Origin of the sequence: Burkholderia sp. BCC0506 (genome assembly GCF_902833145.1) — a bacterium.
Taxonomy (GTDB): domain Bacteria; phylum Pseudomonadota; class Gammaproteobacteria; order Burkholderiales; family Burkholderiaceae; genus Burkholderia.
In genome coordinates, this window is record NZ_CADFEN010000009.1 from 110,433 (window position 1) to 167,707 (window position 57,275).

A 57,275-nucleotide genomic window follows, 5' to 3' on the forward strand; every position below is an offset into this window, starting at 1 on the left:
AAAGGGCTGGATCCCGTGACGTACGGGTATCCGGCCCTTCGACGCAAGCCGCATCGCAGCATCCGCATGCCGCGGCACGCGGGCGTGCCGGTCAGCTTACGTCCAGTTCTGCGCCGGCACGTGATCGCGGTGGCCCTTGATCTTGTTGCCTTCGTCGATGAACACGAGCTTCGGCTTCCAGCCGGCCTGCAGTTCGGCTTCGTCGACCATCGCGAACGCCGCGATGATCACGAGGTCGCCGAGCTGCGCGCGGCGCGCGGCCGAGCCGTTCAGCGAGATCATCCCGCTGCCGCGCTCGCCCTTGATCGCGTACGTCGAGAAGCGCTCGCCGTTGTTGATGTTCCAGATGTCGATCCGTTCGTTCTCGATGAGGCCCGCCGCTTCGAGCAGGTCTTCGTCGATCGCGCACGAACCTTCGTAGTGCAGTTCGCAGTGCGTGACCGCCGCGCGGTGGATCTTCGATTTGAGCATGTGGCGCTGCATGGTGTCTCCGTGATGCGTCGTGAGAGGCGCGGGCGGGCCGCCCGTCAGATTTCCAGGTTGTCGATGAGGCGCGTCGCGCCGAGCTTCGCGGCCGCGAGCACGACGAGCGGCTCGCCGGCCTCGAGTTCGGCGGCGCTCGGCGCGATCAGGTTCGCGCGGCGGCGGATCGCGATGTAGTCGGGCACCCAGCCGCGTTCGGCCAGGTGCGTGTGCGCGTGCTGCTCGAGCTTGCCGAGGTCGCGTTCGCCGCCGAGCACGCTGTCGCGCACGCGCTGCAGCGTTTTCGCGAGCTCCGGCGCCTCCTTGCGCTCGTCGGTCGTCAGGTAGCGGTTGCGCGACGACAGCGCGAGGCCGTCCTCGTCGCGCACGGTCTCGGCCGCGATGATGTCGACCGGCAGCGCGAGCTGCTGGCACATCCGGCGCACGATCATCAACTGCTGGTAATCCTTCTTGCCGAACACGGCGACGCGCGGCTGCACGCAGGACATCAGCTTCGTGACGACCGTGCATACGCCGGCGAAGAAGCCGGGCCGGAACTCGCCTTCGAGGATCCCGCCGAGGTCGTCCGGCGGCAGCACGCGGTACTCCTGCGGCTCAGGGTACATGTCGCGCTCGGTCGGCGCGAACAGCACGTACACGTTTTCCTGCTGCAGCTTCTCGATATCGTCCTGGAGCGTGCGCGGGTACTTGTCGAAATCCTCGTTCGGGCCGAATTGCAGCCGGTTGACGAAGATGCTCGCCACGACCGGGTCGCCGTGCTGGCGCGCGAGGCGCATCAGCGACAGGTGCCCTTCGTGCAGGTTGCCCATCGTCGGCACGAACGCCGTGCGGTTCTGTCCGCGCAGCTGGTCGCGCAGTTCCTGGATCGAGCTGATGACTTTCATGATCGGGTAGCGGGTTCCTCGCGCAGGTGCGCGTTGGCGCCGCAGCAGCGGCGCCGGGGTCGAAGCGGAGAACGCCGGCGCGCGGGCGGCGCATCGGGCGTCGGCGGATTGTAGAGGATTTGGCCGTGCGACGCACCGATAAAAGAACGATCGTTCACTTTTTATCGGGGCGCACCGGCTGCCTCGCCGGACGGCCATCCGCCGCGGCGAAGCGGTGAGCGTCGGGACGAACCGGGGAACGGGAAGCGGTGGGGCGGGCCCTTACGCGGGCAGGTACGCGAGGCGTACGTAGATCGGCGCGAACGGCTCGGCCTGCGTGATCTCGAGCAGCGATTCGCGCGCGAGTTCGAGCATCGCGATGAAATTCACGACGACGACCGGCACGCCGCGCGACGTGTCGAACAGCTCGGCGAACTCCATGAAGCGCGCGTTCTGCAGCCGGCGCAGGATCAGGCTCATGTGCTCGCGCACCGACAGCTCCTCGCGGGAGATCTTGTGATGCTGGACGAGCTTCGCGCGCTTGAGCACGTCGGCCCAGGCGGCGCGCAGGTCGTCCGAATTCACGTCGGGAAAGCGCGGCGTGACGCTTTGCTCGATGTACACCTCGGCGCGCAGGAAATCGCGCCCGAGCTGCGGCAACTGGTCGAGCCGCTGCGCGGCGAGCTTCATCTGTTCGTACTCGAGCAGCCGGCGCACGAGTTCGGCGCGCGGATCCTCGGCTTCCTCGCCGGTGTCGGCCTTCTTGACCGGCAGCAGCATCCGCGACTTGATCTCGATCAGCATCGCGGCCATCAGCAGGTACTCGGCCGCCAGCTCGAGGTTCGACGCGCGGATCTGGTCGACGTAGCCCAGATATTGCGCGGTGACCTGCGCCATCGGGATGTCGAGCACGTTGAAGTTCTGCTTGCGGATCAGGTACAGCAGCAGGTCGAGCGGGCCTTCGAACGTCTCGAGGAACACCTCGAGCGCGTCGGGCGGGATGTAGAGATCCTGCGGAAGCTTGAAGAGCGGCTCGCCGTACAGGCGAGCGAACGCCGCGACACCGTCGACCGTGTCGGGCGTCGAATCGGCGCCCGCGGGCGCGGCGATCGCGTCGTCCTGCCGGGCGGCGCTGGCCTCGTCGGCGGCGCTCACGTCGTCAGAAGTTCTGGTAGTAGACGTACGGCGTCTGCTTCACGCGCGATTCCTGCTGCTCGGCGCGCTCTTCGAGATCGATCGGTTGCTTGTCCCACAGCAGGGAACGGCCCTTGCGCTGCTCTTCCTCGAGCGTCGGCTTCTGCTGCTTGAGCTGGTTCAGGAACTGCGTGACGTCGGACTGGTACGGCATGGCTGGATCTTCCGTTTCGGGCGGCGCACGACGCGCCGGATTCTCGATGGCGGGATTTTACCGCATCGCGGGGAACAGCCGGCGCCAATCGCGCGTCGAATCCGCGGGCCGGCGCCGGCGGGCATCGTACGGGCGGCCCTGCGGGGCCTGGCACTCTTTCACAATCGTTTGGCTGTGGCGCTCGCACCCTGTGGTCAAATACAGGGTTTTCCACGAAACCGTAACCATTCCTGACGGCGAGGTCATAGTTGGCGGGGCAGTCGAACCAGCAAGCACACACGGCGCATGACGCGCTCCCGCGCGCGGCACGCACGCGCGCCGCCGCCGCGGCCCGCGTCGCACGGGCGGCCCTCGCGGGTTGCCTCGCCGCGTGCTTCGCGCTGCCGGCCCACGCGAAGTACGACGTCGACATCGACGCGCCGCGCTCGATCCGCAAGCTCCTCAAGACCCATCTCGATATTGCCCGCTTCGCGAAACGCGACGACATCAGCGACGACCAGTTCGACTTCCTCGTGACCGCCACGCCGCAGCAGGTGCGCGACCTGGCCGCGACGGCCGGCTACTTCTCGCCGGTCGTGCGCACCGACGTGCGCACCCGCGACGGCAAGCGCGACGTGCGCATCGCGGTCGATCCGGGCAAGCAGACCATCGTGTCGACGGTCGACCTGACGTTCAAGGGGCCCGTCGAAACCGAGGATCCGAAGCAGGAAACCGCGACCCGTTTCGCGTTCTCGATGAAGCCGGGCGACCCGTTCACGCAGTCCGACTGGGACGACGCGAAGAGCGCCGCGTTGCGGCAACTGCAGTCGCGCCGCTATCTCGGTGCGAAGATCGCGTCGTCCGAGGCGCGCATCGATCCGCGCACGCAGCGCGCGACGCTCGCGGTCGCGTTCGACAGCGGCCCGACGTTTACGATCGGCAAGGTGGATGTCGACGGCGTGCGCCGTTATCCGGAAAAGATCGTGACGAACGTCAATCCGTTGTCGGAAGGCGAGATCTACGACGTGCAGCGGATCGCCGAATTGCAGCGGCAGTTGCAGAACACGCCGTACTACGCGAGCGTCGCGATCGACGTCGGCGACGATACGTCGAAGCCCGAGCGCACGCCCGTGCACGTGAAGGTCAGCGAGTTCCCGTACAACAACATCCGCGGCGGCGTCGGCTTCGCGACCGATACCGGCCCGCACGTACAGGGTTCCTATACGTATCTCGACACGTTCGGCGCCGCGTGGCCGCTCACCGTGTCGGGCCGGCTCGACCAGATCCAGCAGTACGGGCAGGTCCAGCTGTCGATGCCGCCGGGCGAGAAGGGCTGGACCAACAGCGTGCTCGCGTCGTACACGAACACCAACGTGTCGGACACGCGCATCTACAGCGCGCGGGTCGGCGTGCAGCGCACGCGCACCGGGCAGTTCATCGACTATGCGTATTCGCTGATGTACTACCAGGACCGGCTCGACCAGAACGGCGCGGGGCCGACCACGAGCCGCGCGCTCGTGCCGCAGTGGGCGTGGACCCGCCGCAACGTCGACGATCCGCTGTTCCCGCGCTCGGGCAACCTGATTCACGCGGAGGCCGGCTTCGCGGTCAAACACGTGCTGGCTGACGAAACCTTCATCCGCGGCTACGCGCGCGGGCAGCAGTATCTGCCGATCGGCAAGCGCGACCTGTTCGTGTTCCGCGCGGAGCTCGGCGGCGTGTTTACGAGTGGCAGCTCGACCGGCGTGCCGGCGTCGCTGCTGTTCCGCGCGGGCGGGTCGAACTCGGTGCGCGGCTATGGTTACCAGAGCATCGGCAACAGCGTCGACGGCTCCGTTCTGCCGACCAAGTACCTGGTGACCGGCACGGCCGAATACCAGCACTGGTTCAACCGCGACTGGGGCGCCGCGACGTTCTTCGACATCGGCACCGCGACCGATGCGTGGGGCGAGCGTGTGTTTTACCCGGGCGTGGGCGTCGGTGCGCGCTGGCGCAGCCCGGTCGGCCCGATCAACGTCGACGTCGCGTACGGCTTGCGCAACCACAGCGTGCGGCCGTATTTGACGCTCGGCATCGCTTTCTGAACCTGCCGCCCTATTGACGACGACCCGCACGACGACACGCATGACGAAGGACCCGAACGACACGCCGCCGCCTCACGATCCGGATTCGCCCGACGGCGCGCCCGACACGCCGCCGCGCGCGCCGCGCCGCGGCCGTGCGTGGCGTGTCGTCGCGTGGACGCTTGCGACGGTCGTGCTGCTCGTCGTGCTGGCAGTGGGGCTCGTGGCAGGCGCGGTGACGACCGAGCGCGGAACGCGGCTCGCGTGGCAGGTGGCCGGCAAGATGCTCGGCACGCGGCTCGCGGGCACGCTCGAAGGCGGCTCGCTCGCGACCGGCGTGCGCTTGCGCGGGTTCGCGTGGACGAGCCCCGACGGCACCGGCACCGAGGTCCGCATCGACCGGCTCGACGGCCGCTGGGCACTGACGCGCGCGCCGTGGCGGCTGTCGATCGCCTATCTGCGCGCCGGCACGATCGACGTGCGGATCGCGCCGGGGCCGTCGACGCCGAGCACGACGCCGCAGGACCTGAGCCTGCCGCTGCAGGTGCGGATCGACGACCTGCGCGTCGATCGCCTCGCCATTCACGAAGGCGGGTCGACCACGCAACTCGACCATCTCGCGCTGAACGGCCGCAGCGACGGCCGCCACCATGAACTCGTGCTGAACGGCGTCGATACGCCGTACGGCGCGCTGACCGCACGCGCGAAGCTCGACGGCGTGAAGCCGTTCGCGCTGACGGGCGAAGCGACCTACGCCGGCAAGCTGTCCGACGAGCCGGTCGATGCGCGGGCCCGTGTGTCGGGCTCGCTCGAAGCGCTCGTCGCCGAGGTCGACGCGAGCGGGATGAAACTGAACGGGCGCGCGCACGTCGAGGCCGCGCCGTTCGGCACGGTGCCGCTCACGCGCGCATCGCTCGCGTTCGACCACGTGAACCCGCAGGCGCTGTCGCCCGGCGCGCCCGCGGCCGATCTCGCGGTGCGCGCCGAACTCGCGCCGGTGAGCGCACCGGCCGGCTCGACGCCCGCGCAGGGGTTCGCGGTGACGGGCCCGGTGTCGATCGTCAACGCGAAGCCGGGCACGCTCGGCGACCATCTGCTGCCGTTGATCGACGCGCATGCGACCGTGCATCTCGACGCGCACGCGCAGCGGATCGACGGCCTCGCGCTGAAGCTGATCCGCGACGGCAGCGTGACGGGCGGCGGCACGCTCGCGGGCGGCAAGGGCCGGTTCGATCTGAAGGTCGCGAACCTCGACCTGAACGCGTTCGTCGCCGAGCTGCGGCCGATGCGCCTCGGCGGCCCGCTCGGCGTGACGCTCGCGGGCGACGTGACGACCGTCGATTTCAACCTGAACGATCCGAAGCTCGCGCTCGGCGCGCGCGCCAAGGTTGCGCTGACGCGGCAGCAGACCGTGCTGACCGATACGCGCGTGACTGCGGCCAAGGGGCGCATCGACCTGACGGGCGTGTTCCGCCACGACGCGCAATCGAGCTACGACGCGAAGGCGACGCTGACCGCGTTCGATCCGCTGCTGCTCGCCGCGACGAGCGCGCCGAAGGCGGGCGGCGGCAAGGCGCCGGCGAAGGCCGCCAAGGCGCCGGCCAAGCGCGGCGAGACGCGCGTATCGGGCACGCTGACCGCCTCGGGCGCGTTCGCGCCGCAGGTATCGACGAAGGCGACCTTCAAGCTTGCCGACAGCCTGTACGACGGCGTGCCGCTGACCGGCGCCGGCGTCGTGCAGCTCGCCGGCTCGCGCATCCTGCCGAGCAACGCGAACCTGTCGATCGCCGGCAACCACGTCGACCTGCGCGGCAGCTTCGGCGCGCCCGGCGACCGGCTGCGCTTCGTCGTCGACGCGCCGCAGCTCGACCGGCTCGGCTTCGGCGTCGAAGGGCTCGTGCAGGCGCAGGGCGACCTGACCGGCAGCTTCGCGCATCCGAACGTGACGGCCACCTACAAGGCCGAGCACGTCGTCGTCGGTGCGAACCGGATCGGCACCGCCCAGGGCCGCGCGGACATCCGCGACGGCGCGCACGGCGCCCTCGTGTTCACGGCGGATGCGGCCGACATCGCGCTCGGCTCGTTCAAGCTGAAATCGCTGCGCGCGAACCTCGACGGCACGCGCGCGAAGCATACGCTCGACGCATCGGCGCTCGGGATGGCCGGCGGCCGCGTGATCGACCTGACGCTCGCGGCGAACGGCGGCGTGGTCGAGAACCGCGACGGCATGCGCTGGGACGGCACCGTCACGCGTCTCGCGAATCGCGGCACGCCGGCGCTCGCGCTGCAGGCGCCGCTTGCGATCTCGGCCGGCGCGGGTCGCGTGACGCTCGGCGCGACGCGGCTCACGCTCGAAGGTGCGGCGATCGACCTGAAATCGTTCGTGTTCGATCGCGGCCAGATGCGCTCGGCGGGCGCCGTGACCGGCGCGTCGGTCGCGCGTTTCCTCGAGGTGCGTCAGGCGCTGACCGGCCAGCGGCCGCCGGTGCGCACCGACGTCGTGCTCGATGCCGACTGGGATTTCTCGCTCGGCGCGAACGCGACGGGTTACGTGCAGGTGAAGCGCCGCGGCGGCGACGTGACGATCGAGAGCGGGCGCGGCATCGCGTCGCTCGGGCTGACCGATCTGTCCGCACGCGCGAGCTTCGCGCCCGGCAACCGGCTCAACGTGACGGCGCTCGCGAAGGCGAGCCGGGTCGGCACGCTCGATGCGAACGTCGCGGTGCCGTTCGCGCTGCGCGACGGCGTGTTCGGCATCGTCGACGACGGCCCGCTGTCGGGCCGCATCGACGCCGACATCCCCGCGCTGAAGACCACCGGCAACCTGTTCGGGCCGAGTTATCTCCTGGGCGGGCGTGCGGCGCTGAAGCTGACGGTCTCCGGCACGCCGGCGAAACCGAACCTGTCGGGCACGCTGACGGGCGACGAGCTGTCCGCGACGCTGATCGACCAGGGCGTGCAGTTGAAGGACGGCATCGTGCGCGTGAAGCTGTCGGACAACCTCGTCGAATTCCAGCAGGTCGAGTTTCACGGCGGCGACGGCACGCTGCGCGCGCTTGGCCGCGTGCGCCTCGACGGCGAGGCGCCCGACCTGACCGCGAGCATCGTTGCGGACAAGCTCGAACTATTCGCGGCGCCGGACCGCAAGCTGTCGCTGTCGGGCAAGGCCACCGTCGCGAACGACGGGCCGCGCGGCGCGCTGTCGATCGACGGCAAGTTCGCGGTCGACCGCGCGCTGTTCGACCTGCCCGAGCAATCGGCGCCGCACCTGTCTGACGACGTCGTGATCGTGCAGCCGGACGGCACGGTGCGCGGCGAGACGCCGACCGGTACCGCGGCCGCGAAGCCGAAGCCGGTCGAGAACAAGCCGGCGCCGTCGCTCGCGCCGCGCGCGAACATCGACGTCGGCCTCGGCAACAACTTCCGCTTCAAGGGCCACGGCGCGGATCTCGGGCTGCGCGGCACGATCACCGTGATGAGCGCGCCGGGCGTGCCGCTGCGCGCGGTCGGCAACGTGCGCGTGACCGAAGGCTCGACGTATACGACGTTCGGACGCAAGCTTGCGATCGAGAACGGCTTCTTCACGTTCAACGGCCCGGTGTCGAACCCGGGCGTCAACATCCTCGCGATGCGGCGCAACCAGGAGGTCGAGGCCGGCGTGCAGGTGACGGGCACGATCCAGTCGCCGACGGTCAAGCTCGTGTCGGAGCCGAACGTCACGGACAACGAAAAGCTGTCGTGGCTGCTGTTCGGGCACGGCACCGACCAGGGCAACAACGTCGGCCAGCAGGGCGCGATGACGGCCGCGCTCGGGCTGCTCGGCAGCGTGACCGGCAAGCGCGTCGCGCAGACTTTCGGTCTCGACGAGGTGTCGGTCGGCCGCAGCGAAGTCGGCCTGACCGATCCGCAGGTCGTGCTGGTGTCGAAGGCGATCAACGAGCGGTTCGTGCTCGGCTTCGAGCAGGGGCTGCAATCGGCGAGCAACGCGTTCAAGGCGACGATCAACCTGACGCGTTTCTGGTCGGTGTCCGCGTACGGCGGCACGTTCCAGGGCGTCGACCTGAACTACACGCGGCGTTTCGATCGCTGGTTCGGGCAGCGCTGACGGCGGGCGCGGCGTACCGGGCAGCGATGAAAAAGCCCCGCACGATTCACACCGTGCGGGGCTTTTTTGCGCAAGCAGCTGCGGGTTCGGCTTACTTCACGCGCATGCCCGGCTTCGCGCCGCTGTGCGGCTCGAGGATGTAGAGGCCCGGTTCCGCCTTCTCGTCGGTGGCCGACGCGGCGAGCACCATCCCTTCGGACAGCCCGAACTTCATCTTGCGCGGCGCGAGGTTCGCGACCATCACCGTCAGCTTGCCGACGAGCTGCTCGGGCTGGTACGCGGACTTGATCCCCGAAAACACGTTGCGGGTCTTTTCCTCGCCGACGTCGAGCGTGAGCTGCAGCAGCTTGTCCGAGCCTTCGACCGCCTGGCACGCGACGATCTTCGCGATGCGCAGGTCGATCTTCGCGAAATCGTCGATCGAGATCGGCGCGTCATCGGCGCCGTCCGCGGCGGCCGGCTTCGCCTTCGCGTTGTTCTTCGCATCCTTCGCGGCGTTGGCGCCTGCGGCCGCCGCGCCGGCGGCATCGGCCTGCAGCGAATCGCGGTTCGCGGCGAGCAGCGCTTCGATCTGCTTCGCATCGACGCGCGTCATCAGGTGCTGGTACGCCTTGATCGGCTGCGCCGACGACAGCGGCTTCGCGGCATCGGCCCACACGAGCGGCGCGATCCCGAAGAACGCCTCGACCGCTTCGGCGACGCGCGGCAGCACCGGCTTCAGCGCGAGCGACAGCAGGCGGAAGGCCTCCAGGCTCACGCTGCAGGTTTCGTGCAGCGCGACCGCATTGGCCGGATCCTTCGCGAGATCCCACGGCTTCGCGCCGTCGACGTACGCGTTCACGTCGTCCGCGAGCTCCATCGTGTGGCGCAGCGCGCGGCCGTACTCGCGCGCTTCGTAGCTCGCGGCGATCTGCGCAATCGCATCGCGCAGCTTCGCGACGAGCGGATGGTTCATCGCGCTGTCCTGCACGCGGCCGTCGAAACGCTTGATCAGGAAGCCGGCCGCGCGGCTCGCGATGTTCACGTACTTGCCGACGAGATCGCTGTTCACGCGCGCCTGGAAGTCGTCGAGGTTCAGGTCGATGTCTTCCATCGTCGCGTTCAGCTTCGCGGCGAAGTAGTAGCGCAGCCACTCGGGGTTCAGGCCCGTGTCGATGTAGCTGCGCGCGGTGATGAACGTGCCGCGCGACTTCGCCATCTTCGCGCCGTCGACCGTCAGGAAGCCGTGCGCGAACACGTTGGTCGGCGTGCGGTGGCCCGAGAACTCGAGCATCGCGGGCCAGAACAGCGTGTGGAAGTACAGGATGTCCTTGCCGATGAAGTGGTACTGCTCGGCCTTCGAGCCCGGACGGATCCACGCGTCGAAGTCGATGCCGTTGCGCTCGCACAGGTTCTTGAAGCTCGCGTAGTAGCCGACCGGCGCGTCGAGCCACACGTAGAAGTACTTGCCGGGCGCGCCCGGGATCTCGAAGCCGAAGTACGGCGCGTCGCGCGAGATGTCCCAGTCGGCGAGCCTGGATTCGCCGGCGTCGCCGAGCCATTCGCGCATCTTGTTGGTCGCTTCGGGCTGCGCGAGGCCGCTCACCCATTCGCGCAGGAACGATTCGCAGCGCGGGTCGGACAGGCGGAAGAAGTAGTGCTTCGAGGTCTTGCGCACCGGCGTCGCGCCGGACACGACCGAATACGGGTTCAGCAGTTCGGTCGGCAGGTAGGTCGAGCCGCACACTTCGCAGCTGTCGCCGTACTGGTCCTTCGCGTGGCACTTCGGACACTCGCCCTTGATGAAGCGGTCCGGCAGGAACATTTCCTTGACCGGATCGTAGGCCTGCTCGATTTCGCGTTCGGCGATCAGGCCGGCGTCCTGCAGCGCGAGATAGATCTTCTCGCTCAGCACGCGGTTCTCGTCCGAATCGGTCGAGTAGAAGTTGTCGAACGACACGCCGAAGCTGTCGAAGTCGCGCTTGTGCTCGGTCCACACGCGGTCGATCAGCTGCTTCGGGGTCAGGCCTTCCTGCTCCGCGCGCAGCATGATCGGCGTGCCGTGCGTATCGTCGGCGCCGATGTAGTAGACCTCGTGGCCGTGCATTCGCAGCGTCCGCACCCAGATGTCGGTCTGGATGTACTCGACCAGGTGGCCGATGTGGATCTGCCCGTTGGCATAGGGCAGTGCGGACGTAACGAGGATCTGGCGGCCGCCTTGCGGCGCCGCAGCCTGCACGGAAGTGAGGTCGGATGCGGACATAGGGTCTGGAGAAGAACAGCGGGAAAAACGACGGGAAACTGCGATTCTAGCAGGGGCGCGGGCGAGCGCGGCGGGCAGGCACCGCGGAGCGGGCGCCGGAAGGGAGGCGATCGCCTATGCGGCGTGCCCGATGGCGATATGCTGCAATGCAGCATCCATTCTGCAGGCAAAAAAAACCGGGGCGGATACGGCCCCGGAGCAACAACGACAAGAGGAGAATGGTGACGCGCCGGCAACACCAGCCGCGTACCGTAAATACTGACCACGGCCTGCGACAGAAGTTCGAAAATTTTTTCGATTTGTTACCGGCCCCGCCGAAAGCCTTGTCAGGCGGGGCTGTGCGGGCAGGGCGCCCGCACGTTTCCCCTCGTGGTCGTGCTTACTGATGCTGTTGCGGTGCGCGCAGGTAGATCTCGACGCGGCGGTTCTGTGCGCGGCCGGCTTCGGTCGCGTTGTCCGCGATCGGGTTCGACGCGCCCATGCCTTGCGCCGACAGACGGCCGCCGTTCACGCCGCGCTGCACGAGCGCGTTCACGACGCTTTGCGCGCGGTTCTGCGACAGCGTCTGGTTCAGTTGCGCCGAGCCCGTGCTGTCCGTGTAGCCGACGATCGACGCCGTCACTTGCGGGTTCTGGTTCAGCGTCGTCGCCAGGTCGTTCAGCAGCGGCGTGAACGCCGGCGTGATCGCGTACTGGTTCGTCGCGAACGTGACCGAGCTCGGCACGTTCAGCTTCAGCGAGCCGTCCGGCTGCTCGGTGACCTGCGTGCCCGTCTGCGCTGCCGACGGTGCGAGCTTGTTCTTGATCGCTTGCCAGTTGTAACCCGTCACGCCGCCGACCAGTGCGCCGACGCCCGCGCCGATCGCCGCGCCCTTGCCGCCGCCGGCCAGTGCGCCGATCCCTGCGCCCAGCGCCGCACCCGTGCCGGTGCCGACGGCCGTATTGTTGCCTTGCTGCGTGGCGCAGCCTGCCAGCAGGGCGCCGGCGAGTGCGAATACGGACAGGCGAGTCGCGATTTTCATGTTCATCTTGGATTCCTCTCTTGGTTGAACGAGTCGACAACGACGACAAACAACAGTTATGGCTCCCCCGCGCGGGCCGTCCGAAAAAGGAAGGCCGGCCTGCGCTCGCGGCAGCCGCCGAGGCGGTCGCATGCCCTGTCCGTCAGCGTGGCTGTTCGGACAGCGCGACGCGTCAGCCTCTACAATATAGGCGGTGAGCGGCCGATTTGGCCCTATAGCATGCCGCACGCGAAGAGTGCGCCGGGTTGCGCGTTCGCGCAATGGCGTGCAACAGATTCTTTCACTTTTCCCGATTTTCGCAGCGTAATTTGATATTTCTTGACGTTTGCGCGCGAGAAAAACGTTTTCACGGAGTTTCGATGAGCATTGACCGGGCACACGTCGACGCCGCGCTGGCGGCAGTCGTCGACCCCAATACCGGCCGTCCGTACGCGGCGAACAAGGGCGTGCGCAACGTCGCGATCGACGGCGACGTCGTCGCGCTCGACGTGGTGCTCGGTTATCCGGCGCGCAGCCAGCACGACGACGTGCGCGCGCGCGTCGCCGCGGCGCTGCAGGCCGTGCCGGGCGTGCGCGAGGCGCGCGTCGCCGTGTCGCAGGACATCGTCGCGCATACGGTGCAGCGCGGCGTGAAGCTGTTGCCGAACGTGAAGAACATCGTCGCGGTCGCGTCGGGCAAGGGCGGCGTCGGCAAGAGCACGACGGCCGTGAACCTCGCGCTCGCGCTCGCCGCGGAAGGCGCGTCGGTCGGCATGCTCGACGCCGACATCTACGGCCCGTCGCTGCCGACGATGCTCGGCATCCACGGCCAGCGCCCCGAGTCGCCCGACAACCAGTCGATGAACCCGCTCGTCGGCCACGGGCTGCAGGCGAACTCGATCGGCTTCCTGATCGAGGAAGACAACCCGATGGTGTGGCGCGGCCCGATGGCGACGTCCGCGCTCGAGCAACTGCTGCGCCAGACCAACTGGCGCGAGCTCGACTACCTGGTCGTCGACATGCCGCCGGGCACGGGCGACATCCAGCTCACGCTCGCGCAGCGCGTGCCGGTCACCGGCGCGGTGATCGTCACGACGCCGCAGGACATCGCGCTGCTCGACGCGAAGAAGGGGCTGAAGATGTTCGAGAAGGTCGGGATCCCGATCCTCGGCATCGTCGAGAACATGAGCATCCACATCTGCTCGAACTGCGGCCACGAGGAGCACATCTTCGGCGCGGGCGGGGCGCAGCGGATGGCGCAGGATTACGGCGTGACCGTGCTGGGCAGCCTGCCGCTCGACATCGCGATCCGCGAGCGCGCCGACAGCGGCACGCCGACGGTCGCGGCCGAGCCGGACGGCGCGCTCGCGCGTCGTTACCGCGACATTGCACGCGGGGTCGCGCTGGCGATTGCCGAGCGCTCGCGCGACATGACGTCGAAGTTCCCGTCGATCGTTGTTCAAAATACGTAAAACCCTTGCGGGGCGGGGCCTCACGCTGTTTACGGCGCCGCGAGGCGCGGTATCATGGCGACTTTTCCCGGGTCCCTTTACCCGCCCGGCGCGGCCGTCGTGTCACACGGCCGTCAGCCGGCATGAGGATCGAATGAAACAACGACATCACGGCGTGCGCGCCGGCCGCGCGCAGCGCGCGCTGCTGGCCGCCGCCGCGCTGGGCCTGCTGGCCGGCTGTACCTCCTTTTCCTCGTCGCACGAAAAACGGGCCGACGCCCAGCTGCAGCCGACGGTCGGCGCGCAGGCGCGCGGCGCGGTGACGTTCGTCGAGCGCCCGGACGGCGTGCAGGTCACCTACAACCTCGTCGGCCTGCCGCCGAACAGCGACCACGCGCTGCAGGTGCACGAACGCGGCGACTGCAACGCGGGCGACGGCTCGAGCGCCGGCCAGGTGTTCGCGCCGGCCGCCGACCGGTTGCGCGCGGGCGCGCGCGTCGCCGGCGATCTCGGCAACATCCATGCGGATGCGAACGGCGTCGCGGCCGGTTTCATCGTCGCGCCCGATCTGGCCCTCGATGGCGTGCGCTCGGCGATGAACCGCGCGGCGCTGGTGCACCGCGATGCGAGCGACCCGGCGTTTCCGCAGCATGGCGCGGGGCCCGCGCTGGCCTGCGGCGTGATCCGGTGACGGCCGCCGCGTGCGTGGCCCGATGATCGCGTAAAATGTGCGCCTTTCCCGGCCGCCGCTTCGCGCGAGCGGCCTTCTCCGACTGTCACGCAGCGTTTCCTGGCGCCCCGATATGAGCATCAAGTCCGACAAATGGATTCGGCGCATGGCCGAAGAGCACAAGATGATCGAGCCGTTCGTGCCCGATCAGGTCCGCGCGTCCGAGGACGGCCGCCGGATCGTCAGCTACGGCACGTCGAGCTACGGCTACGACATTCGCTGCGCGGACGAATTCAAGATCTTCACGAACATCAACTCGACGATCGTCGATCCGAAGAACTTCGACGAGGGTTCGTTTGTCGATTTCAAGGGCGACGTGTGCATCATCCCGCCGAACTCGTTCGCGCTGGCCCGCACCGTCGAATATTTCCGCATCCCGCGCACCGTGCTCACCGTCTGCCTCGGCAAGTCGACCTACGCGCGCTGCGGGATCATCGTCAACGTGACGCCGTTCGAACCCGAGTGGGAAGGCTACGTCACGCTGGAATTCTCGAACACCACGCCGTTGCCCGCGAAGATCTACGCGAACGAAGGCGTCGCGCAGGTGCTCTTCTTCGAAAGCGACGAGGTGTGCGACGTGTCGTACGCCGATCGCGGCGGCAAGTATCAGGGGCAGCGCGGTGTCACGCTGCCGAAAACCTGATCTGGTTGCATAACGTCTCACCAGTTTCCGGGTGACCGCTGCGCGTGACGCGCCGCGGTCGTTCTTTTTGGAGAATCGCCCATGAAGTTTCGTTTCCCCGTCGTGATCATCGACGAAGATTTCCGCTCCGAGAACATCTCGGGCTCCGGCATCCGGGCGTTGGCCGAAGCGATCGAGAAGGAGGGCGTCGAAGTCCTCGGCCTCACGAGCTACGGCGATCTGACGTCGTTCGCGCAGCAATCGAGCCGCGCGTCGTGCTTCATCCTGTCGATCGACGACGACGAACTCATGCTCGGCGAAACCGGTCCGGACGGCGAGCTGCCCGAACTGGCCACCGCGATCATCGAGCTGCGCGCGTTCGTCACCGAAGTGCGCCGCCGCAACGCGGACATCCCGATCTTCCTGTACGGCGAGACGCGCACGTCGCGCCACCTGCCGAACGACATCCTGCGCGAACTGCACGGCTTCATCCACATGTTCGAGGACACGCCGGAGTTCGTCGCGCGGCACATCATCCGCGAGGCGAAGGTCTATCTCGATTCGCTCGCGCCGCCGTTCTTCAAGGAACTCGTCAAGTACGCGGACGAAGGCTCGTACTCGTGGCACTGCCCGGGCCACTCGGGCGGCGTCGCGTTCCTGAAGAACCCGCTCGGCCAGATGTTCCACCAGTTCTTCGGCGAGAACATGCTGCGCGCGGACGTCTGCAACGCGGTCGACGAACTCGGCCAGCTGCTCGACCACACCGGCCCGGTGGCCGCGTCCGAACGCAATGCGGCGCGCATCTTCAGCGCCGACCACCTGTTCTTCGTGACCAACGGCACGTCGACGTCGAACAAGATCGTCTGGCACGCGACGGTCGCACCCGGCGACATCGTGCTGGTCGACCGCAACTGCCACAAGTCGATCCTGCACGCGATCACGATGACGGGCGCGATTCCGGTGTTCCTCACGCCGACGCGCAACCATTTCGGCATCATCGGGCCGATCCCGCGCGACGAATTCAAGCCGGAGAACATCCGCAAGAAGATCGACGCGAACCCGTTCGCACGCGAGGCGATGCGCCAGAACCCGGACCTGAAGCCGCGCATCCTGACGATCACGCAGAGCACGTACGACGGCGTCGTCTACAACGTCGAGATGATCAAGGACCTGCTCGGCGACCTGCTCGACACGCTGCACTTCGACGAAGCGTGGCTGCCGCACGCGACGTTCCACCCGTTCTACCGCGACATGCACGCGATCGGCGACGGCCGTCCGCGCACGGGCGCGCTCGTGTTCGCGACGCACTCGACGCACAAGCTGCTCGCGGGCATTTCGCAGGCGTCGCAGATCGTCGTGCAGGATTCGGAGAACCGCACGTTCGACAAGCACCGCTTCAACGAGGCGTACCTGATGCATACGTCGACGAGCCCGCAGTACGCGATCATCGCGTCGTGCGACGTCGCGGCCGCGATGATGGAGCCGCCGGGCGGCACCGCGCTCGTCGAGGAATCGATCGCCGAGGCGATCGATTTCCGCCGCGCGATGCGCAAGGTCGACGCCGAGTACGGCGACGACTGGTTCTTCAGCGTGTGGGGCCCGGACGACCTGTCGGAAGAGGGGATCGGCTCGCGCGAAGACTGGATGCTGAAGCCGAATGACCACTGGCACGGCTTCGGCCCGCTCGCGGAAGGCTTCAACATGCTCGACCCGATCAAGGCGACGATCATCACGCCGGGGCTCGACGTCGACGGCGAGTTCGGCGAGACCGGCATTCCGGCCGCGATCGTCACGAAGTACCTGGCCGAGCACGGGATCATCGTCGAGAAAACCGGCCTGTACTCGTTCTTCATCATGTTCACGATCGGCATCACGAAGGGCCGCTGGAACTCGATGGTGACCGAGCTGCAGCAATTCAAGGACGACTACGACAACAACCAGCCGCTGTGGCGCGTGCTGCCCGAATTCGTCGCGCAGCATCCGCGCTACGAGCGCGTCGGCCTGCGCGACCTGTGCACGCAGATCCACGACGTGTACCGCGCGAACGACATCGCGCGCCTGACGACCGAGATGTACCTGTCGGACATGGAGCCGGCGATGAAGCCGTCGGACGCGTTCGCGAAGCTCGCGCACCGCAAGATCGACCGCGTGCCGCTCGACGAGCTCGAGGGCCGCGTGACGAGCATCCTGCTCACGCCGTACCCACCGGGCATTCCGCTGCTGATTCCGGGCGAGCGCTTCAACAAGACGATCGTGAACTACCTGCGGTTCGCGCGCGACTTCAACGAGCGTTTCCCGGGCTTCCACACCGACATCCATGGCCTCGTCGCGGAAGAGGTGAACGGCCGCGTCGAGTACTTCGTCGACTGCGTGCGCGACTGATGGCGACGCACGGACGAATCCGGACGATGCGCGCGGCGCTGGCCGCGCTCGTCGTCTGGACGGCAGGATTGACGGGGCTCGCGGGCGCGGGTGTCGCTCATGCGGAAGTCGCGGCGGCCGACCCGATCGACGTCGCGATGCGGCAATGTCTCGCGCGGCGCGACCGGTCGTCGCCGGCCGGCCAGATCCAGTGCATGGGCGAAGCGCAGCAGCAGTGGCAGGCCGTGATGGACGGCGCGTATCAGCGCCTGTTGAAGGACGCGCCGGCCGATGCGAAGCGCGGCTGGCAGGACAGCCAGCGCCGCTGGCTCACGTGGCGCAAGGACGAAGTGCTGCTGCTGAAGGCCGTCTACGACACGACGCGCGGCACCGCGTATGCGATGTCGAGCGCCGACCTGCAGTTGCAGCCGGTGCGCGATCGCGCGCTGGCGCTGCGCGGGGCGGCCGATCGCTATGCGCCGCCGCCGGCCGCGGTGCCGGTCGCGACGAGCGGCGCGCAGGGCGCGACGACCGCGGCGCCGGGCGGCAAACCGGCGAATGCGCCGCGCGAGCCGGCGATCCGCCGCGTGCGGCCGTGCGTGCAGGACGCCGCGTGCGAACACGCGCTGTTCGACCTGAACCGCTATTACCAGAAGCTGCGCCGCAAGATGCCCGCGCATTCGGCCGCGACGCTCGTGCGCGCGCAGCGCGCGTGGGTGGCGTTCCGCGATGCGACGGCGCCGCTCGTCGGCGAGGACGGGCGCGTCGACCTGATCGGCGCGCGCATCGCGACGATGAAGCGGCTGTCGGAGACGGCCGGCAACCGCTGAAGGCGCGCCGCTTTCGAGTAGGCGACACGATGAAACGGGCACCCTCGGGTGCCCGTTCTGCATGGAGCGGCGCGGTGCCTACGCGGGCTGCCGCGTGCCCTGCAGCCCGAACCACGACGGCACGAGCGCGACCGCATCGTCGAGCGATGCGAGCACGTGCAGGCTCAGCGCGACGATCTCGGGCGTCGGCGCCTTCAGGTCGGGCACGGTGACGACCGCGGCGCCGGCGCCGGCGGCCGACTGCGCGCCGAAGTCGCTGTCCTCGAACGCGACGCACGCGTGGGCCGGCACGCCGAGGCGCTCGGCCGCGAGCCGGTAGACGGCCGGGTCGGGCTTGCCGCGCGCGACTTCGTCGCCGCCCGCGATCGCGCGGAAGAACGGCAGCACGCCGACCGCGTCGAGCCGCGCGCGGATCACGTCGCCCGCGGACGACGACGCGACCGCGCACGGAATGCCGGCCTGCGCGAGTGTGTCGAGCAGCGCGAGCGCGCCCGGCTTCAGCGGAAACTTTGGACGGGGTTCGGGCGCGGCGAGCTGTTCGCGTACGCGCAGGCGCACCGCGTCGAACGTGTCGGGATCGCCGATCAGCCGCGCGAGGATCACCTGGCCTTCGGCGAACGAGCGGCCGACGATCTGCAGGTAGTCGATCTCGGTCAGCACGACGCCGTGCGCGTTCGACACGTCGATCCACGTGTTCATGATGGTCCGCTCGGAATCGACGAGCAGGCCGTCCATGTCGAACAGCGCGGCGGAAAAGGGCATCGGGGGTATCCGTGAATCGGGAGGACGGGCGGCGCGAGGGCCGCCCGAATGAAAAACGGACGCCGAAGGCGTCCGTCCGCAACGGCCGGCCGTTACTGGCCGAGCGCGGCGCGGGCCGCCTTGACGGCCGCGCGCACCTGGTCGGGCGCGGTGCCGCCCGGATGGTTGCGGCTCGCGACCGACCCTTCGAGCGTCAGGTAGCCGAACACGTCGTCGCCGATCAGATGCGCGACGTTCGGCAGTTCCTGCTTCATTTCGTCGAGCGTCAGGTCGGCAAGGTCGATGCCGCGATCGTCGCAGATCTTCACCGCGTGCGCGACGGCTTCGTGCGCGTCGCGGAACGGCAGGCCACGCTTCACGAGGTAGTCGGCGAGGTCGGTGGCGGTCGAGAAGCCCTGCAGCGCGGCCGCGCGCATCGCGTCCGGCTTCACGGTGATGCCGGCGACCATCTCGGCGAAGATCCGCAGCGTGTCGGCGACGGTGTCGACCGTGTCGAACAGCGGCTCCTTGTCTTCCTGGTTGTCCTTGTTGTACGCGAGCGGCTGGCCCTTCATCAGCGTGAGGAGTGCCATCAGGTGGCCGTTCACGCGGCCGGTCTTGCCCCGCGCGAGCTCGGGCACGTCCGGGTTTTTCTTCTGCGGCATGATCGAGCTGCCGGTGCAGAAGCGGTCGGCGATGTCGATGAAGCCGACGCGCGGGCTCATCCACAGCACGAGTTCTTCGGAGAAACGCGACACGTGCGTCATCACCAGCGCGGCCGCCGCCGTGAATTCGATCGCGAAGTCGCGATCGGACACCGCGTCGAGCGAGTTCGCGCAGATGCCGTCGAAGCCGAGCGTCTTCGCGACCGCGTGGCGGTCGATCGGGTAGCTGGTGCCGGCGAGCGCGGCCGCGCCGAGCGGCAGGCGGTTCACGCGGGTGCGGCAGTCGCGCATGCGTTGCGCGTCGCGCATGAACATCTCGACGTACGCGAGCAGGTGGTGGCCGAACGTGACCGGCTGGGCAACCTGCAGGTGCGTGAAGCCCGGCATGATCGTGTCGGCATTCCGTTCCGCGAGGTCGATCAGCGCGCCGCGCAGGTCGTTCAGCAGGCCGCCGATGCGGTCGATCTCGCCGCGCAGCCACAGGCGGATGTCGGTCGCGACCTGGTCGTTGCGCGAGCGGCCCGTGTGCAGGCGCTTGCCGGCATCGCCGATCAGCGCGGTCAGGCGCGCCTCGATGTTCAGGTGGACGTCTTCCAAGTCGAGCTGCCATTCGAATTCGCCGCGCTCGATCTCGCCCTTGATCTGCGCCATCCCGCGTTCGATCGCGGCCAGGTCGTCGGCGCTGATGATCTTCTGCGCGGCGAGCATGTTCGCGTGCGCGAGCGAGCCGGCGATGTCGACGAGCGCGAGGCGCTTGTCGAAAAACACCGACGACGTGTAGCGCTTGACCAGCTCCGACATCGGTTCCGAGAAGCGGGCCGACCAGGCCTCGCCCTTTTTGTGCAGTTGGGACGTCATGGCGATTCTTCGAAGGGGAGTTGGGCGGCCGTGCGCCGCCGAGGGAATCCCGCGATTCTAACATTCGCGGGCCGGCCGACCGCCGCCGGCGCGACGGGCGGCGCGCTCAGTCGCGCACCAGCACGACGAGCTTCAGGTCCTCGCGGTGCGCGGGCTTCAGCGTGATCTGCTGGTACACGAGGCGGCCGTCGGCCGGATGGTCGAATTCGCGCCGCCCGCCTTCGCGCTCGAACACGTCCTGCGACGCCCAGTACTGCGCGAACGCGTCGCTGCCGGCCGTCAGCGCGTCGATCAGCGCGCGCGTCGGCGCATCGGTCAGATGGCGGATCGCGTCGGCGCGGAATTCGGCCGCGAGCCGCCGCGCGCGGGTTTCCCAGTCGACGATCAGCGTGCGGGCGGCCGGCGACATGAACGTGAAGCGCAGCAGGTTGCGGTCGTGCTCGCCGTCGAGCCAGCCGGAAAAGAGCGCGGCGGCCGGCGCGTTCCACGCGAGCGCGTTCCATTGGCGGTCGAGCACGTAGGCGGGCGTCGCGATCGCGGCGACGGTCGCGGCGAGCGTCGGCGGCAGGTCGCCGCCCGCGACGTCGGGCTCGGCCGGGTCGCGCTGCGCGGCCAGTTCGAACAGGTACGCGCGCTCGGCCTTCGACAGCTGCAGCGCGACGGCGATCCGGGCGAGCGCGTCGGCCGACGCCGACACGGGCCGCCCTTGCTCGATCCACGTGTACCAGGTGGGGCTGACGCCGCACAGTTGCGCGACTTCCTCGCGCCGCAGCCCGGGCGTACGGCGGCGCGGGCCGGGCGGCAGGCCGACGGCCTGCGGCGACAGCCGCTCGCGGTGGGCGCGGATGAATTCGCCGAGCGCGCGGGCGGGCGTGGCGTCGAGCGGCGGGACGGGGGCGGAGGTCGGCTGGTTCATGCGGAAACGGCGAAGTGAAAGCGAAGACGCGGCAAAAATCAAACGATCAGGCAGGTGGATCGAATACCAGAATAACCGCTTAACTTGTACTGGTACACATGCGGGCCTATTGTAGCGGCTCGCGCGCTGGCAGGGCAGCGCGCGTCCCCCACAATGCGTTGCACGGGGCCGGATCGCGCGCTCGAGCGCCGGGTTCGGCCGACTGCAGCAAGGAAAGGAGCGAACGATGAAACATCACGACCAGGTCGCCGACGCATTCGGCACGACGGCCGCCGCCTATCTGACGAGCGCGGTTCATGCGACGGGCGCCGACCTGCAGACGCTCGCCGACGCGGTGCGTGCGACGCCCGATGCCGCGGTGCTCGACCTCGGTTGCGGCGCCGGCCACGCGAGCTTCGCGGTTGCGCCGCATGTGCGCGACGTGCTCGCGTACGATCTCGCCGCGCCGATGCTCGCGACCGTCGATGCGGCCGCGCGCGAGCGCGGGCTCGCGAACGTCCGCACGCAGCAGGGCCCGGCCGAGCGGCTGCCGTTCGACACCGCGACGTTCGACTGGGTCGTGAGCCGGATGAGCGCGCACCACTGGCACGACATGCGCGCGGCGCTCGCCGAGGTGCGCCGCGTGCTGAAGCCGGGCGGCCGCGTGCTGATGATCGACATCGCGGGCAACGACCATCCGCTCCTCGATACGTACCTGCAGGCCGCGGAAGTGCTGCGCGACGCGTCGCACGTGCGCGACTACCGCGCGGACGAATGGCTCGCGATGTTCCGCGCAGCCGGTTTCGACGCGCAGGTGCACAGCCGCTGGCGGCTGCCGATCGATTTCGACACGTGGGTCGCGCGCATCCGCACGCCGGCCGACAGCGTGGCCGGCATTCGCGCGCTGTGGGCGCATGCACCCGACGAGGTACGCAGCTATTACGCGGTGCAGGCCGACGGGTCGTTCGAGCACGACGCGTTGCTGATCGACGCGCACTGAGCGTGCGGCGCGCGGCGCGCCGTTTCGCCATTTCGTCGCCGCATGAAAAAAGCCGCGATACGCATGGGTGCGTATCGCGGCTGTCGCTATCCCGGCCGGCGCGGAACGCCCTGGGCGCCCGCACCGCCCGAGGATCAGCCGGTGTTGCGCAGGCCGGCCGCGATCCCGTTGATCGTCAGGTGAATCCCGCGGCGCAGCCGCGCATTCGTGTCGCCCGCGCGGTGACGCTTGATCAGCTCGACCTGCAGGTGATTCAGCGGATCGAGATACGGGAAGCGGTTCTTGATCGAGCGCGCGAGCAGCGGGTTGGTCGCGAGGCGGCCCTCATGGCCGGTGATTTCCGCGAGGGCCCGCGACGTGCGCTCCCATTCCGCGACGATCCGCTCGAACACGTGCTTGCGCAGCTTGCGGTCGGATACGAGCTGCGCATAGCGCGACGCGACCGCGAGATCGGTCTTCGCGAGTACCATGTCCATGTTCGACAGCAGGTTCGAGAAGAACGGCCAGGTCTTGTTCATCTTCTTGAGCAGCGCGACGCGCTTCGCGCGTTCGGCGTCGTCCGGCGCGCCGTCGAGATACGCGCTCACCGCGCTGCCGAAGCCGTACCAGCCGGTCAGCAGCAGCCGGCACTGGCCCCACGAGAAGCCCCACGGAATCGCGCGCAGATCCTCGATCCTGCGCTGCTTCGGATCCTGCAGCTTGCGCGACGCCGGGCGGCTGCCGATGTTCAGCTCGGCGATCTCGGTGATCGGCGTCGACGAGAAGAAGTAGTCGGTGAAGCCCGGGGTTTCGTAGACGAGCGCGCGGTACGCGGCCATCGCCGAATCGGACAGCGTCTGCATCGCGGCCTCGAACGCGGGCAACTGCGCCGGTGCGTTCGACTGCGGCAGCAGCGACGCCTCGAGCGTCGCGGCGACGACCGTTTCGAGGTTGCGCCGGCCGATCGACGGGTTCGAGAACTTGCTCGCGATCACCTCGCCTTGTTCGGTCAGGCGGATCTGGCCGTTCACGGTGCCCGGCGGCTGCGACAGGATCGCCTGGTAGGTCGGGCCGCCTCCGCGGCCGACCGTGCCGCCGCGGCCGTGGAACAGCCGCAGCGTGATCTTGCGCTCGCGGAACAGGTCGACGAGCGCGAGTTCCGCGCGATACAGCTCCCAGTTCGACGTGAGGAAGCCGCCGTCCTTGTTGCTGTCCGAGTAGCCGAGCATCACTTCCTGTTCGGCGCCCTGGTGCGCGATCAGCGCGTCGATGCCCGGCAGCGCGAAGTACTCGCGCATGATGCGCGACGCGTCGCGCAGGTCGGGGATCGTCTCGAACAGCGGGATCACCATCAGGCTGTTCTTCGCGCCGCTGCCCGGCACGCCGAGCGTGCCTTCGAGCAGCCCCGTCTCCTTCTGCAGCAGCAGGACTTCGACGAGGTCGCTGACCGTTTCCGTGTGCGAAATGATGTAGTTGCGCACCGCGCGCGCGCCGAATTGCGCACGGACCTCGCGCGCCTTCTCGAACACGCCGAGCTCGCTTTGCGCGAGCGCCGAGTATTCGATGTACGGCGAGCGCAGCGGGCGCGGGTCGGCGAGCGCGGCGCGCAGCACGCGCAGCTTGTCTTCCTCGGCGAGCGCCGCATAGTCGGCCTCGACGCCGGCGCGCGCGAACAGCTCGGCGACCACCGCTTCGTGGATGTCGGAACTCTGGCGCAGGTCGATGCTCGCGAGATGGAAGCCGAACACTTCGGCCGCGCGCACGAGCGGCGCGAGGCGCGGCGTGGCAAGCGACGCGCCGTGGTGTTCGTCGAGCGACGCGGTCAATACCTTCAGGTCGGCGACGAACGCTTCGGAATCTTCATACGGGACCGCACGCACGGGCGGCGCGCCGCGGCCCGCGCTGCGCACGGGCACCGTGCCTTCGCCGAGACGCACGCGCGCGCTTGCCGCGAGCCGCGTATAGATGCCGATCAGCGCGCGGCGGTACGGTTCGTCGACGCGATGCGGCGACTGGTCGGGCGACGCGGCGGCCAGCGCCTTCACCGCGTCGTTCGCGCCGACCAGCAGGTTCGACACCGACAGCTCGGCGCCCAGCTTGTGCACCTGTTCCAGGTAGTGCTCGAGGATCACCGCGGCCTGGCGGTTGATCGCCTCGTCGAGCGTCGCCGCGGTCACGTTCGGGTTGCCGTCGCGGTCGCCGCCGATCCAGCTGCCCATCTGGAAGAACGCGGGCACGCGGGCCGACAGGCCGTGCTCGGCGAGCGCGGCCTCGATGTCGCCGTACAGCGCGGGCAGCTCGTCGAGGAAGGTCGCGCGGTAGTACGACAGCGCGTTCTCGATCTCGTCGCCGACCGTCAGGCGCGCGTCGCGCAGCATCCGCGTCTGCCAGAGCGCGGTCACGCGCGCGCGCAGCATCGCTTCGTTGTACTGGCGCTCGCGCGCGGTCAGCTCCTGGTCGCGCTCGGCGAGCAGGCGCGCGATGTCGTGCTGCGCGTCGAGGATGCTCTTGCGCTGCACTTCGGTCGGGTGCGCGGTCAGCACCGGCACGATCAGCGCGTCGTCGAAGAAGCGCTGCAGCAGGCGCTTCGACGCGTTGCCGGTGGTTTTCAGCTGGTCGAGCGCGTACGCGACCGTGCCGGGCTGCGGCGCGGAGCCGGCCAGCGCGTGGATGCGGCGGCGGCGGTTGTGGTGGCGGTCTTCCGCGATGTTCGCGAGGTGCGAGAAATAGCTGAACGCACGCACGACGCTCACCGTCTGCTCCGGCGTCAGCTTGCGCAGCTTCTTCTCGAGCGTCTGCGCGGCTTCGCTGTCGTCCTCGCGGCGGAACTTGACGGCGGTCTGGCGGATCGTCTCGACGACGTCGAACACCGTATCGCCTTCCTGTTCGCGCACGACGTCGCCGAGCAGGCGGCCGAGGAAGCGGATGTCCTCGAACAGCGGGCGGTCCTTGTCGTCGCGCGTGCGGGTGCCGGCCTTCGGCGCGACGGCCTGGCGGGCGGCGGAGCCGGCGGCTTTCGTCGTGCGTTTCGTCGGACGTATCGGGTCTTTCGGTTTCGTTGCCGTGGGTTTCGTTGCCGCTTTCGCACGACCGTTCGCGGCGATGGCGACGGTGTCCGTCGAGGCGTCGGGGGAGGACAGGGCAGCATTGCGGCGCGCCGTACGCGCCGATCCGGAAGACTTCACGATGGGTTTCCTTGGGAAGGCTCGAGTCAAAAGGAACTGCGGAAACTGCGGGAACTGCGGTCAAGCAACCAGCTACGTGCGGCACATCCGCACAACGGCGCCGCGACCCGCACGGAAGCAGGCCGGGCGCGGGCTCCGGGCCCGGGCGGGCCGGGGCGTGCGTGCTACCATTGTTCGATCTTCAATCCCGTCCTTCGATGTTCCAGCAATGAATTCCGAGACCCCCGCGGCCGGGCCGCGACAGGCACAGCCGCCCGCGACGTTGACGATTGCTTCGCGCGAGAGCCGCCTGGCGATGTGGCAAGCCGAACATGTGCGTGATGCGCTGCGCAAATTATATCCAGCTTGTGACGTGAAAATCCTCGGGATGACGACGCGCGGCGATCAGATTCTCGATCGCACGCTGTCGAAGGTCGGCGGCAAGGGCCTGTTCGTGAAGGAACTGGAGGCCGCGCTGGCCGATGGCCGCGCCGATCTCGCCGTGCATTCGCTGAAGGACGTGCCGATGGCGCTGCCCGACGGCTTCTCGCTCGCCGCGATCATGGCGCGCGAAGACCCGCGCGACGCCTTCGTGTCGAACGACTACGCGTCGCTCGACGCGCTGCCGGCCGGCGCGGTCGTCGGCACGTCGAGCCTGCGCCGCGAGGCGATGCTGCGTTCGCGTTATCCGCATCTCGAGGTCCTGCCGCTGCGCGGCAACCTCGACACGCGGCTCGCGAAGCTCGACCGCGGCGACTACGCGGCGATCATCCTCGCGGCCGCCGGCCTGAAGCGCCTCGGCCTCGACGCACGCATCCGCACGCTGCTCGACGTCGACGCGAGCCCGCCCGCGGCCGGCCAGGGCGCGCTCGGCATCGAGATCGCCGCGCACCGCGCCGACGTCGCCGCGTGGCTCGCGCCGCTGCACGACCCGCAGACCGCGCTCGCGGTCGAGGCCGAGCGGATGGTGTCGCGCGCGCTCGGCGGCAGCTGCGAGGTGCCGCTCGCCGCGCACGCGGTGTGGCGCGCGGGCGAGCTGTACCTGACGGGCCGCGTGTCGACCACCGACGGCAAGCGCGTGCTGACGGCCGACGCGTGCGGCGCGGTCATGACCGTCGCCGATGCGCTCGCGCTCGGCCGCGCGGTGTCCGACGAGCTCGAGGCGCAAGGCGCGCTCGACATCGTCCAGGCGCTGCTCGCCGGCTCGCAGGCCGCCGGCAAGGGCGACGCCTGATGGCGGGCGGCGCGCGCGCGTTCACCGCTGTCCTGACGCGTCCGGACGGGCAGTCCGACGCGCTCGCGTCGCAACTGGCCGACGCCGGTTGCGACGTGCTCGAATTCCCGCTGATCGATATCGCGCCGGTCGACGATCCGGCGCCGCTCGACGCCGCGTTCGCGGCGCTGGCCGACTACGCGCTGGTGGTTTTCGTGTCGCCGAACGCGATCGACCGTGCGCTCGCGCGGTACGGCGCGATCTGGCCGAACGCGCTGCCGGTCGGCGTGGTCGGGCCCGGCAGCGTCGCGGCGCTCGAGCGTCACGGCATCGCGGCGCCCGCGCATCGCGTGATCGCGCCGCAGGCGCCGGCCGACGGCGGGGTGCCCCATTACGATTCGGAAAGCCTGTTCGCGTGCATCGAGGCCGCGTTCGGCGGCGCGCAGGCGCTGGCCGGCAAGCGCGTGCTGATCGTGCGCGGCGACGGCGGGCGCGAATGGCTCGCCGAGCGTCTGCGCGAGGCCGGCGCGGACGTCACGCTCGTCGCCGCGTACCGGCGCGTCGTGCCGGAGCCGCGCGTCGGCGCGTGGGAACGCGTGCACGCGCTGCTCGACGGCCGGCCGCACGCGTGGCTCGTCACGAGCTCGGAAGGCGTGCGCAACCTGCACGAGCTGGCCCGCGCCCACCTGAACGATGCCGAGATCGACGCGCTCAAGCATGCGCCGCTCGTCACGCCGCACCCGCGGATCGAGCAGACCGCGCGCGCATTGGGTTTTGATAGGATTACGCTGACCGGCGCGGGCGATGAGCGCATCGTCCGCGCGTTTCGAACGATGGCCGACGAGGCCGTCCAACCGGCGACAGCCGCACCGGTGACTAAACGCATGACAGATACCAACGATTCCAAAAGCGTCGCTTCCCAGCCGGCCGCTGCATCCGCACCGCCGTCCAGCCCCCCTTATCTCGCGCCCGAGCCGCGTGCGCGCCGCGGCGGCAGCGCGCTGCTGTGGTTCGTCGTCGTCGTGCTCGGCTGCGCGGCGGGTGTCGGCGGCTACGCGCTGAACCGCAAGATCGACCGGCTCGACGGCACGTTCGTCGCGCGCCAGAAGGCGCTCGACGCGCAGGCGGCCGAAACGCGGATGAAGACCGAGCAGGCGCTCGCCAGCACGCACCAGGTCGACACGCAGCTCGCGCAGCTCGACGGCAAGCTGGCCGATGCGCAGAGCGCGCAGCAGGCGCTGCAGCAGCAATACCAGGACCTGTCGCGCAACCGCGATGCGTGGATGCTCGAGGAAGTCGACCAGATGCTGTCGAGCGCGAGCCAGCAGCTTCAACTGACCGGCAACACGCAGCTCGCGCTGATCGCGCTGCAGAACGCCGACGCGCGTCTCGCGACGTCGCAGAGCGCACAGGCCGTCACGGTGCGCAAGGCGCTCGCGCAGGACATCGAGAAGCTGAAGGCCGCGCCGGCGGCCGATCTCACGGGCCTCGCGATCAAGCTCGACGACGCGATCGGCAAGATCGACGCGCTGCCGCTGTCGGGCGAGGCGATCGTGCCGCACGCGGCGCCGAAGGCCGCGCCGGCCGACGCCGCGTCGTCGGTCGCCGCCGGCGAGCCGCGCTGGAAGGTGTGGTGGCACGACTTCTCGGCCGGCCTCGGCCAGCAACTGAAGGGCCTCGTGCAGGTGCGCCGGATCGACAACGCCGACGCGATGCTCGCGTCGCCCGACCAGGGCTACTTCGTGCGCGAGAACGTGAAGCTGCGCCTGCTCACCGCGCGGCTGTCGCTGCTGGCGCGCAACGACAGCGCGATGAAGGCCGACCTGCACGCCGCCCAGGCGTCGCTCGCGAAGTATTTCGATCAGGCGTCGAAGGACACGCAGACCGTCGAGGATCTGCTCAGGCAGGTTGACGGCGCGTCGCTGACGGTCGCGGTGCCGAACCTGAACACGAGCCTGAACGCCGTTCAGCAGTTCAAGAGCCGGGGGTAACGATGACGCTTCGAGGAATCGTCTGGCTCGCGGTCCTGTTCGCGATCGCCGCGGCGCTCGCCACCGTCGGCCGTTTCGACGCGGGGCAGGTGCTGCTCGTCTACCCGCCGTACCGGGTCGACGTGTCGCTGAACCTGTTCGTGATCGCCATCGTCGTGCTGTTCATCGTCGTGTACGCGCTGCTGCGCATCGTGCGCAACATCTGGCGCATGCCGCAGCGGGTCGCCGCGTATCGTGCGCGTGCGCGCAACGAGAAGGCGCAGGCATCGCTGCGCGATGCGATCGCGAACCTCTACGCGGGCCGCTTCTCGCGTGCGGAGAAGGCCGCGCGTGAAGCGCTGGCGGTCGATGCGAACCTGGGCGCCGCGAGTCTCGTCGCGGCCACGGCCGCGCACCGGATGCACGAGTACACGCGCCGCGACGACTGGCTGTCGAAGGTCGATGCGCCCGAATGGCAGGATGCACGGCTGCTCGCCGCGGCCGACATGCGCGCGGACGCCCGCGACGCCGACGGTGCGCTCGCCGCACTGGCCGACATGCAGGCCGGCGGCAAGCGCATCCACGCGCAGCAGGTCGCGCTGCGGGCCCAGCAGCAACTGAAGAACTGGGCCGAGGTGCTGAAGCTCGCGAAGGCGCTCGAAAAGCGCGAGGCGCTGCATCCGGCCGCGGCCGTGCGGCTGCGCCAGCAGGCGGCGGAAAACCTGCTGCGCGAACGCCGGCACGACCCGGATGCGCTGCTCGAAGTATGGCAGTCGCTGTCGCCCGTCGAGCGCCAGTCGCCGCGCCTGGCCGATCTCGCGGCCGAGCTGCTCGTGCCGCTCGAGCGCCGCAACGAAGCGCGCCGCATCGTCGAGGACGCGCTCGCGCACAACTGGGATGCACGCCTTTTGCGCCGCTACCCGGACACGGCCGGCGCCGATGCGCTGCCGCTGATCCAGAAGGCCGAAGGCTGGAAGAAGGATCATCCGGAAGACGCCGACCTGCTGTTCGCACTCGGCCGCCTCTGCCAGCAGCAGCAGCTGTGGGGCAAGGCGCAGTCGTTCCTCGAGTCGGCGCTGAAGCTGGCCGACAACGAGGCGCTGAAGGTGCGCGCGCATCGCGCGCTCGCCCGCCTGTTCGAGCATCTCGGCGAAACCGACAAGGCCGCGAAGCACTACCGCGAAAGCGCGCTCGCGATCACCGTGGTCTGACGCGGCGCTGCGTAGAAAGCCCCGAACGCCGATCGGCGTTCGGGGCTTTTTTTCGTCCGCCGTTGGGCCGCCGGCACGCAGCGTGCCGTCATCCGGCCGGTGCGGGCGCTGTCTGCCTGCAAGCCAAAACGCCTGGGCGCCGGGGCGATGCCGGACGTCGGGGCGGTTCGGGACGGGCCGGCAATCGGCCGGCGGCGTATCGGGTGTCTCGGGTGTGTCGGGTGTATCCGGCGCGCGTCGACGCGCCCCGCATCACTTGTCGACGAGCCGCTTCGGCACCGACAACGCAAGCAGCCCGCCGAGCACGAGGAAGCCGGCCAGCATGTACATGCCCGCGTCGTTGGTGCTCGTCGCCTGCTTGAGCCAGCCCATCAGGTACGGGCTCAGGAAGCCGGCCAGGTTGCCGATCGAGTTGATCATCGCGATGCCGGCCGCGGCGGCCGTGCCGCCGAGGAACGCGGTCGGCAGGCTCCAGAACAGCGGCAGCGTCGTCAGGATGCCGATCGTCGCGAGCGTGAGGCCGAGCATCGCGAGCGCCGTCTGGTGCGCCCAGATCACCGACAGCACGAGGCCGAGCGCGCCGATCGCGGCCGGAATCGCGACGTGCCAGCGGCGTTCGCGGCGTTTGTCCGCGCTGCGCGCGATCAGGATCATCGCGACCACCGCGGCCGCATACGGAATCGCCGACAGCAGGCCGATCATGAGCGTGTCGGTCACGCCCGTCGCCTTGATGATCGTCGGCAGCCAGAAGCCGACGCCGTAGAGCCCCATCACGAACGAGAAATAGATCAGCGCCATCAGCCACACGCGCGGGCTCGACATCACGGTGCCGAGCGGCAGGTCTTCCTTGGTGGCTTCCTCCGCGTCGACGTTGCGGGCGAGCAGCGCCTTTTCTTCGTCGGTCAGCCACGCCGCCTTCGCGATCCGTTCGTCGAGCGTGAAGAACACGAGCACGCCGGCGAGCACGGACGGAATGCCTTCGAGCAGGAAGAGCCACTGCCAGCCGTGCCAGCCGCTCACGCCGTCGAACGCCTTCAGGATGAAGCCGGAGATCGGCCCGCCGATCACGCCGGACAGCGCGACGGCCGTCATGAAGAACGTCGTCATCCGGCCGCGCCGGTGCGCGGGATACCAGTAGGTGAGGTAGAGGATCACGCCGGGGAAGAAGCCCGCTTCGGCGACGCCGAGCAGGAAGCGCATCACGTAGAACATCGCGGGCGTCGTGACGAACATCGTCAGGATCGAGATCACGCCCCACGTCGCCATGATGCGGGCGATCCACACGCGGGCGCCCACCCGGTGCAGGATGATGTTGCTCGGCACCTCGAACAGGAAATAGCCGAAGAAGAAGATCCCGGCTCCGAGCCCGTACACGGTGTCGCTCAGGTTCAGGTCGCTCGCCATCTGCAGCTTCGCGAACCCGACGTTTACGCGGTCGAGATACGCGACCACGTAGCACAGCAGCAGGAGCGGCACGAGCCGCCACGACACCTTGCGGTAGGTTGCTTCCTCGAATGCGCCGGACGAGCCCGGCAGCGACTGCGTCGATGTTGCCATGTTGTCTCCTGTCGATCCAAGTTAGCGCTTTAGCGGTGACCTGGATCCCATGCTTTGCGGTCGATCGATGGCCGCGCCTGGGCGGTGGCCTGGATCCGATGCACCGCTGTCCTTGTAGTGGGCCGGAGCGGGTGCGGTGGCGCCCGATCCGGTTTCGTGCGAAGCAATACGCGGCGGCCGTGCCCCCCGTGACGGCTAGATGCAGCGCCCGCCGTCGACTTCGAGGCAGACGCCGGTGATGAACTCGGCTTCGTCGGATGCGAGGTACAGCGCGGCGTTCGCGATGTCCTGCGGCGTCGAGAAGCGGCCGAGCGGAATCGTCGCGAGAAAGCGGCGGCGATTCTCCGGCGTGTCCTCGCAGCCCATGAACTCGGTCATCAGCGCGGTTTCGCCGAGCACCGGGTTGATGCAGTTCACGCGGATGCGCTCGGCGCCGAGTTCGGCCGCGAGCGACTTGCTCGCGGTGATCATCGCACCCTTCGTGCTGTTGTACCAGACAAGGCCCGGGCGCGGCCGCACGCCGGCCGTCGACGCGACGTTCACGAACACGCCGCCGCCCTGTGCGCGGAAGTACGGCACGAAGGTCTGCACGCACCAGAACAGGCTCTTCATGTTGACGGCGTACACGCGGTCGAATTCGGCTTCCGTCACGTCGAGCACGGGCTTGTTGCGGTGCGTCGTGCCCGCGTTGTTCACGACGATCTGCACCGCATGGAAATCGTCGAGCGCGGCCTGCAGCAGCGCGCGCCAGTCGTCCGCTTTCGACACGTCGCCGGCCACCGCGATCGCCTTGCCGCCCGCGAGCGCGATCTCGCTCGCGACGCGCTCGGCCGCCGCGCCGTGCAGGTCGTTGACGACGACGTTCGCGCCTTCGCGCGCGTACGTTTTCGCGATGCCTTCGCCGAACCCCGAGCCGCCGCCCGTGACGATGGCCGTCTTGCCGCTCAACCGCATGGTGTGTCTCCTGTGCTGGTCATCAGAGTCGTCGTGTGCCGACCGGCGGCCGGGTGCTGCCCGCACGCCGGGCGCGTGCCGTGCGTCAGCCGTGCCGGATCGCGATCGTCTTCAGCGCGGTGAAGCCGTACAGGGCCTCGAAGCCTTTCTCGCGGCCATGGCCCGAATGGCCGACGCCGCCGAACGGCAGCTCGACGCCGCCGCCCGCGCCATAGTTGTTGATGAACACCTGCCCCGCGCGCAGCCGCCGCGCAAGCCGCAACTGGCGCGCGCCGTCGCGGGTCCAGACGCCCGCGACGAGGCCGTACGGCGTGCCGTTCGCGAGCGCGACGGCTTCGTCCTCGTCGACGAAACGCATCGCCGCGAGCACGGGGCCGAATACCTCCTCCTGTGCGAGCCGGTGCGACGGCGGCACGTCGCGCAACAGCGCGGGCGCTTGATAGAAGCCGCTTTCGGGCGCGTCGGCGACGACTTGCCCGTGCGCGGCCATCGGAATGCCGTCATGCTGCGCGTCGGACAGGAAATCCCACACGCGTTGCTGCTGCTTCGCGTTGATCAGCGGGCCGCAGTCGAGATCGGCGCGGCTCGGGCCGACCCGCAGCCCGTTGAACGCGGTGGCGAGGCGCTCGACGAGCGGCTCGTACACCGCGCGCTCGATCAGCACGCGGCTGCCGGCCGAGCAGGTCTGCCCGCCGTTCTGCACGATCGCGGACACGAGCACCGGCAGCGCCGCGTCGAGATCGGCGTCGGCGAACACGATTTGCGGCGACTTGCCGCCGAGTTCGAGCGTGACGGGCACGTGGTTCTCGGCCGCCATCTGCGTGACCAGCTTGCCGGTGGCCGGCGAACCCGTAAACGAGATGTGGTCGATGCCCGGATGGCGCGCGAGCGCGGCGCCCGCTTCATGGCCGTAGCCGGTGACGATGTTGAGCGCGCCGGCCGGCAGCCCGGCCTCGGCGGCCAGCTCGGCGACGCGCAGCACGGACAGGCACGCGTCCTCGGCCGGCTTGACGACGCACGCGTTGCCGGCCGCGAGCGCCGCGCCGACGCTGCGCCCGAAGATCTGCATCGGGTAGTTCCACGGCACGATATGGCCCGTGACGCCGTGCGGCTCGCGCACCGTCAGCACCGTGTAGCCGGCCTGGTAGGGGAGGGTTTCGCCGTGCAGCTTGTCGGCGGCGCCCGCGTAGAACTCGAAGTAGCGCGCGAGCGCGGCCGCGTCGGCGCGTGCCTGCTTCAGCGGCTTGCCGGTGTCGCGTGCCTCGATCGCGGCGAGCTCCTCGATCGAATCGGCCACGCGCGCCGACAGCCGCATCAGCACGCGGCCGCGCTCGGCGGCGCTGGCGGCGCCCCACGGGCCCGCGAACGCGTCGCGGGCCGCGGCGACCGCGCGCTCGATGTCGGGCGCCGTGCCGCGCGCGATCGTCGCGAACGGCTGGCCGTCGGACGGATCGACGACCGCGATGGTTTCCAGTTGCGCGGGCAAGGTCCATTCGCCCGCGATGAAATGCTTCGCTTCTTCCATGCCTCCTCCTGTCGACCCGAGTTAGCGCTTCAGCGCTTACTCGGGTCCCATGCATCGCGGTCGACCCAGGTTAGCGCTTCAGCGCTTGCTCGGGTTCCATACCTTGTGATTGACGTGCAACGCAGCCGGCCCGACGCCCGGACATCCGGAACGATTATCGCGCCGATCGTCATCCGGACGCCACCGGTCGATTGGCTATAATGGCGCATTCCTTTTGGGGGACGCCCGCGACGGCATCGGCCGCGGCGCCCTGTCCCGAATTCCCATCGACCTACAGAGAGTGCTCATGAGCTTCAATCATGTTCCGGCCGGCAAGGACCTGCCGCAAGATTTCAACGTGATCATCGAGATTCCCGCGCAAAGCGATCCGGTGAAGTACGAGGCGGACAAGGAACTGGGCCTCCTCGTCGTCGACCGCTTCATCGGCACGGGCATGCGCTACCCGGTGAACTACGGCTACATCCCGCAGACGCTGTCGGGCGACGGCGATCCGGTCGACGTGCTGGTGATCACGCCGTTCCCGCTGCTGGCCGGCTCGATCGTGCGTTCGCGCGTGCTCGGCATGCTGCAGATGACCGACGAGTCGGGCGTCGACGCGAAGCTGATCGCCGTGCCGCACGACAAGATCTGCCCGATGACGGCGAACCTGAAGTCGATCGACGACGTGCCCGAGTACCTGAAGGACCAGATCAAGCACTTCTTCGAGCAATACAAGGCGCTCGAGAAGGGCAAGTGGGTGAAGGTCGAAGGCTGGGCCGGCATCGAAGCCGCGCACAAGGAAATCACCGACGGCGCCGCGAACTACAAGAAGTAAGCGGCGTGCCGGCCGACGGCCGGCTCGTACGGAACGCGAACCGCGCGTGTCTCTTCAGGAGGCCGCGCGGTTTTGTTTTGCGCGCATGGTTTTCCGGCGGGTGGGCGGTGAGGCAGGCGCGGCCGGGGCCTGCTTCGCGCGTTTCGCTCGGGGCGAGGCCACGGCCGGGGTGATCGCCGCGGTGGTTTTCGTGGCCGATGGACGGCGACGGGCCGGTGCGGAATCGGCGCCTTCGCGTACGCGCGCGGCGGGTTCGCCGGCAGTGGCTGGCACCTTCCCGTTTGACGGGGCGGAAGAGGGCGAGCCGGTTTTCTTGACCGGTGTGCGACGCGATGAGGTCTTTTTTGCGGCAGCATTGCCGTTGGTTTTTGCACGTTCCGGGTCTGGTGCGGCTCGATTCGATTGGGCCGGCGTCGACGCCGGCTCGCCCTTCGCGGGTTTCGCCTTCTTCGCGGCCGTTGCAGACCTGACAACTTTCCCGGCTTTCGCGTTGTTTCCGGCGACCTGTTCCGTTTCCGCCGTCTTCGCCGCATCGTCGATGTCGTTCCGCTGCCCCTTCTTCCGCCTGCGCACCGGCGCCTTCGTCTCGGCCGTGTCGCCGCTCCCGTCGAGCGCGACCGCTACCGGCAACACCGATTCCAGCGTGCGCAAACCGGCCGCCAGCTCGCGCTTTTTGGCGGGCGTGAGCCGCTTCACCCAGTATTCGGCGCGCGACGCGCTCGACCGGTCGGGCAGCGCAAACGTCGCGAGCACCGCACGCGGCTTGCGCGAGCGCGTGTAGCGTGCGCCCTTGCCGGACGCGTGTTCGTCGAAGCGCGCGGCGACATCGGTCGTGATGCCCGTATAGACGCTGTCGTCGGCGCATTCGATCAGATACAGAAACCAGGACATGGCGGGGCGGCGGGATGCGAAGCCGCCAGTGTCTCAGAAAAAACGCGCGTCAACGCCACCGGTCGCCGTGCCCGTCGCGAAAGCGGGTCGGCGCCGCGCCGAGTTCGCGCGTGAAGAAGCGCGTGAACGCGCTCGTCGAACGGAAGCCGACGCGCGCGCCGATCTCGCCGATCGGCAGCTGCGTGTTGAGCAGCAGGTCGCGCGCCTCGCCGAGCCGCGCCTGCGCGACGAGCGCATGGAACCCGACCGCTTCGCGATGCAGCCGCCGGCGCAGCGTCCAGCGCGACATCGCGAAGCGCGTGCACACGTGCTGCATCAGCGTGTCGGTCGGCACGTCGGTGTCGTCGGACGTACGCAGCCAGTCGCGCACGCATTGCTCGACCGACGAGCCGAACGTCGACCGCGCGCGCACGCGCTCGCGTGCGGCGTCGGCCGCATGACGCTGGATGCCGGCGAGCGGTGCGTTGTAGCGCTCGAACGGCGTATCGAAGTGCGCGGAGCGCAGCACGAGGCGGTTGTGCGCGGCGTCGAACGATAGCGATGCGCCGAGCATGTCGCGCAGCGCGGCAACGGGCGCGAACGCGCGGCCGGCGAATTCGGCGTCATCGATGCGCGCCTGCGGATCGTACAGGCGCGCAAGCGCCGCGAGGATCGCGAGGTTCGCGAATGCGCTGCCCGCGTGCCGGCCGTCGCCTTCGTTCACGTATTCGAGCGCGATCGCGTCGCCGTTCTCGTGCGCGAAGACCCAGTCGACGTTGCCGATCAGCTCGCGATAGTGCAGGTAACCGTGCAGCGCGTCGCGCAGCGTCGCCGCGTTGCACGTGATGCCGGCGAGTTCGGGAAACGGCACGAGCCACGGCTCGACCTGCGGCGGCGGGCGGCGCCACGACAGCGGCCAGTCGCTCGTCAGCTGCATCGCGGCCACGTGCCGGTCGCCCGCGATGCGGCGCGTGTCGTCGGCGAGCTCGGCCGGCCCGATGCCGAGCGTCTGGTAAAGCGGTGCGGGATCGATGCCGTTCATGCGCGCGTCTTCGCACAGCCAGCGGTAGATCCGGACCGATACCGATTTCTGTTGCAACTCCATGTCTGTCTCCCTGTCGTCATGCCGTTCGGGTTTGTCCCCGCTGCGAGAGGTCAACGCATGCTCCTGCCGGTCAAGCGTGGTGACCGATCGATTTTTAGACTCGGACGCTGGAGTGGAGCCCCAAGTACAACAGAACGATTCTGGAGGATCAATGAAAACTTCGCTGTTCCGGTGTTCGACGATCGCGTCCGCGTGCGCGCTCACGGTGCTGCTCGCATCGTGCGGCGGCGACGACATCCATGCGCCGGCCGACCCCGACGCGGCGGCCGACCAGCGCGCGGCTGCGCTCGTCGCGCAATTGACGACCGACGAGAAGCTGCAGCTCGTGCACGGCACGGGCATGCCGGCCCTCGACCTGGGCGGCCCGTTCCCGGCCGACGCGCTGAACGGTGCGAGCTACATCCCCGGTGTGCCGCGGCTCGGCATTCCGGCGCTCAGCAGCGCCGACTCGGCGGGCGGCGTGAACGTGAAGAACGCGCGCGTGACCGCGCTGCCCGCGCCGGTCGCGCTCGCGGCGACGTGGGACCCGGCGCTCGCGGGCACCTACGGCACGCGCATCGCGCTCGAGTTGCGCGCGCTCGGCTTCGCGGAAGGGCTCGGCGGCGGCGTGAACCTCGCGCGCGAGCCGCGCAACGGCCGCACGTTCGAATACATGGGCGAGGACCCGGTGCTCGCGGGCACGCTGAGCGCCGCGCGCACGCAGGCCACGCAGGCGCAGAAGGTGATCGCGACGATCAAGCATTTCGCGTTCAACGACCAGGAAACCAACCGGATGACGGTCGATTCGGTCGTCGACGAGCGGACCATGCGCGAGGCCGAACTGCTTGCGTTCGAGATCGGCGTGAAGGACGGCCAGCCGGGCAACGTGATGTGCGCGTACAACAAGCTGAACGGCGTGTATGCGTGCGAGAACCCGTATTTGCTGACGACCGTGCTGAAGAACGAGTGGGGCTTCAAGGGTGTCGTGCAGTCGGACTGGGGCGCGACGCATTCGACGGTCGCGGCCGTGCAGGCCGGACTCGACGAGGAACAGCCGGGCGCGGCCGACGACGGCAACGCGCCGCTCGGCTCGTACTTCAATTCGAAGCTGCGCGCGGCGCTGCAGGCCGGCAGCGTGTCGGTCGCGCGGCTGAACGACATGGTGCAGCGCAAGCTGCGCACGCTGATCCGCATCGGCGTGATGGACGCGCCGCCGAAGCCGGGCGGCGCGATCGACGAAGCCGCCGGCCATGCCGATGCGCTCGCGATCGCCCGGCAAGCGGCGGTGCTGCTGAAGAACGCGGCCGCGCCGGGCGACACGCAGCCGGTGCTGCCGCTGGCTGCCGCCACGCTCAAGTCGGTCGTCGTGATCGGCGGGCATGCGGACGCGGGCGTGCTGTCGGGCGGCGGCTCGGGGGCGGTGCCGGCGATCGACGGCAACGCGGTGACGTCCTGCCCGCAACCGGCCGGCATGCTGTTCGGCGGGTGCGCGACCTGGTACAAGTCCGCGCCGCTCGCCGCGATCCGCGCGAAGGCGCCGAACGCGTCGGTCAGCTATCTCGACGGTACCGACGCGAACGCCGCGGCGAGCGCGGCCGCGCAGGCCGATGTCGCGATCGTGTTCGCCACGCAGTGGCAGACGGAGGGGCTCGACCTCGCGAGCCTGTCGCTGCCCGATGCGAAGGCGGACCCGTACAACCAGCAATACGACCAGAACGCGCTGATCGCCGCGGTCGCCGCGAAGGCCAGGCGCGTGATCGTCGTGCTCGAGAACGGCAGCCCCGTGCTGATGCCGTGGCTCGCGAACGTGCATGGCGTGCTGGACGCGTGGTATCCGGGCGCGCAGGGCGGCCAGGCGATCGCCGACCTGCTGTTCGGCGACGCGAACCCGTCGGGCCGGCTGCCGCTGACGTTCCCGAAGCAGGACGCCGACCTGCCGCAGCCGGCGATCGACCCGTCGAACCTGCGGAACGTCTACGCGGAAGGGCTCGCGTACGGCTATCGCTGGTTCGACGCGAAGGCGATCGAGCCGCTGTTTCCGTTCGGCTACGGGCTGTCGTACACGACGTATGCGTTGTCGGCGATGTCCGCGCAGGCCGACGCCGCGGGCAACGTGACGGTTGGCGTGACCGTGACGAACACGGGCGCGCGCGCCGGTACGCACACGGTGCAGATCTACGCGGCGCTGCCCGCATCGCTCGGCGAGCCGCCGAAGCGGCTCGTCGGCTGGACCAAGGTCGCGCTGCAGCCGGGCGAGGCGCGCACGGTCAGCATCGCGGTGCCGGCGCAGCGCTTCGCGGTGTGGGATCCGAGCGCGCACGCGTGGCGGATCGGCGCGGGCACCTATGGGCTGTCGGCGGCCGCGTCGTCGCGCGACCCGCAGGCGCTGTCGCAGACGGTGACGCTCGCCGCGCACTGAATCCGCGACAACCGTACGGCACGCGGCCAGGCCACGCATGGCTTCGCCGCATGCCGATACGCCGGATGGCGCGGCGCTAGCCGGCGCTGCGCCGGAACGGATCGTGTTCGCGCAGTTCGTCGACGTACGCGTGGATATGCTCGGTCTCGCGCTCGAGAAAGCGCGCGACCGCATCGGAAAACGCCGGATGCGCGAGCCAGTGCGCGGAGTGCGTGACGGTCGGCAGGAAACCGCGCGCGAGCTTGTGCTCGCCCTGCGCGCCGCCTTCGAACGTGTCGAGCCCGGCCTCGATGCAGAATTCGAGCAACTGGTAGTACGCCGTTTCGAAATGCAGGCAGGGCACGTGCTCGATCGCGCCCCAGTAGCGCCCGTACAGCGTGCCGCCGCCGTGTTCGCCGCGCCGGTACACGGCGAGCGCGCTCGCGATCGGCTGGCCGTCGGCTTCGGCGATCACGAGGAGCAGGTTCTCGGGCATCGTCGCGCCGATCGTACGGAAGAAGTCGAGGTTCAGGTACGGGCTCGAATAATGCTCGCGGTAGGTCTGCCGGTAGCAGCGCGAGAAGAAGCGCCAGTCGGCGTCGGTGATGCGGTCGCCGGTGAGCCGCCGGAAGGTCACGCCCGCGTCGTGCACCTTGCGCCGCTCCGCGCGGATGTTCTTGCGCTTTTTCTGCTCGAGCGTGCCGAGGAAATCGTCGAAGTGGCGGTAGCCGTCGTTGAGCCAGTGAAACTGCACGCCTTCGCGCAGCATCATGCCCATCGATTCGAGCAGCCGCGCTTCGTCGCCGGTCGGGAACAGCACGTGCAGCGACGACACGTCGCTCTGCTCGGCGAACGCGAGCAGCGTGGCCGCGAGCCGGCGGCGCGCGTCGTCGTTTGCCGCGAGCAGCCGCGTGCCCTGCACCGGCGTGAACGGCACCGCGCACAGCAGCTTCGGGTAATAGGCCAGGTTGTTGCGCTGGTATGCGTCGGCCCATGCCCAGTCGAACACGTATTCGCCGTACGAATGCTGTTTCGCGTAGACGGGCGCGGCGGCCGCGAGGCGGCCGGTGCCCGCGTCGGTCAGCGTGACGAAATGCGGCGACCAGCCGGTGTCGTCCACCGCGCAGCGCGCGACGTGCAGCGCGTCGAGGAATTCGTGGCGCAGGAACGGCGTGGGCTGCGCGTCGCGCGCGAGCAGCGCGTTCCATTCGTCGGCCGGCACCTCGGCCGGGGACGACAGGATGCCCGTGCGATAATCGATGCGTTCGTGTTTCAAGCGTGAATCCGTACCGTTGGATGTTGCCGGATGCGGGCCGCCGTGGCCCGCGCCCGGATCGATTTCGTCAGCCGTTCAAGGCGCGCCGCCGGGCTGCGCCGCTCCCGCCATGAAGACCCGACTCGCTCTCGCCCAGATCAACGTCACCGTCGGCGATTTCGCCGGCAACGTCGCGCGGATCGTCGCGGCCGCGCGCGCCGCGCACAACGATGGTGCGCACCTGATGGTCGCGCCCGAACTCGCGCTGTCCGGCTATCCGCCCGAAGACCTGCTGCTGCGGCCCGCGTTCTACGCGGCGGCGGCCGCCGCACTCGATGCGCTCGCCGATGCGCTGAAGGCGTTCGACGGGCTCGCGGTGCTGGTCGGCCATCCGTTGCGCGGCCCGGGCAGCGGTCCGGGCAGGGGCTCGGGCAGGGGGCCGGGCAGCGATGCGGGCAGCGCGTCAGCCGTCGATGGTAATGCAAACCGCCCGATCGAGCGCGGCGTGCCGCCCACCGATACCTTCAACGCGGTGTCGCTGATCGTCGGCGGCGAGATCGTCGGCACCTACCGCAAGCAGGATCTGCCGAACGCCGAGGTGTTCGACGAGAAACGCTACTTCGCGACCGACACCGAGCCGCTCGTGTTCGAGCTGAACGGCGTGAAATACGGCGTGATCATCTGCGAGGACGCGTGGCATGCGTCGGCCGCGCAGATCGCGAAGGCGGCCGGCGCGCAGGTGCTGCTGATCCCGAACGGCTCGCCGTATCACATGAACAAGGAGGCGGTGCGCATCGACATCCTGCGCGCGCGGATTCGCGAGACCGGGCTGCCGATGGTGTACGTGAACCTCGTCGGCGGCCAGGACGAACTCGTGTTCGACGGCGGTTCGTTCGTGCTCGACGGCGAGGGCGCGCTCGTCGCGAAGATGCCGCAGTTCGACGAAGGGCACGCGATCGTCGAATTCGACGGCGCGCGCCCGCTGCCGGGCACGATCGCGCCCGAGCTGTCGACCGACGCGCAGGTGTACCGCGCGCTCGTGACAGGCGTGCGCGACTACATCGGCAAGAACGGCTTTCCCGGCGCGCTGATCGGGCTGTCGGGCGGCGTCGATTCGGCGCTGGTGCTGGCCGTCGCGTGCGACGCGCTCGGGCCCGAGCGCGTGCGCGCGGTGATGATGCCGTCGCGCTTCACGGCCGACATCTCGACCACCGACGCGGCGGAAATGGCGCGGCGCGTCGGCGTGCGCTACGACGAGATCGCGATCGCGCCGATGTTCGATGCCTTCCGCGCGGCGCTTGCCGGCGAATTCGCGGGCTGCGCGGAAGACGCGACGGAGGAGAACATCCAGGCGCGCATCCGCGGCACGCTGCTGATGGCGCTGTCGAACAAGTTCGGCTCGATCGTGCTGACCACCGGCAACAAGAGCGAGATGGCGGTCGGCTACTGCACGTTGTACGGCGACATGGCCGGCGGTTTCGCGGTGATCAAGGACATCGCGAAGACGCTCGTGTACCGGCTCTGCCGTTACCGCAACGAAACAACCGACTACGGGCTGCGCGACGTGATTCCCGAACGGATCCTGACGCGCGCGCCGTCGGCCGAACTGCGCGAGAACCAGACCGACCAGGACAGCCTGCCGCCGTACGACGTGCTCGACGCGATCATGCGGATGTACATGGAAGAAGACCGGCCGCTCGCCGAGATCGTCGCGGCCGGCTATGCGCGGGCCGACGTCGAGCGTGTGACGCGGCTCATCAAGATCAACGAATACAAGCGCCGCCAGGCGCCGATCGGCATTCGCGTCACGCATCGCGCATTCGGGCGCGACTGGCGCTACCCGATCACGTCACGCTTCACCGAGCGGTTCGATTGAGCGGCGCTGGGCCGGATGCGGCCCGCCGGCTTACAATCGGGATCGCGATTTTTCATCCAAACGAGCATTGAGGGACAACCATCATGAAACGCATCACCGCCATCATCAAGCCGTTCAAGCTGGACGAAGTCCGCGAAGCGCTCGCCGAAGTGGGTCTCACGGGCCTGACCGTGACGGAAGTGAAGGGCTTCGGCCGCCAGAAGGGCCATACCGAGCTGTATCGCGGCGCCGAATACGTCGTCGATTTCCTGCCGAAGATGAAGATCGAGGTGGTCGTCGCGGAAGCGCAGGTCGATCAGGTGATCGACGCGGTGATCGGTGCGGCGCGCACCGGCAAGATCGGCGACGGCAAGATCTTCGTGTCGGACGTCGAGCGCGTGATCCGCATCCGCACCGGCGAAGAGAACGAAGCGGCGGTCTGAGCGCCGCGTCAGCGCCATTCGAACGCTTCGCGGCCGCTTCGGCCGATCGGGCCACGGGCCGCACGAACCGGCCGCCCAAGAAAAAACGGTGCGGATACCCGGTTGGGTACCGCACCGATACGCGCCTCTCGCAGCAGCGTGGAAAGTGTTGTCGAATCGTTCTTTGACGGCGCCTGATCAGAACAGGTGCTGGATGCCGGCGTAGACGCCGGTCTGGCTGCCGCCCGGATGCGGGTTGCCCGTCGACACGGCGGTGCCTGCACCGTTTGCGTTCAGGCCGAAGTTGGCCGTCGAGCTGTTGCGCACCGTCGCGACCTGGACGTCGAACAGCGTGCGCTTCGAGATGTTGTACGAGCCGCCGACCGTGTAGATGTTCGCGTTGCCGCCGCCGTGGTTCGCGTTCACGTGATACACGGCCGCGATCAGCGCCGCTGCCGGCGTGGCCTGCCACGTCACACCGCCCCACACCTGTTGCGTACCCGTCACGCCGGCGTTCACTGCCGGGCCGCCGCTGCCGTCGGCGCGCGATGCCTGGTAGGCCGCCTGAACCTTGAACTGGCCGAGGAACACGTTCACGCCCGCGAAGTATTCGCGCGAGTAGTTGAACACGTCCGAGAAGCGGCCGTTGCTGTCGCGCGTTTCGTCGTAGATGCCGCGCAACTGGAACAGCGAATTCGTGTAGGTGACCTGACCGCCCATTGCACGGCCCGGTTGGCCGGCCGTCGTGTTGCCGTTGAAGCTGGTCGAGTTCGAGAACGAGAACTGGCCGTAGAAGTCGAGGCCGTAGAGCGACGGCGACTGGTACGACACGTTGTTGCTGGTCTTGTTCCAGTTGCGGCCGCGCACGAGCGAGGCCGTCGACCAGGCCGACTGGCCGAACGGGTCGAAGTCCCACACGCCGTTGGCGATCGCGAGCTCGCGACCCAACAGCAGCGTACCGTAGCGGTCGTTCGAGATACCGACGGTCGCGAAACGATCCCAGATCGAGCCGCTGAAGCCGCCCGTCATCGTGTTGAACGCGCCTTCGAGGTGGAACAGGATCTTGTTGCCGCCGCCGATGTCCTCGCTACCCTTCAAGCCCCACAGGCTCGTGCCCCAGTCGCCGCTTTCCGCGCGCACTTGGTGGCCGTTCTGCAGGCCGTTCAGGTACTCGATGCCTGCATCCAGGCGGCCATACAGCGTGACGCTGCTCTGCGCGTGCGCCGTCACCACCCCAGCAGCCATCAGCGCGGCCGCGACCAAAGCTTTCTTCATCATCTCCTCCATACCCTGTCAAAAAGTCAACCCAGACTGCACGAGATGCCCGGAGCGCGAGCGCCGGGCAAAAGCGGGATAACCAGGGAGACCTCGTGCAGGGCCGGTAAGCGCGGCACGCGGGCAAGCAGACGGAAAACCGTTGAGCGGTCCCGCGCAGCCGGGTCGGCCTGCGGGGTCTCCTTGTAGTGTCGTGAAGCTAAACTACATTTCACGAACTTCGTTTTGCTACTTTGGTTACTAATTTAGCAAAAATACAATTTTGTGGCGATGGAAATCGTTGTTTGACTAACCGCTGTCGCCAAATTGCCATGCAACACGGTGCGCAACACGGCTCCCGAGGGTTCCCGATGACCGGAAAACCCTTGTTCTACAAGGGAGACAGGGATTTCGCGGGTGTGGGTCAAGGATTGCCACTATTGACGTTGCCGAGGCGCCGGCGTAAGCGCGAAAGTCGCGAAATTGGTAAGTATTTCGTAATGATTCGGGCGATTGCGAGCATCGCCGATCGGCGCCCGGAACGCCCGTCCTGCCACGCGCGGCGCTTAGTCCGGGTGCGGCCGTGCGTCGAGCAAGTGGGCGCGGATCCAGCGGTGCGCATCGGTGCGCGCGTGCTTCGCGTGCGAGTAGACCTTCACCGTGTAGCGCGGGATCTCGAACGGCGCGGGGAAGATGCGGATCGGCGCCGCGTGCCGCAGCGCCTGCGCGGCGCGATTCGGCACGGTCATCAGGAGTGCCGACTCCGCGATCACGAACGGTGCGGCCAGCACGGTCGGCAACTGTACGGCCACCTGCCGCGCGAGGCCGAGCCGGTCGAGCACGTAGTCGACGACGCCGCGCGGCTCGTTCCACGGCGTGACGACCACGTGGCGGGCCGCCAGATACTGGTCGAGCGTCAGCCGCCGGCCGATGTGCGGATGCGCGGCGCTCGCGATCACGACGTAGTCGTCGGAGAACCAGTCGAAATCCTCGATGCCCGGCGCGTCGGCCGCCGTTTCCTCGTGGTAGCCGAGCGCGAAGTCGATACGGCCGGCCGCGAGCTCGTCGACGGAAATCTTGCGGTCCGAATGGACGACGCGGATCCGCAGGTGCGGCGCCACGTGCTGGATGCGGGCGAGGAATGCCGGCAGCACCGCGAACGCCGTGTAGTCGGTCGCGGCGAACACGAACGTGCGATCGCTTTGCGCGGGATCGAAGCGGCGCGCGCGGGCGAGCCCCTTCGACATCGCGTCGAGCGCGTCGCCGGCCCACGTGGCGATGTCGTCGGCGCGCACGGTCGGTTGCATCTCGTTGCCGAGGCGCACGAACAGCGCATCGCCGATCGCGTCGCGCAGCCGGGCGAGCGCATGACTCAACGCCGACGGGCTCAACGCGAGCTCGTGCGCGGCCGCCGCGACCGACCGGTGGCGGTACAACGCGTCGAACACGAGCAGCAGGTTCAGGTCGAGACGGCGAAGGTCGGGATGCATATTGTTCAGATACGGATGAAGAAACTGCACTTCCTGCAGATGTGGCGTGAACGTAGCATGACGGTTCGAACGGCGCCAGCGCGGGGCGCGGCGCCGCTTGTCCGTTTCACATCCGGGCCGGAGGAGGGCTCAACCCGTGCAAATCGATATCCGTTGCGCCACCGTTGCCGACGTGCCGCTGATCCTGCGCTTCATCACCGAACTGGCCGTCTACGAGAAGGCGGAGCACGAAGTCGTCGCGACGCCCGAATCGCTCGAGCGCAGCCTGTTCGGCGAAGGCTCGCCGGCGCGTGCGCTGATGTGCGAGGTCGATGGCGAGCCGGCCGGCTTCGCCGTGTATTTCTTTTCGTATTCGACGTGGCTCGCGCGGCAGGGGCTGTATCTGGAGGATCTGTACGTATCGCCGCGTTTTCGCGGCGCCGGCGCGGGGCTGCGGCTGTTGAAGGCGCTCGCGCGGATCGCGGTCGAGTCGGGCTGCGGGCGTTTCGAATGGAGCGTGCTCGACTGGAACGAGCCGGCGATCCGCTTCTACGAGGGCGTCGGCGCGGCGCCGCAGAGCGAATGGGTGCGTTACCGGCTGGCGGGCGACGCCCTGCGCGCGTTCGCCGACGCCACGCCGGTGAGCGCCGCGTAAACGCAAGACGGGCGCCGCGCGGCGAACCGCGGGCGCCCGTTCGGGCGGGGTGCGTGACGGGCGTTACTTGAGGCTGCCCGACAGGAACCCGCGCAGGCGTTCGCTCTTCGGGTTCGCGAACACCTCGGCCGGCACGCCTTCTTCCTCGACGCGGCCCTGGTGCAGGAACATCACGTGATTCGACACGTTGCGCGCGAAACCCATCTCGTGCGTGACGACGATCATCGTGCGGCCTTCCTCGGCGAGCTTCTGCATCACCTTCAGCACTTCGCCGACGAGTTCCGGGTCGAGCGCGGACGTCGGCTCGTCGAACAGCATCACGTCCGGATGCATCGCCAGCGCACGCGCGATCGCCACGCGCTGCTGCTGGCCGCCCGACAAATGCGACGGGTACTGCTTCTCGACGCGCGGCGCGAGTCCGACCTTCTCGAGATACACGCGCGCACGCTCCTCGGCTTCCTTCTTCGGGATGCCGAGCACGTTCACCGGCGCTTCCATCACGTTCTCGATCACGTTCATGTGCGACCAGAGGTTGAAGTGCTGGAACACCATCGACAGCTTGGTGCGCACGCGCTGCAGCTGCTTCGGATCGGCCGCGCGCAGCGCGCCCGTCTTGTCGAGCGCGGTGCGCACTTGCTCGCCGTCGACGAAGATGCGGCCCGCGTTCGGCTGCTCGAGGAAGTTGATACAGCGCAGCATCGTGCTCTTGCCGGAGCCGGACGAGCCGATCACGCTGATCACGTCGCCCGAGTTCGCCCGCAGCGACACGCCTTTGAGCACCTCGTTGTCGCCGTACCGCTTGTGGAGATCGTCGACGAAAAGCTTCTGGGTCTGGGAATTCATCAATATTCCTGCGAAAACTTACTTGCCTTGCGGGCGCAGATACGCGAGCCAGCGGCGCTCGGCCTGGCGGAACAGCCACACGAGCGTGAACGAGATCGCGAGGTAGAGCAGGGCGGCGATGCCGAACGCGTGGAACGACATGTAGGTCGCCGAGTTCACGTCGCGCGCGATCTTCAGGATGTCCGGCACGGTCGCGGTGAAGGCCACCGTCGTCGCGTGCAGCATCAGGATCACTTCGTTGCTGTACAGCGGCAGCGCGCGGCGCAGCGCCGACGGCAGGATCACGCGGCGATACATCGTGAACGTGGACATCCCGTACGCGCGCGCGGCTTCGATCTCGCCGTACGACGTCGCCTTGATCGCGCCCGCGAAGATTTCGGTGGTGTACGCGCAGGTGTTCAGCGTGAACGCGAGCAGCGTGCAGTGCATCCCGTCGCGGAAGAATGCGTCGAGCATCGGCGTGCCGCGCACGGCCTGCAGGCTGTAGAGGCCGGTGTAGCAGAGCAGCAGCTGCACGTAGAGCGGGGTGCCGCGGAACACGTACGTATACAGCCACACGGCGCCCGACAGCCACTTCTTCTTCGACACGCGCGCGACCGCGAGCGGCACCGACAGGCAGAAGCCGAGGCCGATCGACACGACGAGCAGCCACAGCGTGATCGCGACACCGGTGATGCGATAGCCGTCGGTGTAGAGATAGTTGCGCCAGTATTCTTGGATGAGTTCGATCATAGGTCAGCCTTGCGGACACCGGTCGAGTAGCGCTTTTCGAGCCACATCAGCACGAAGTTCGAGATCGTCGTGATGGCGAGGTAGACCGCTCCCGCGATCAGCGTGAAGAAGAAGAACCGCAGCGTGCCCTTGCCGGCGTCCTGCGACGCCTTCACGACGTCGGCCAGGCCGATGATCGACACGAGCGCGGTGGACTTCACGAGCACCTGCCAGTTGTTGCCGATGCCCGGCAGCGCGAAGCGCATCATCTGCGGGAACATGATCCGCGCGAACACCTGCCAGTTCGTCATCCCGTAGGCGCTGCCGGCCTCGAGCTGGCCGCGCGGCACGGACAGGAACGCACCGCGGAACGTCTCGGTGAAGTACGCGCCGTAGATGAAGCCGAGCACGAGCACGCCGGCGAGGAACGGGTCGATGTCGATCTGGTCCCAGCCGAGCGCGTCGGTCGCCATGTTCAGCCAGATCTGCAGGCTGTAGAACAGCAGCAGCATCAGCACGAGATCGGGCACGCCGCGGATCAGCGTCGTGTAGACGGTGCCGATGCCGTTCGTCACGCGGTTGCGCGACAGCTTCGCGCCGGCGCCGAGCAGCCCCAGCAGGAACGACAGCGCAAGCGAAAGCACCGCCAGCTTGACGGTTTGCCAGGTGCCGGCGAGGATCAGCGGGCCGTAGCCTTGTAGAAACATATGGGGTCCCTGGTGTGGTCCCTGAGGGCGCACGCAGTGCGCCGCGAAAGACGCGTCCGCCAAGCTGCGCGGAACGCCCCGTGCGTATCATGACCGTCCGCCCCGGCAACGGTGCCGGGCCCGCCCGTCGCGCGAGCGGCGGGCAAGGGGGCGGGCGGCGCGTGGTTGACTGCCTGTACTGCGCGGAACGCGGGGCCGCCCCCGCATCCGTTGCTTCTTTCCGTCCGCGTTCAGCGGGCCGGTGCCGAATAGACGCTGAACGAGAAGTACTTGTGCGACAGCCGGTCGTACGTGCCGTCCTTGTGCATGTCGGCCAGCGCCTTGTTGATCCTGAGCTTCAGGTCGGTATCTTCCTTGCGCAGGCCGATCGCCGTGCCGTCGCCGATCGTCTTCGGATCCTTCACTTCCGGCCCGGCGAACGCGAAGCCCTTGCCGCGCGGCGTGCGCAGGAAACCGTAGTCGGCCTGCAACTCGTCCTGCAGCGTCGCGTCGAGGCGGCCCGAGCCGAGATCGGCATAGACCTGGTCCTGGTTCTGGTAAGGAATGATCGTCACGCCCTGCGGTTCCCAGTACGCTTTCGCGAAGGTTTCCTGCGTCGAGCCCTGCTCGACGCCGACGCGCTTGCCTTTCAGCGACGCGACCGTCGGCAGCAGCGGCGAGCCGGTCTTCGCGATCATCCGCGCGGGCGCGTCGTACACCTTGTCGGAGAAGTCGATCTGCTCGCGACGCTTGTCCGTGACGGTCAGCGACGACACGATCACGTCGTACTTCTTCGCCTTCAGCGCCGGGATGATCCCGTCCAGATCCTGCGCCACCCACACGCATTTCACGTTGATCCGCTTGCAGATTTCCTTGGTGAGATCGACGTCGAAACCGACGATCTCGCCGCTCGGCGCGGTCGACTCGAACGGCGGGTAGCTGGCGTCGACGCCGATCCGCACGGTCTTCCACTCCTTCGCGAAGGCGCTGCCCGCCACGAGGGCGAGGGCGGCGCACAGGGCGGCCTTCTTCATTTCCATCCTTCTGTTGCTGACTTTCCGGGGGCGCTCGCGGCCGGTCGGACCGGGCGCCGCGGCGTATTCTAGACGGCCAAAAATCGCCGATCGGCGCTGTGGCGTTGGCGGCCGCCGGAAGGGCGAACGCCAAAAGGGCGGTATTTTACCCGAACGCGATACGCGGAAAACGGCAATCCGGCGCGATCGACCGATTCCTCGAATCGGTTGTTGCGACAATCGTGGTATTCGCAACGAATACTTCGGCAATTGATTGCGCGGGTGCAACGATGCGGTGCGCAGGCGGCGGATTGTGGCGCTTTCGGCACCCCCCTACAGTGGAGGTAAACCCGAACAGAACATCTGCACCCCGAGCGTCCTCCCCCATGTTCCAGATCCTGCGCGCCGAAGACCGTTGCCACACGCACCACGGCTGGCTCGAGTCGAGTCACAGCTTCTCGTCCGTCTCCCGCGCCGGGCATGCGCCGGTGCGTCCGCCCGTCGGCGCGCTGTGCGGGCTGAGCGAGGACCTGATCGCGCCGACGCGCGGCTTCGGGATGCAGCCGCGCCGCGACGTGGAGATCGTCACTTACGTACTGGATGGCGCGCTTGCGCACCGCGACAGCCTCGGCTGCGGCGCGATCGTCCGGACCGGCGGCATCCAGCGGATGAGCGCCGGCACGGGGCTCGTGCACAGCGAGACCAACGCGTCGCGCGACCGGCCGCTGCATCTGCTGCAGATCTGGCTGCAGCCGGCCGAGCGCGGCGGGCGGCCCGGCTACGAGGAACGGCGTTTCGCCGACGACGAGAAGCGCGGCCGGCTGAGGCTCGTCGCGGCGCCCGACGGCGGCGACGGCGCGCTGTCGATGCGGGCGGACGCCCGCATCTTCGCGGGGCTGATCGACGGCGACGAGACGGCGGCGCTCGACGTGCCGGCCGGGCGCAGCACCTACGTGCACGTGGTGCGCGGCGAGCTCGAGGTCAACGGCCGCGCGCTGGCCGCCGGCGACGGCGCGCGAATCGGCGCGGTGGACGCGGTGACGTTCGCGCGCGGCCGGACGGCCGAGGTGCTGGTGTTCGACGTCGCCTGAAACGAACGAGGGGACGCAGGCGGTGCCTGCGTCCCCTTCGATGCCGCTGCCGGAGCGGCCCGCCGGCTTACTGCGCCGGCGCCGACGCGCCCTTGGCGGCCGCGCGATGCTGCTCCCAGCGCTCCTTCATCTTCGCGTGGCGCTGCTCCATCTTCGCGAACTGCTGCTTGAGCGCCGTGCTGACCGTCGTCTTCTGTTGATCGTTCAGCCCGTTGTAGAACGTGAGCCACGCGGCGGACGTCTGCTCGCGCAGTTGCGCGTTCTGCGCCTCCGCCTGCTGGCGTGCCGAGTGCATCGCGCTCAGGTCGAGGATCGGCTGGTTCTGTTGCGCCTTGAACTGCTCGCGCATCTGCTCGTGGTTCTTGCGCATCGCGTCACGGTTCTGCTTCATCGTGTTGACGGCCGCCTGCCATTGCTGCTCCTGCGACGCGTCGAGCTTCAGCTGATCGTGCAGTTTCATGATTGCGCCGAACGGGCCGCCTTCGTGCCCGTCGTGCATCCGGTGCATGCCGGGGCCGCCCGGCGGCGGCATGTCGCCGGGCTGCGCCGCATGCGCGGTGCCGAATGCGAGAGCGAGCACGGTGGCGGCCGCGATGGCCACGCGGGAAGTCTTCTTATACATTTCAGAAACTCCTTGTATCCAAAGGGTCCGGCGATGCGGGGCCGGGAAAGCCGGGTACCGCATCCGGTAAGACGCAGGTTAGCGATGCGGGCCCCGGCCGTTGTTACGCGGGGTGGCGGCCCGGTTACCGGGCATTACAGTTCCCTTGCGCGGTAACCCGCAGTAACCCTTTCGTCCCTTTGTTTCGTTCTTCGACGCCGCCCTCGCGCGGTAAACTTCGAGCCATGACTACCCAGATCCTCATCGTCGACGACGACCAAGAACTCCGAGACCTGCTGCGCGACTATCTCGTGCGCCAGGGAATGGAAGTGTCCGTGCTGCACGACGCGGCGACGCTCGAGAAGCGCCTCGAGCGCGAGCGGCCCGACCTGATCGTGCTGGACCTGATGATGCCGGGCGTGGACGGCCTGACCGCGCTGCGCCAGTTGCGCGCGGCCGGCGACGACATTCCCGTGATCATGCTGACCGCGCGGGCGGACGACGTCGACCGTATCGTCGGGCTCGAGCTCGGCGCGGACGACTACCTCGGCAAGCCGTTCAACCCGCGCGAGCTGCTCGCGCGCGTGCAGGCCGTGCTGCGCCGGCGTCGCGCGACGCCGTCGGCGGCGGCGCCCGAGCAGCGCGAGCCGTTCGCGTTCGGCCGCTTCCTGCTCGACTTCCAGGCACGCACGCTGTCGGTCGACGGCAAGCCGGCCACGCTGTCGAGCAGCGAATTCGCGCTGCTGAAGATTTTCGTGAACCACGCGCTGCGCACGCTCACGCGCGAGCGGCTGCTCGAGCTGCTGCACGGGCCCGAGTACGACGGAACCGACCGCGGCATCGACGTCCAGGTGTGGCGCCTGCGCCGCATCCTCGAAACGGATCCGTCGACGCCGCGCTTCATCCAGACGGTCCGCGGGCGCGGCTACGTGTTCGTGCCCGACGGCGAGGCCCATGCGCAAACCCATTGATTCGCTGTTCGGGCGGCTCGCGCTGCTCGTCGTCGGTGTCCTGCTCCTGTCGCACTTCGCGTGGTTCTTCGGCGATGCGGCTCGAGCGCAGCCAGATGCAGACGCGCTACGCGGTCGAGGAGGCCGCGTTCCTCGTCGACGCGGTGCGCCAGCACGTCGAGCGCACGCCCGACCAGCCGCTGCCGTCGCGCGTGCGGCTCGTGTCGCCGGACAGCGCCGACGTGCCGAAGGGCGGCGATGCGGGGCTGCCGCCGCCGCTGAAGCGGTTCCGCGACGACGTGAGCGAGCGCATGCCGCCCGGCACGCAGGTCGAGGTCGGCACGCCCGGCCATCCGCCGGTGCTGTGGGTGAAGGAGCCGACCGACCGCAACTGGATCGTGGTGCCCGTGCAGCCGCTGCGGCCGCCGCGCTCGCTCGACCGGATGCTGCTGTGGCTCGGCACGATCTTCTCGGCCGGCGTGATCGCCGCGCTGTTCGCGGCGTGGCAGCTGCAGCAGCCGCTGCGCTCGCTGGCGCGCGCGGTCGCGCGCTTCGGCCGCGGGCAGCCGGTGCCGCCGCTGCGCGAACGCGGCCCGCGCGAGCTGCGCCAGCTCACGCGCGGCTTCAACCAGATGGTGGAACAGGTGTCGCAGGCCGAAAACGATCGCGCGGTGATGCTGGCCGGCGTCGCGCACGACCTGCGCACGCCGCTCGCGCGGATGCGGCTGCGCGCGGAAATGATGGACGACGCGCGGCTGCGTGACGGCGTCGTGCGCGACGTGGACTCGATGTCGCACATCGTCGACCAGTTCCTGGTGTTTGCGCATGGCGGGGCCGACCGCAGCGAGCCGGTGCCGGTCGACGACGCGTGCGAGCGGATCGCGCGCAGTTATCGAGCGGTCGCGCCGAACGCGCCGACGGTCCAGACGCGGCTGGGGGCCGATCCGGGCTTCCGGCTGCCGACGGCGACGCTCGACCGGATCCTGTCGAACCTGCTGGACAACGCACATGCGTACGGCGCGCCGCCCGTGGTCGTCGAAACGGCGCGCACGCCGAGCGGCTACGTGCTGTCGGTCAGCGACAGCGGCGGCGGCATCGCGCCGCGCGACCTCGCGGCCGCGACGCGGCCGTTCGTGCGGCTCGATCCCGCGCGGGGCGGCAATGGCCACAGCGGGCTCGGGCTCGCGATCGTCGAGCGGCTCGTGCTCAGGCTGGGCGGCGCGTGCGACATCGGCAATCGTCCCGAAGGCGGCCTGCGGGTATCGATGACGTTCCCGTTCGAGGCCGTGCCGAAGGACGAACCCCACGCAGAGGCCGCGTGAGCGGCCGCGGCGCCCGCCCGGCGGGGCAGGCGCCGCGCGGCATCATTCGCCGAACAGCGTGCCGAGCGTTTCGGCCGCGTTGCTGTCGATCGTGTTGTAGGTCACCGTGGTGGCCTCGAAGATGTAGACGGTCGTATACCGGCCGAGGCGTTCCAGGATTTCCTCCTGCAGCGATTCCGGCACGATGTTCATGTTCAGGTACCACGCCGTCGACGACAGCCGTGTCTGGAACGACCCGTACTCCTGCATGAGTTCATAGAACGCGTCGGCATCCTGATCGCGACAGACGATCACCAAGTTTCCTGCCATTCCCTTCCTCCCGCTCGTCGGTCGATCCCCGAGCCTGTTGCGTGGCGTGTGCGTACTGCGGCGACACGCCCGAACAGAGCGCCGGGGGCCAGCCCCGATCATACCTGCTTCGCCGTATCCCGCTGCGGACGCAGGACACGGTTTGTGCCCCGCGTACGGGTGGCGGGTTCACGGCCGGGCCGGATCACGGCATAATTCGGGCCTGCGTGCCGGCCGCGGGACTGCGGCCGGGTTGCTCCGCACCGCGCGCCCGCCATCCGCCCATGCGACGGGCACGATCCATGCGCTGCCCGCGCCGTTCCGGGACGGTTGTACCTGAAATACAGGTTGGTGTAGTGTCGTGCCGTCGCGGCCCGGCTCGCCCGGCCGCGGCAGCGCATGCGCGCACGGCGCGCCGCGCGTACGCCAGATCGCCAGTCAATCGAATTACCGCGCCCGTGCGCTTTGCCATGAATCAACATCGACTGCCGGCTTCGTTCGGCCTTGCCGGGGAGGGCGCCTGATGAACGTCGGATTCTTCAATCCGAACCGGACCGCCAACGCATCCGCGTGGCGCGTGTTGCCGAACCGGTGGGACTTCATCGCATTTCCGCTGATCATCTGCCTGATCGCGATGGCGGTGGTCGGCTTTCACGAGACGATGGCGCCGATCGGCGTGCTGCAGACGCAGAAGATCTCGCTCGATCCGTCGAACCTGCCCGAATACGCGCTGCGCACCACGCTGCGGATGCTCGCCGCGATGGTCGCGTCGCTCGCGTTCACGCTCGTCTACGGCACGCTCGCGGCCAAGAGCCGCCGCGCGGGCATGGTGCTGATCCCGATCCTCGACATCCTGCAGTCGGTGCCGGTGCTCGGCTTCATCTCGTTTACGGTCACGTTCTTCCTCGCGCTGTTCCCGAGCCGCGTGCTCGGCGCCGAGCTGGCCGCGATCTTCGCGATCTTCACGAGCCAGGCGTGGAACATGACGTTCAGCTTCTACCAGTCGCTGCGCACGGTGCCGCGCGACCTGGACGAGGTGTCGCGCGGCTTTCACCTCACCTCGTGGCAGCGCTTCTGGAAGCTGGAGGTGCCGTTTTCGATGCCGGGCCTGATCTGGAACATGATGATGTCGATGTCGGGCGGCTGGTTCTTCGTCGTCGCATCGGAGGCGATTACCGTCGGCAACCAGACGATCACGCTGCCGGGCATCGGCGCGTATCTCGCGCAGGCGATCTCGGACAAGAACTTCGGCGCGATCGGCTGGGTGATCCTGACGATGACCGTCGTGATCCTCGCGTACGACCAGTTCCTGTTCCGCCCGCTCATCGCGTGGGCCGACAAGTTCCGGATGGAGAACACCGCATCGGGCGATGCGCCGCAATCGTGGCTGCTCGATCTCGTGCGCCGCACGCGCCTGATCCATCAATTGCTCGTGCCGGCCGGCTGGTTCTTCGCGAAGGCCGCGCGGATCCCGCTGCGCCTGCCGCTGTCGGGCGCGATGCGCTTCACGCTGCCGAAAGTCGAGAAGAAGGCGTCGCGCACGGTCGACATCGCGTGGGCGGGGCTCGTGCTGATCGGCACGGCCTATATCGTGTGGCGCGTCGTCAGCTTCGTCGCGACCGGCGTGACGATGGCCGAGGTCGGCCACGTACTCGTGCTCGGGCTGATCACGCTGCTGCGCGTGGTCGTGCTGATCTCGATCGCATCGGTGATCTGGGTGCCGATCGGCGTGTGGATCGGGCTGCGTCCGAAGCTGGCCGAGAAGCTGCAGCCGCTCGCGCAGTTCCTTGCCGCGTTCCCGGCGAACCTGCTGTTCCCGGTGTTCGTGATCGTGATCGCGCGCTTCCATCTGAACGCGGATATCTGGCTGTCGCCGCTGATCGTGCTCGGCACGCAGTGGTATATCCTGTTCAACGTGATCGCCGGCGCGACGTCCTACCCGAACGACTATCGCGAAGCGGCGACCAATTTCCGGATCCGCGGCTGGCAGTGGTGGCGTCAGGCGATCCTGCCCGGCATCTTCCCGTACTACGTGACGGGCGCGATCACCGCATCCGGCGGCGCGTGGAACGCGAGCATCGTATCGGAAGCCGTGCAGTGGGGCAGCACGAGGATCGAGGCGCACGGCCTCGGCGCCTACATCGCGCAGACCACCGCCGCCGGCGATTTTCCGAAGATCATCCTGGGCATCGCCGTGATGTCCCTGTTCGTTACCTTGTTCAACCGCCTGCTGTGGCGCCCGCTGTATGCCTTCGCCGAAGCGAAGCTGCGGCTCGACTGAGACCGATTGAGAGCGAAACGCGATGCACAATCCGAATGCTGTAAACGCCCCCGTCCAGACGTCCCAGCCACCGCGCCTCGGTGAAGAGATCCTGCGCGTCGATCACGTCTGCCGCGGCTTCAACAAGACGCAGGGCGAACTGCTCGTGCTCGACGATGCGAACCTGTCGCTGCGCGAAGGCGAGATCGTCGGCCTGCTCGGCCGCTCGGGCTCGGGCAAGTCGACGCTGCTGCGCATCATCGCCGGTCTGATCGAGCCGACCGGCGGCGAAGTGACCTATCTCGGCAAACCGCTGCGCGGCCCGGCCGAAGGCGTCGCGATGGTGTTCCAGACCTTCGCGCTGTTCCCGTGGCTCACCGTGCTGCAGAACGTGGAAGCCGGGCTGGAGGCGCTCGGCGTCGGCGCACGCGAGCGGCGCGAGCGTGCGCTCGCCGCGATCGACCTGATCGGTCTGGACGGCTTCGAGAACGCGTACCCGCGCGAGTTGTCGGGCGGGATGCGCCAGCGCGTCGGTTTCGCGCGCGCGCTCGTCGTCGATCCGACGATCCTGCTGATGGACGAACCGTTCTCCGCGCTCGACGTGCTGACGGCCGAAACGCTGCGTACCGACCTGCTGGATCTGTGGACGCAGGGCCGCATGCCGATCAAGTCGGTGCTGATCGTCACGCACAACATCGAGGAAGCGGTGTTCATGTGCGACCGGATCCTCGTGCTGTCGTCGAACCCGGGCCGCGTGATCGCCGAGATCAAGGTGCCGTTCAAGCATCCGCGCAATCGTCTCGACCCGGCGTTCCGCAAGCTCGTCGACGACATCTACGCGAAGATGACCGCGCGTCAGACCGGCGAAGCGACGAAGAAGGGGCTCGAACTCGGCAGCTGGCTGCCGCAGGTGTCGACCAACCTGATGGCCGGCCTGATCGAGACGCTCGCGATGGCGCCGTACCATGGCCGTGCGGACATGCCGGAAATCGCGCGCACGCTGCATCTGGAAGTGGACGACCTGTTCCCGATCGCGGAAGTGCTGCAGTACCTCGGCTTCGCGGACGTGCGCGAAGGCGACGTGTTCCTGACGCCGCCGGGGCGCGTGTTCGCGGAATTCGGCACGCAGGAGCGCAAGCTGATGTTCGCCGATCATCTGCTGAAACATGTGCCGCTCGCCGCGCGGATCAAGAAGGTGCTGAACGAGCGCCCGGGCCACCGCGCGCCGCGTGTGCGCTTCGAGCAGGAGCTCGAGGATTTCCTGTCGGACGGCGCGGCCGAGGAAACGCTCGATGCAGTGATCGACTGGGGCCGTTACGCCGAGATCTTCTCGTACAACGACCAGACGGAAATCTTCAGTCTCGAGGACGTCGAGTCCTGATGCGGTTGGGGCGCTCGGTGTACCCGGCATCGCAGAACGCCAAGGGCGCCCCGCACGACGCATCGCACCGTTACTGCAAATTCCCCCACCGATCGACCGCCGGTTCCGCCGACGCCCACTTCCAGTGCGTGCCTTGCTGGCACGCATTCGCGAAATACCAGTCGGCCTTGTCGCCGTCCTTCACCGAGAACGCGAACTCCTTGCACAGCGCGAGCGCCGACGCGTACGCGCGCGTGACGCGCAC

General features: G+C 68.6%; 45 protein-coding genes and 1 pseudogene (1 of these 46 only partly in view). 21 read left to right on the forward strand and 25 right to left on the reverse strand.

Annotated elements, in window-relative coordinates; all coding sequences use genetic code 11:
• Window positions 1-96: 96 nt before the first annotated feature.
• The 4 genes from panD to HWX62_RS21425 form a co-directional block, all read right to left on the reverse strand.
• Window positions 97-483, reverse strand: a complete 387-nt coding sequence (panD, locus tag HWX62_RS21410; RefSeq protein WP_175930512.1) for an aspartate 1-decarboxylase — start codon at window positions 481-483, stop codon at window positions 97-99.
• A 44-nt stretch (window positions 484-527) separates the two neighbouring features.
• Complete coding sequence (panC, locus tag HWX62_RS21415; protein ID WP_175930513.1) at window positions 528-1,367, reverse strand: pantoate--beta-alanine ligase; 840 nt, start codon at window positions 1,365-1,367, stop codon at window positions 528-530.
• 261 nt (window positions 1,368-1,628) lie between these two features.
• Entirely contained in the window at window positions 1,629-2,501 is an 873-nt protein-coding gene (locus HWX62_RS21420; protein ID WP_175930514.1) for a ScpA family protein, read from the reverse strand.
• Between the two features lie 4 nt (window positions 2,502-2,505).
• Window positions 2,506-2,694: a DUF3460 family protein gene (locus HWX62_RS21425; RefSeq protein ID WP_006484044.1), complete on the reverse strand. Its 189-nt coding sequence runs from the start codon at window positions 2,692-2,694 to the stop codon at window positions 2,506-2,508.
• 248 nt (window positions 2,695-2,942) lie between these two features.
• Between HWX62_RS21425 and HWX62_RS21430 the strand changes: the two genes are divergently transcribed.
• Window positions 2,943-4,757, forward strand: a complete 1,815-nt coding sequence (locus HWX62_RS21430) for an autotransporter assembly complex family protein (protein WP_175930515.1) — start codon at window positions 2,943-2,945, stop codon at window positions 4,755-4,757.
• Window positions 4,758-4,797: 40 nt separating this feature from the next.
• A complete protein-coding gene (locus HWX62_RS21435; RefSeq protein WP_175930516.1) occupies window positions 4,798-8,841 on the forward strand; it encodes a translocation/assembly module TamB domain-containing protein in 4,044 nt (1,347 codons plus the stop codon).
• A 91-nt stretch (window positions 8,842-8,932) separates the two neighbouring features.
• Here the strand turns inward: HWX62_RS21435 and metG are convergent, their stop codons facing one another.
• A complete protein-coding gene (gene metG / locus HWX62_RS21440) occupies window positions 8,933-11,083 on the reverse strand; it encodes a methionine--tRNA ligase (RefSeq protein WP_175985234.1) in 2,151 nt (716 codons plus the stop codon).
• A 379-nt stretch (window positions 11,084-11,462) separates the two neighbouring features.
• Window positions 11,463-12,110: an OmpA family protein gene (locus HWX62_RS21445; protein ID WP_006485420.1), complete on the reverse strand. Its 648-nt coding sequence runs from the start codon at window positions 12,108-12,110 to the stop codon at window positions 11,463-11,465.
• A gap of 353 nt (window positions 12,111-12,463) precedes the next feature.
• On the opposite strand from HWX62_RS21445, the gene apbC reads away from it, so the two are divergent.
• The 5 genes from apbC (at window position 12,464) to HWX62_RS21470 (ending at window position 18,077) form a co-directional block, all read left to right on the forward strand.
• Window positions 12,464-13,555: an iron-sulfur cluster carrier protein ApbC gene (gene apbC / locus HWX62_RS21450; protein WP_175930518.1), complete on the forward strand. Its 1,092-nt coding sequence runs from the start codon at window positions 12,464-12,466 to the stop codon at window positions 13,553-13,555.
• Between the two features lie 133 nt (window positions 13,556-13,688).
• Entirely contained in the window at window positions 13,689-14,225 is a 537-nt protein-coding gene (gene sodC, locus HWX62_RS21455; protein ID WP_175930519.1) for a superoxide dismutase [Cu-Zn], read from the forward strand.
• Window positions 14,226-14,337: 112 nt separating this feature from the next.
• Entirely contained in the window at window positions 14,338-14,907 is a 570-nt protein-coding gene (dcd, locus tag HWX62_RS21460) for a dCTP deaminase (RefSeq protein ID WP_006398615.1), read from the forward strand.
• 81 nt (window positions 14,908-14,988) lie between these two features.
• On the forward strand, window positions 14,989-17,268 hold the full coding sequence (locus HWX62_RS21465; protein ID WP_175930520.1) for an arginine/lysine/ornithine decarboxylase: 2,280 nt from the start codon (window positions 14,989-14,991) through the stop codon (window positions 17,266-17,268).
• Window positions 17,268-18,077, forward strand: coding sequence for a lysozyme inhibitor LprI family protein (locus tag HWX62_RS21470; protein WP_175930521.1), 810 nt, complete (start codon window positions 17,268-17,270; stop codon window positions 18,075-18,077). The genes HWX62_RS21465 and HWX62_RS21470 overlap by 1 nt, the downstream gene beginning before the upstream one ends.
• A gap of 78 nt (window positions 18,078-18,155) precedes the next feature.
• Here HWX62_RS21470 and HWX62_RS21475 read toward each other — a convergent pair whose 3' ends face one another.
• The 3 genes from HWX62_RS21475 to HWX62_RS21485 form a co-directional block, all read right to left on the reverse strand.
• On the reverse strand, window positions 18,156-18,839 hold the full coding sequence (locus HWX62_RS21475) for an HAD family phosphatase (RefSeq protein ID WP_175930522.1): 684 nt from the start codon (window positions 18,837-18,839) through the stop codon (window positions 18,156-18,158).
• 92 nt (window positions 18,840-18,931) lie between these two features.
• Window positions 18,932-20,341, reverse strand: coding sequence for an argininosuccinate lyase (argH, locus tag HWX62_RS21480; protein ID WP_175930523.1), 1,410 nt, complete (start codon window positions 20,339-20,341; stop codon window positions 18,932-18,934).
• 106 nt (window positions 20,342-20,447) lie between these two features.
• Window positions 20,448-21,257: a helix-turn-helix transcriptional regulator gene (locus HWX62_RS21485; protein ID WP_175930524.1), complete on the reverse strand. Its 810-nt coding sequence runs from the start codon at window positions 21,255-21,257 to the stop codon at window positions 20,448-20,450.
• A 226-nt stretch (window positions 21,258-21,483) separates the two neighbouring features.
• Between HWX62_RS21485 and HWX62_RS21490 the strand changes: the two genes are divergently transcribed.
• Entirely contained in the window at window positions 21,484-22,236 is a 753-nt protein-coding gene (locus tag HWX62_RS21490; protein ID WP_175930525.1) for a class I SAM-dependent methyltransferase, read from the forward strand.
• A 134-nt stretch (window positions 22,237-22,370) separates the two neighbouring features.
• Here HWX62_RS21490 and ppc read toward each other — a convergent pair whose 3' ends face one another.
• Window positions 22,371-25,400, reverse strand: coding sequence for a phosphoenolpyruvate carboxylase (gene ppc, locus HWX62_RS21495; RefSeq protein WP_175930526.1), 3,030 nt, complete (start codon window positions 25,398-25,400; stop codon window positions 22,371-22,373).
• Window positions 25,401-25,608: 208 nt separating this feature from the next.
• Between ppc and hemC the strand changes: the two genes are divergently transcribed.
• From hemC to HWX62_RS21510, 3 genes are read left to right on the forward strand one after another with little or no spacing between them, the layout of a single operon-like run.
• On the forward strand, window positions 25,609-26,613 hold the full coding sequence (gene hemC, locus HWX62_RS21500) for a hydroxymethylbilane synthase (protein ID WP_175930527.1): 1,005 nt from the start codon (window positions 25,609-25,611) through the stop codon (window positions 26,611-26,613).
• A complete protein-coding gene (gene hemDX, locus HWX62_RS21505; RefSeq protein ID WP_175930528.1) occupies window positions 26,613-28,583 on the forward strand; it encodes a fused uroporphyrinogen-III synthase HemD/membrane protein HemX in 1,971 nt (656 codons plus the stop codon). Before hemC ends, hemDX begins: the two co-directional genes overlap by 1 nt.
• 2 nt (window positions 28,584-28,585) lie before the next feature.
• Window positions 28,586-29,773, forward strand: coding sequence for a heme biosynthesis protein HemY (locus tag HWX62_RS21510; RefSeq protein WP_175930529.1), 1,188 nt, complete (start codon window positions 28,586-28,588; stop codon window positions 29,771-29,773).
• A 252-nt stretch (window positions 29,774-30,025) separates the two neighbouring features.
• Here HWX62_RS21510 and HWX62_RS21515 read toward each other — a convergent pair whose 3' ends face one another.
• From HWX62_RS21515 to HWX62_RS21525, 3 genes are all read right to left on the reverse strand, one after another.
• Window positions 30,026-31,330, reverse strand: a complete 1,305-nt coding sequence (locus HWX62_RS21515; RefSeq protein ID WP_175930530.1) for an MFS transporter — start codon at window positions 31,328-31,330, stop codon at window positions 30,026-30,028.
• Window positions 31,331-31,525: 195 nt separating this feature from the next.
• The gene (locus HWX62_RS21520) at window positions 31,526-32,284 is read right to left on the reverse strand and encodes an SDR family oxidoreductase (protein WP_175930531.1); all 759 of its coding nucleotides are present in this window, start codon (window positions 32,282-32,284) and stop codon (window positions 31,526-31,528) included.
• Between the two features lie 85 nt (window positions 32,285-32,369).
• Entirely contained in the window at window positions 32,370-33,809 is a 1,440-nt protein-coding gene (locus HWX62_RS21525; protein WP_175930532.1) for an aldehyde dehydrogenase family protein, read from the reverse strand.
• Between the two features lie 286 nt (window positions 33,810-34,095).
• On the opposite strand from HWX62_RS21525, the gene ppa reads away from it, so the two are divergent.
• Window positions 34,096-34,623, forward strand: coding sequence for an inorganic diphosphatase (gene ppa / locus HWX62_RS21530; RefSeq protein ID WP_175930533.1), 528 nt, complete (start codon window positions 34,096-34,098; stop codon window positions 34,621-34,623).
• Between the two features lie 54 nt (window positions 34,624-34,677).
• Here the strand turns inward: ppa and HWX62_RS21535 are convergent, their stop codons facing one another.
• Entirely contained in the window at window positions 34,678-35,514 is an 837-nt protein-coding gene (locus HWX62_RS21535) for a GIY-YIG nuclease family protein (RefSeq protein ID WP_175930534.1), read from the reverse strand.
• Window positions 35,515-35,563: 49 nt separating this feature from the next.
• Window positions 35,564-36,598, reverse strand: a complete 1,035-nt coding sequence (locus HWX62_RS21540; RefSeq protein WP_175930535.1) for an AraC family transcriptional regulator — start codon at window positions 36,596-36,598, stop codon at window positions 35,564-35,566.
• A gap of 151 nt (window positions 36,599-36,749) precedes the next feature.
• Here HWX62_RS21540 and HWX62_RS21545 point away from each other — a divergent pair, with 151 nt between their 5' ends.
• A complete protein-coding gene (locus HWX62_RS21545) occupies window positions 36,750-38,996 on the forward strand; it encodes a glycoside hydrolase family 3 C-terminal domain-containing protein (protein WP_175930536.1) in 2,247 nt (748 codons plus the stop codon).
• A gap of 76 nt (window positions 38,997-39,072) precedes the next feature.
• On the opposite strand, the gene HWX62_RS21550 is transcribed toward HWX62_RS21545, so the two are convergent.
• A complete protein-coding gene (locus tag HWX62_RS21550) occupies window positions 39,073-40,251 on the reverse strand; it encodes a GNAT family N-acetyltransferase (protein ID WP_175930537.1) in 1,179 nt (392 codons plus the stop codon).
• 109 nt (window positions 40,252-40,360) lie between these two features.
• On the opposite strand from HWX62_RS21550, the gene HWX62_RS21555 reads away from it, so the two are divergent.
• Complete coding sequence (locus HWX62_RS21555) at window positions 40,361-42,106, forward strand: NAD+ synthase (protein ID WP_175930538.1); 1,746 nt, start codon at window positions 40,361-40,363, stop codon at window positions 42,104-42,106.
• Between the two features lie 83 nt (window positions 42,107-42,189).
• Complete coding sequence (locus HWX62_RS21560) at window positions 42,190-42,528, forward strand: P-II family nitrogen regulator (protein ID WP_006398637.1); 339 nt, start codon at window positions 42,190-42,192, stop codon at window positions 42,526-42,528.
• Window positions 42,529-42,705: 177 nt separating this feature from the next.
• On the opposite strand, the gene HWX62_RS21565 is transcribed toward HWX62_RS21560, so the two are convergent.
• Together HWX62_RS21565 and HWX62_RS21570 are read right to left on the reverse strand one after the other, a co-directional pair.
• Complete coding sequence (locus HWX62_RS21565) at window positions 42,706-43,785, reverse strand: porin (RefSeq protein ID WP_175930539.1); 1,080 nt, start codon at window positions 43,783-43,785, stop codon at window positions 42,706-42,708.
• Between the two features lie 542 nt (window positions 43,786-44,327).
• Window positions 44,328-45,251, reverse strand: a complete 924-nt coding sequence (locus HWX62_RS21570; RefSeq protein WP_175930540.1) for a LysR family transcriptional regulator — start codon at window positions 45,249-45,251, stop codon at window positions 44,328-44,330.
• A gap of 136 nt (window positions 45,252-45,387) precedes the next feature.
• Here HWX62_RS21570 and HWX62_RS21575 point away from each other — a divergent pair, with 136 nt between their 5' ends.
• Entirely contained in the window at window positions 45,388-45,885 is a 498-nt protein-coding gene (locus HWX62_RS21575; RefSeq protein ID WP_175930541.1) for a GNAT family N-acetyltransferase, read from the forward strand.
• Window positions 45,886-45,948: 63 nt separating this feature from the next.
• On the opposite strand, the gene HWX62_RS21580 is transcribed toward HWX62_RS21575, so the two are convergent.
• The 4 genes from HWX62_RS21580 to HWX62_RS21595 form a co-directional block, all read right to left on the reverse strand.
• Window positions 45,949-46,728: an ABC transporter ATP-binding protein gene (locus HWX62_RS21580; RefSeq protein ID WP_175930542.1), complete on the reverse strand. Its 780-nt coding sequence runs from the start codon at window positions 46,726-46,728 to the stop codon at window positions 45,949-45,951.
• A gap of 18 nt (window positions 46,729-46,746) precedes the next feature.
• Window positions 46,747-47,460, reverse strand: a complete 714-nt coding sequence (locus tag HWX62_RS21585) for an ABC transporter permease (RefSeq protein WP_175930543.1) — start codon at window positions 47,458-47,460, stop codon at window positions 46,747-46,749.
• Window positions 47,457-48,146: a histidine ABC transporter permease HisQ gene (gene hisQ, locus HWX62_RS21590; RefSeq protein WP_175906212.1), complete on the reverse strand. Its 690-nt coding sequence runs from the start codon at window positions 48,144-48,146 to the stop codon at window positions 47,457-47,459. Before hisQ ends, HWX62_RS21585 begins: the two co-directional genes overlap by 4 nt.
• Window positions 48,147-48,376: 230 nt before the next feature.
• On the reverse strand, window positions 48,377-49,159 hold the full coding sequence (locus HWX62_RS21595) for an ABC transporter substrate-binding protein (RefSeq protein ID WP_175930544.1): 783 nt from the start codon (window positions 49,157-49,159) through the stop codon (window positions 48,377-48,379).
• A gap of 365 nt (window positions 49,160-49,524) precedes the next feature.
• On the opposite strand from HWX62_RS21595, the gene HWX62_RS21600 reads away from it, so the two are divergent.
• The gene (locus HWX62_RS21600; RefSeq protein WP_175930545.1) at window positions 49,525-50,229 is read left to right on the forward strand and encodes a pirin family protein; all 705 of its coding nucleotides are present in this window, start codon (window positions 49,525-49,527) and stop codon (window positions 50,227-50,229) included.
• 67 nt (window positions 50,230-50,296) lie between these two features.
• Here the strand turns inward: HWX62_RS21600 and HWX62_RS21605 are convergent, their stop codons facing one another.
• Complete coding sequence (locus tag HWX62_RS21605; protein ID WP_175930546.1) at window positions 50,297-50,851, reverse strand: periplasmic heavy metal sensor; 555 nt, start codon at window positions 50,849-50,851, stop codon at window positions 50,297-50,299.
• A gap of 224 nt (window positions 50,852-51,075) precedes the next feature.
• Between HWX62_RS21605 and HWX62_RS21610 the strand changes: the two genes are divergently transcribed.
• Window positions 51,076-51,801: a response regulator gene (locus tag HWX62_RS21610; protein ID WP_006493394.1), complete on the forward strand. Its 726-nt coding sequence runs from the start codon at window positions 51,076-51,078 to the stop codon at window positions 51,799-51,801.
• Window positions 51,785-53,102 (forward strand): annotated as a pseudogene (locus HWX62_RS21615) (ATP-binding protein). Before HWX62_RS21610 ends, HWX62_RS21615 begins: the two are co-directional and overlap by 17 nt.
• 42 nt (window positions 53,103-53,144) lie before the next feature.
• Here the strand turns inward: HWX62_RS21615 and HWX62_RS21620 are convergent.
• Window positions 53,145-53,411, reverse strand: coding sequence for a hypothetical protein (locus tag HWX62_RS21620; RefSeq protein ID WP_175930548.1), 267 nt, complete (start codon window positions 53,409-53,411; stop codon window positions 53,145-53,147).
• A gap of 502 nt (window positions 53,412-53,913) precedes the next feature.
• On the opposite strand from HWX62_RS21620, the gene HWX62_RS21625 reads away from it, so the two are divergent.
• On the forward strand, window positions 53,914-55,671 hold the full coding sequence (locus HWX62_RS21625) for an ABC transporter permease subunit (RefSeq protein WP_175930549.1): 1,758 nt from the start codon (window positions 53,914-53,916) through the stop codon (window positions 55,669-55,671).
• A gap of 22 nt (window positions 55,672-55,693) precedes the next feature.
• Window positions 55,694-57,031 carry a nitrate/sulfonate/bicarbonate ABC transporter ATP-binding protein gene (locus tag HWX62_RS21630; protein WP_175930550.1) on the forward strand — a complete coding sequence of 446 codons (1,338 nt, stop codon included), beginning with the start codon at window positions 55,694-55,696 and terminating at the stop codon, window positions 57,029-57,031.
• 70 nt (window positions 57,032-57,101) lie between these two features.
• On the opposite strand, the gene HWX62_RS21635 is transcribed toward HWX62_RS21630, so the two are convergent.
• Window positions 57,102-57,275 carry the 3' end of a hypothetical protein gene (locus HWX62_RS21635; protein ID WP_175930551.1) on the reverse strand. It continues 333 nt past the right edge of the window, so only the last 174 of its 507 coding nucleotides appear in the window; the start codon falls outside the window, past its right edge; it ends in the stop codon at window positions 57,102-57,104.

What these genes read in the sequence shown, in the direction of transcription:
- panD (WP_175930512.1), bottom strand. Translation starts at nt 483, where the DNA reads ATGCAGCGCCACATGCTCAAATCGAAGATCCACCGCGCGGCGGTCACG.
- panC (WP_175930513.1), bottom strand. Translation starts at nt 1,367, where the DNA reads ATGAAAGTCATCAGCTCGATCCAGGAACTGCGCGACCAGCTGCGCGGA.
- HWX62_RS21425 (WP_006484044.1), bottom strand. Translation starts at nt 2,694, where the DNA reads ATGCCGTACCAGTCCGACGTCACGCAGTTCCTGAACCAGCTCAAGCAG.
- HWX62_RS21435 (WP_175930516.1), top strand. Translation starts at nt 4,798, where the DNA reads ATGACGAAGGACCCGAACGACACGCCGCCGCCTCACGATCCGGATTCG.
- metG (WP_175985234.1), bottom strand. Translation starts at nt 11,083, where the DNA reads ATGTCCGCATCCGACCTCACTTCCGTGCAGGCTGCGGCGCCGCAAGGC.
- HWX62_RS21445 (WP_006485420.1), bottom strand. Translation starts at nt 12,110, where the DNA reads ATGAACATGAAAATCGCGACTCGCCTGTCCGTATTCGCACTCGCCGGC.
- apbC (WP_175930518.1), top strand. Translation starts at nt 12,464, where the DNA reads ATGAGCATTGACCGGGCACACGTCGACGCCGCGCTGGCGGCAGTCGTC.
- sodC (WP_175930519.1), top strand. Translation starts at nt 13,689, where the DNA reads ATGAAACAACGACATCACGGCGTGCGCGCCGGCCGCGCGCAGCGCGCG.
- dcd (WP_006398615.1), top strand. Translation starts at nt 14,338, where the DNA reads ATGAGCATCAAGTCCGACAAATGGATTCGGCGCATGGCCGAAGAGCAC.
- HWX62_RS21465 (WP_175930520.1), top strand. Translation starts at nt 14,989, where the DNA reads ATGAAGTTTCGTTTCCCCGTCGTGATCATCGACGAAGATTTCCGCTCC.
- HWX62_RS21470 (WP_175930521.1), top strand. Translation starts at nt 17,268, where the DNA reads ATGGCGACGCACGGACGAATCCGGACGATGCGCGCGGCGCTGGCCGCG.
- HWX62_RS21475 (WP_175930522.1), bottom strand. Translation starts at nt 18,839, where the DNA reads ATGCCCTTTTCCGCCGCGCTGTTCGACATGGACGGCCTGCTCGTCGAT.
- argH (WP_175930523.1), bottom strand. Translation starts at nt 20,341, where the DNA reads ATGACGTCCCAACTGCACAAAAAGGGCGAGGCCTGGTCGGCCCGCTTC.
- HWX62_RS21485 (WP_175930524.1), bottom strand. Translation starts at nt 21,257, where the DNA reads ATGAACCAGCCGACCTCCGCCCCCGTCCCGCCGCTCGACGCCACGCCC.
- HWX62_RS21490 (WP_175930525.1), top strand. Translation starts at nt 21,484, where the DNA reads ATGAAACATCACGACCAGGTCGCCGACGCATTCGGCACGACGGCCGCC.
- hemC (WP_175930527.1), top strand. Translation starts at nt 25,609, where the DNA reads ATGAATTCCGAGACCCCCGCGGCCGGGCCGCGACAGGCACAGCCGCCC.
- hemDX (WP_175930528.1), top strand. Translation starts at nt 26,613, where the DNA reads ATGGCGGGCGGCGCGCGCGCGTTCACCGCTGTCCTGACGCGTCCGGAC.
- HWX62_RS21510 (WP_175930529.1), top strand. Translation starts at nt 28,586, where the DNA reads ATGACGCTTCGAGGAATCGTCTGGCTCGCGGTCCTGTTCGCGATCGCC.
- HWX62_RS21515 (WP_175930530.1), bottom strand. Translation starts at nt 31,330, where the DNA reads ATGGCAACATCGACGCAGTCGCTGCCGGGCTCGTCCGGCGCATTCGAG.
- HWX62_RS21520 (WP_175930531.1), bottom strand. Translation starts at nt 32,284, where the DNA reads ATGCGGTTGAGCGGCAAGACGGCCATCGTCACGGGCGGCGGCTCGGGG.
- HWX62_RS21525 (WP_175930532.1), bottom strand. Translation starts at nt 33,809, where the DNA reads ATGGAAGAAGCGAAGCATTTCATCGCGGGCGAATGGACCTTGCCCGCG.
- ppa (WP_175930533.1), top strand. Translation starts at nt 34,096, where the DNA reads ATGAGCTTCAATCATGTTCCGGCCGGCAAGGACCTGCCGCAAGATTTC.
- HWX62_RS21535 (WP_175930534.1), bottom strand. Translation starts at nt 35,514, where the DNA reads ATGTCCTGGTTTCTGTATCTGATCGAATGCGCCGACGACAGCGTCTAT.
- HWX62_RS21540 (WP_175930535.1), bottom strand. Translation starts at nt 36,598, where the DNA reads ATGGAGTTGCAACAGAAATCGGTATCGGTCCGGATCTACCGCTGGCTG.
- HWX62_RS21545 (WP_175930536.1), top strand. Translation starts at nt 36,750, where the DNA reads ATGAAAACTTCGCTGTTCCGGTGTTCGACGATCGCGTCCGCGTGCGCG.
- HWX62_RS21555 (WP_175930538.1), top strand. Translation starts at nt 40,361, where the DNA reads ATGAAGACCCGACTCGCTCTCGCCCAGATCAACGTCACCGTCGGCGAT.
- HWX62_RS21560 (WP_006398637.1), top strand. Translation starts at nt 42,190, where the DNA reads ATGAAACGCATCACCGCCATCATCAAGCCGTTCAAGCTGGACGAAGTC.
- HWX62_RS21565 (WP_175930539.1), bottom strand. Translation starts at nt 43,785, where the DNA reads ATGATGAAGAAAGCTTTGGTCGCGGCCGCGCTGATGGCTGCTGGGGTG.
- HWX62_RS21570 (WP_175930540.1), bottom strand. Translation starts at nt 45,251, where the DNA reads ATGCATCCCGACCTTCGCCGTCTCGACCTGAACCTGCTGCTCGTGTTC.
- HWX62_RS21580 (WP_175930542.1), bottom strand. Translation starts at nt 46,728, where the DNA reads ATGAATTCCCAGACCCAGAAGCTTTTCGTCGACGATCTCCACAAGCGG.
- HWX62_RS21585 (WP_175930543.1), bottom strand. Translation starts at nt 47,460, where the DNA reads ATGATCGAACTCATCCAAGAATACTGGCGCAACTATCTCTACACCGAC.
- hisQ (WP_175906212.1), bottom strand. Translation starts at nt 48,146, where the DNA reads ATGTTTCTACAAGGCTACGGCCCGCTGATCCTCGCCGGCACCTGGCAA.
- HWX62_RS21595 (WP_175930544.1), bottom strand. Translation starts at nt 49,159, where the DNA reads ATGAAGAAGGCCGCCCTGTGCGCCGCCCTCGCCCTCGTGGCGGGCAGC.
- HWX62_RS21600 (WP_175930545.1), top strand. Translation starts at nt 49,525, where the DNA reads ATGTTCCAGATCCTGCGCGCCGAAGACCGTTGCCACACGCACCACGGC.
- HWX62_RS21605 (WP_175930546.1), bottom strand. Translation starts at nt 50,851, where the DNA reads ATGTATAAGAAGACTTCCCGCGTGGCCATCGCGGCCGCCACCGTGCTC.
- HWX62_RS21610 (WP_006493394.1), top strand. Translation starts at nt 51,076, where the DNA reads ATGACTACCCAGATCCTCATCGTCGACGACGACCAAGAACTCCGAGAC.
- HWX62_RS21620 (WP_175930548.1), bottom strand. Translation starts at nt 53,411, where the DNA reads ATGGCAGGAAACTTGGTGATCGTCTGTCGCGATCAGGATGCCGACGCG.
- HWX62_RS21625 (WP_175930549.1), top strand. Translation starts at nt 53,914, where the DNA reads ATGAACGTCGGATTCTTCAATCCGAACCGGACCGCCAACGCATCCGCG.
- HWX62_RS21630 (WP_175930550.1), top strand. Translation starts at nt 55,694, where the DNA reads ATGCACAATCCGAATGCTGTAAACGCCCCCGTCCAGACGTCCCAGCCA.